Below are 57,379 nucleotides of genomic sequence, written 5' to 3' on the forward strand. Positions count from 1 at the left end.
GATCAGGGCGTTCCCAGCGCTGGGAACGCCCTGATCTGCGACCTAGTTGGGTGGGGCGGGGACGGCGGGGCCGGCGCCTTGGTTAGTCCCGGCGCCGGACGGCATACGCGAACAGCGAGGTCGTGGCCACGGTGGCCAGGTACCCGGCGATCACGATCAGCGAAATGCCCGCCCAGAAGTAGTTGGTGGTGCTGGCCTCCTGGCCGATGCCCGGCACGATCATCACCAGCGAATACACGGACACCGCGGCCGAGGCCAGACCCAGCACCACAGGCAGCCCGATCCACAGCCGGGCCGAACCCCAGTGCCCGCCGAAGCCGTCCCAGACGTTCCACTCGTGGCCGTCGTTGCGGAGAATCAGCCAGCCCGCGGGAATCATGAAACAGCCAACCACCAGGAACGCCGCCACCACGTCCGCCGGCCGGTGCCACTGGTTCACCAGTGTGGACATGCCGGACGCGATGGCAAACGTGCCGCCCACAAAGCCGGCCAGCGGACGCCACCGCGGTGACGCCATCAGGAACACGGCCGCCGCCGCGGACGCCGCCAGCGTGGTGTGCCCGGACGGCAGCGAATTCAGCTCCAGCGTCTCGACGCCCCGGAAAGGCCGCAGCGGCAGGAGGTCCTTGAGCACCTGCGTGGCGATGTTCGCCGCGACGCACGCCGCCACGGCAATGCCCGCGGCCCGCCACCGGCGGTGAATTACCGTCACCAAAAGAACAACGACGGCGGCCATCACCAGGGAGATGGTGGGCAGCCAGTCCAGGAACCGGGTGGTCACCTTGCCGGCGGGCCCGTGGATTTCCACGGCCTCCACCAGCGCGGACTCGTCGATGAACTGGCCCGTGGTGGTGCGGACGAAGTAGTAGTAGGTGGCGGCGAGGCCCGTGGCGCAGGCCAGGGTGGCCACGGCGAAGAGGAAGCCGGTGCCCGCTGCGAGGCGCATCCGTCCGGCTGCCGGCTGGCGGCGCGGCTTCTGACCGCCCTGCTGCTGGCGGCCTTGCTTCTTACGGCGGGGGTCCCTGAGCTGGAAAGTCATCGTAACAAGGGTGTCACAGTTTGCTGGGAGTCGCCTGCTTGCCTGGTGAGTGCGTTCTGATTTCATCCCGCAGCAGTGCGACACCCCGGACGTGAAATGGGCACGCGAGCAGCCGGAGGAAACCGGCAGCTGACGCTCCGTGCTGGCGCTGGATGGCCGCTAAAGTTGGTGCATGGGCGGTATTGCGGACGTACTTGGCCCCATCCTGGAAATAATGACGTGGGTGGGCTTCCTCCCCGGCGTGCCGTTGCTCGTCTGGGGACTGGTTATCGAACGGCGCCGCTGCGCCTGGACCAAAACCACGGGAGAGGTCTACACGGCCGGCGGCTTCACCGGCTTCCGGTGGACCGACCAGGCGAACGTCCCGCGCCAGACCCTGGTGGACTCCGACGTCGGGCGGGGCCTGGAGGCCGGTACCACCGTGGAGCTCCATTACGACCTCTGCCACCCCTCGCGGTGGGGCCTGAAACCGCCGAAGCACGACAACCTCATCCTGATCCTCGGCTGGATCCTTACCGGTGTGGGCATCGTGAGCACCGTCGGCGGCTTCGTGCTGCTGCTCTTCTGACGGGGCCGTCAAGGGCGGTCCTCCTGCGGTGCCCAAACAATCGGCCCGGAAAACCATTCCGGGCCGGACATGCGTCGGGTACCCGTGCCGCGGCGGGTACCCGGTCTGTGGGGCAGCGGGAGCTGCGTTTTTCGTCGGCTAGACGTGCGGATCGACCGTTGAAGCCCGGCTATCGCGCGGGGAGCGGCCGCCGCGCCGGTTCCTGTCGCGCAGGTGGTCCAGCAGCGCCTGTTCGGGATGCCCGGGGTTCTCAGCAAGGTGGCGCAGGAGCCGGCGCCGGACGTCGGACCGCGGATCGGCTGTGGCGAGCACGTTGTGGATGATGTCCAGGACCTGCTGATGGAGTTCCGAGTCGTCCACCATCACCGTGGTCGGCTGGCCATACGCGGAGTCAACCGTGGAGCCCCATCGCTCCGGCGGAATGGGTTCATACAGATCGCGGAATTCCGTGTGCATCACTGGCTCCTTTTTGCGGGGGGAAACTGCTTCATCGGGTTGCCGCCGCGTGCGATTATTCATTGCTGCTGCCACTCCTGCCGCTGGTGCCGGAGAGACCGTTGGTGCCGGAGAGACCGCCTTTGCCATCGAGCTGGCTCGAGGACGTTGAATCGTCAGTGGGTTCCGCTGCTGGGGAAGTTACCTGGGCCGGTTCCACGACCTCGACGCCGGAATCATCGGACGTTACGTCGGGGTCTTCGCTGGAATTGGCTGGGTCGTCGGGTGCCGGTTCTGCTGCCTTCGTGGAATGAGGCGAGGAGGTGGCAGGATTCAGCGGCGCCGATTTGAGCGCCGGTGACGAGGTCTTGGGCGTGGCCGTGGGGTTGGTGAGCGGCGACAGCCGCGGGGTTTCAGTGGAGCCGTCGAATTTGAGGACCGAGTCGCGGGGGCCCGGATCGCGAACAATTACGCCGGGTTCCTGACCTGTCGGCGCCCCGGTGACAGCCTGCGCCCAGACGGTGAAGCTGGCGAGTCCCACCAGCGGAATGCTCAGCAACGACCAACTCTTCATCGCCCTGCCACACCTCCTTCGTGAAACAACTTTGAGGCGTGAAGGTGAGGCAGGGATGAGACGCGGATGAGAGTCTTCTCATGCGGCCCGGCGGGCCGGATAACGGGAAGCGTCAGATGCGGCCCGCAAGGCCTAGACCGCGTGGCCTTCCGCATCATCAGCGGCCCCGGCTGCATCGCCGGCTGCATCTTCGGCCGCATCGCCGGGAGCCGCAGGGGACGGGCCGGTCAGGCTGACGAGGCGGTAGCCCACGCCGCGGATGGTCTGGATGCGGTCCTGGCCCAGCTTGTGCCGCAGGTACCGCACGTATACGTCCACCACGTTGGAGGACCCCTCGAAGTGGTAGCCCCACACCCGGCTCAGGAGCTGCTCGCGGCTGAGCACCTTGCCGGCGTTCTCCATGAACGTCCGGGCCATGACGAACTCCCGCGCGGACAGGTCGATCACGCGGCCGCCGATCTCGGCGGTGCGCAGGTTCACGTCCAGCGACAGGTCGCCACAGACGAACGTCGGGGCCGCGGAAACGGCCTGTGCGCCCCGGAGGCGGAGCTTGATGCGGGAGAGCAGCTCCTCGAACCGGAATGGTTTGGTCATGTAGTCGTCCGCACCGCCGTCGAGCGCCGTCACCGTGCTCTCCAGGCTGTCCGCCGCCGTCAGGATGATCACCGGAATCGTGGAGTGCATGTCGCGGAGGTTCTTGAGCACGGTGAGCCCGTCCATCCTCGGCATGCCGATGTCCAGGATGAGGAGGTCGAACTCCCCGGACGTGGCGTAATCCAGTGCCTTCACCCCGTCGGAGACCTGGGTGGTGGTGTAGCCGGCCGCCGTGAGGCCCTTGGCGAGGAAGGCTGCGATGCGCGGCTCGTCGTCGGCGATCAGGATCCGTGTCAAGGCGAGCCTCCCGCCCGGGTGGCCAATTCAATGTCCGACGCCGGTCCCGCCGGCTTTGGTTTGGCGCCGGCAGCGTGCGTTCCCTTATGTCGCGGACCTTTTGCCGGCCCCCTCACAGCGGGGCCCTTATCAGCGTGGCCCCTGGCCGCGGGGCCCGTAGCTGCAGCGCCTTCGCTGCCGCTTAGGCCGGCGGCGTCCTCGGCTGCGGAATCATCCGTTTCACCGCCAGCGTCCGTGCCGCCGGAAGGGATTCGGATCACGAAGCGGCTGCCCTTGCCCTCCTCGGACTCCAGCAGCACCATGCCGCCATGTGCCTCCGCGATGGCCTTCACGATGGACAGCCCCAGGCCCGAACCCTCCGAGGCTGCCGAGTTGCTGCCCTTGCCAAAGCGCTCGAAGATGCGCTCATGGTCGTCGGCCGGGATGCCGGTGCCGGTGTCCGACACCCAGATCTCCAGCTGCCGGGATGCCGAGCCTGCCAGCTCCCGCCCGACCACCGCCCGACCGCCCTGGGGGGCGCCGTCGTCGTTCTCCACCCAAGCCCCGCCAACGGAGATCCGGTCCGACTCGGAGGTGTGTTTGACTGCGTTCGCGGCGAGCTGCTCCAGCGCCTGGGTGAGCCGGCGGCGGTCGGCGCGGATCAGGCCGCCGGGCTTGGCGTCCAGATGCCACTGGCGCTCGCCGAGGACCCGGACCCGGTTCAGGACGTCCTGCAGGAGGTCGTCAGCCTCCACCCAGGTGGGCGTCACGAAGTCCGGGCGGCCGCTGCGGGCAAGGATCAGCAGGTCATCCACCAATACCTGCATCCGGTCCAGCTCGTCCAGGAGCAGCATGCGGGTCTGGTCGACGTCGTCGGGATCCTCGGCTCGAAGCAGCTCCAGGTAGCCGCGGATGATGGTCATGGGGGTGCGCAGTTCGTGGCTGGCGTCGTGGACGAAGCGGCGCTGGTTGTCGAAGCCGGACTCCAGCCGTTCGAGCATGCGGTTGAAGTTCATGGCCAGCTGGGCGACGTCGTCCGTACTGTCCGGCACCTCAACGCGTTTCGTCAGGTCCTCAAAGGTGGTGGCCTCCGTGGCCTCGCGGAGCCGCCGGACGGGACGCAGCAACCGCCCGGTGACCAGGTAGCCCACCAAGCCGGTCAGCGCGAGCGTCGCCAGGGACGCCAGGGCGAAGGTCCACATCGAACCGAAAACCTCGGCGCGCTGGGCGCCGATCTCGCTCGAGGCGATCAGCAGGCCCTGGTCCTGGCGGCCGCCGGCCAGGGAAACGGACGTAATGGCCAGGCGGACCTGCCGGCCGTCCAGGTCGATGTCGCGCATCACGGTCTGTCCGGCCACGCTCCAGCTCCAGACGTGGTCGGTGACGCCGGCCGTGTTCAGGTTGGTCGGCTGGTCCCCTTTGGGCAGGATGACGTTGCCCCCGCGGAGCATGGTCATCACGGACTCGTAGCCGCCGGGAGCCCCGTTGCGCAGATAGGTTGTAAAAAGGTCGTGCAGGGTGGTGTACGCGGCGCCGCCAAAATTCGGCCGGCCCTGTTTGGCAAGCTCGTCCAGGTTCTTGCGCGGCAGCTGCAGCTCCGCGTTGACGCGGTCGTTGAGGCTCTTCAGCTGGGCGGCATGGGTGGCCGCGCCGGCCACAAAGAGGCCCACAGCCATGAAGACGAGCAGCGTGGCCAGCAACCGGAAGCGGACGGAATGGACCTCCGTGCGGAATGCGCCGGCCGCATTCATGGGACTGCCCGGCGTCTTTTAATCTGTGGCGTCCGCAATGTGATGCACGGCAACGCCCGCCGGGCAGAATTTTTTTGAAATCCGGAGCGGCCGGCAAAGACGCTCATTGCCGGGTACTCGGAGTACTTGGTTGTACCCGGCCCGCCCATGGTCCGCCTCATTGGATCACCCGTTTCATGCTGATTCGGCGGTCCTCCTGGGACGAGGATCGCAGTAGTACCGCTCTAACTGCGGTAATACGAATGTAGCCCCGGGTTCTTGGGAAAAACTTGGTGTTTCCGGACCCCGCTGCCGTCCTCCCGGCCGGTTTCGGGGGAGCCGCGGGCCGCCTCAGCCGAGTGGTGGGTGGCTCGATGCAAAAGCAACCAAGTAGTGCCGCCGCCGAAATTCGAGTACTCGCTACTCGTGCCCCTACTTGCCTGAGTGACAAGTATGAATCCAAGCCATTCATGGGGAATGCAGGTCATGGGGATAGTAGGTGCAGACAAATGGTTCAGACGGTTGCAGAAGATACTCGTTGGTCCCGGAGAGTCAACGACGACGAGTACCTTCCTAACTCACTGGAAGAAGCCGGTGGCACAACAACGAAGTTGTCCATCAACATCCTGGGTCCACTCCGTGTCCGCCGCGGCGGCGTGGTCATCGGATCCCACGAACTTGGCGGTCCCAAGCCCCGCCAGGTCCTTGAAATCCTTTTGCTCAAGCTGGGGACCCCGGTCTCCAAGAACCACCTGATCGATGTTCTGTGGAACGGCCAGCCGCCGGCTGAGGCCCTGTCCACGCTGGAAAGCTACGTCAGCGTGCTGCGCCGGCACCTCCAGCCCGGAAGCGGCAAGGGCGGCGCCCTCCGCACGGTCACCGGCGGCTACATGATCGACCGCAGCATGGTGGACCTTGACCTCGACCGCTTCGATGACCTGCTCAAGCAGGCCGGGCATGCCTCTCCGGAGGAGTCCTTCCGGCTGCTCGAGAAGGCCCTCGACATCGCGTCGGTGCCGCTGCTCGGTGACGAGCTGCTGGCCGGCTGGGCCGAGGAGGAGCGTGCTCTTCACTCCGCACGCGTCGCCAGCATCAAGGCTCGGGCAGCGGAAGCCGCCGTCGCCGTCGGACACCCGGAGCGGGCGGTGGCCCTGGCCAGCGAACTGCTGGTGGACGATCCCATCAACGAGCGCGCCTGGACCGCACTGGTCCTGGGCCTCGAGGAATCCGGGCAGTACATGGAAGCGTTGCGCGCCTACGGACGGTGCCGCCGGGTCATGGACCAGGAGATCGGCTGCCTCCCCGGACGTCCGCTGCGTGAAGCACACGCCCGGCTGCTGCAGGCAACGGCCGCCAGCGAGGATGAAATGGACCTCTCAGATTCTGATGCTCCCATCCCGGCAACATCGCAGATCACGCGGGAAATCAGCATCCTGACCATCGACGACCACAGCACGTTCACCGAACTGCTGACCGCAGCCCTGGACCGCGAGCCCGACCTGCGGAGCGTCGCCTCGGCCACCACCGCCAAGAGCGGCGTGGAGCAGAGCATCGCACTCAAGCCCGACGTCGTTATCATGGACTTCCACCTGCCCGACGGCGACGGCCTCACCGCCGCTGCCCGGATCCTGGCCGACGCCCCGAACACCCGGATCGTCATGCTCACCGGCGACCCGACACCGGAAGCGCTGCGGACCGCCGCCTCGATGGGCATCTGCGCCTTCCTGCCGAAGGGCGGATCGCTGTCCACCCTCCTGGACACCCTCCGCTACGCACGGGCCGGCAACATGGTGGTCCATCCCTCGCTGGTGGCCCAGCTGGGTATGTCCACCCCCGCTCCGGCCCCCGCCGCCCGCGAAGTGGAGCCGGGCGGACCCGTCCTGACGCCCCGCGAACTGGATGTGCTCCGGCTGATGGCCGGTGGCCACGGCTCGAAGGAAGTGGCCAGCAAGCTGGACATCTCCCTCAACACCTGCCGCGGCTACGTGAAGGCAATCTTCGCCAAGCTCGGAACCCACTCGCAGCTCGAATCGGTCATGGAAGCGTCACGGCGCGGCATGCTCGAGCAGCCGAGCCATGGCTAGGCCACCGCTCCGCAAACCTGTTCTGTCCCGCCCGTTCGAATCGCCGGCCAACCACAATTCCGAGGTTTTCAAGGCCGTCCGGCGGTTCCTGCTGATGGGGCTGGTTGCCCTGGTGGTGGTCACCACCCCGGTGGCTTTCTGGATCTGGTCCGAGGCTGAACGCCACGCACTGGAGAACTCCAAGGAGGCCACCGACCACCTGGCCAACAACGTGGTGGGGCCGCTCCTGGACGAGGAAGTCCTGTCCGGCAACCCCACCGCCATTGAACGGCTCGACGAGCGCCTCCGTCCCTGGATGGACGACACGTCGGTCTTCGAGATTAGGCTCTGGAACAAGGACGGGCGCATCGTCTACTCCGAAGACTCGAAGCTGATCGGCAAGAAGTTCGACCTGCCGCACGAGGCGCAGGAGGTCCTGGACGGCGGTGACGTCCCCGCCAACCTGGAAACGCAGAAGGACGAGGTCAACACGCCCAACGTCGAAAACGGCGAGCTCGTAGAGGTCTACGTGCCGGTCACGGCCCCCGACGGGCAGAAGCTGGTTTTCGAGACTTATTACGACGACGACGGCGTCCGCCAGGAGCAGGCTTCCGTTCTGTTCGGCATGGCACCGCCGTTCCTGCTGTCACTGGCCGTCCTGCAGTTGGCGCAGCTGTTCCCCGCAGTCCAGCTGGCCCGCAGGATCCAGGCCTACGAAGCCGGCCGGAGCCGGCTGCTCCGCCGGGCCATCGAAGCCTCCGAGCTGGAGCGGCAGCGCATTGCCCGGGACCTGCACGACGAAGTGATCCAGGAGCTCTCGGGGCTGTCCTACGTAATGGAGTCCGAGGAACTGCACAGTCCGGTGGGCCAGCGGGCGCTGTTTTCCGACGCCCGGCGGATCCTGCAGGACAACGTCCGCAGCCTGCGGGCCATGACCAGCGAGCTGTACCCGCCGGACCTGAACCGGCTGGGCCTCTCCGGGGCGCTTGCCCGGCTCGGCGACCCGCTCGAGGAACGCGGGATCAGCCTTGAGCTCGATCTGCCGGAGCAGTGCGAGCTGGACCGGGACCGCGCGGCGCTGTTCTACCGGGTGGCCCGTGAGGCCCTGGCCAACACCGCCAAGCATTCCAGGGCGAGCAGGGCCGAGCTCCACCTCCGGCAGGACCGTGACCGTGCGGAGATCCGCATCCAGGATGACGGCTGCGGCTTCGACCAGAGCGAGGGGTCACCGGAGGGGCACTTCGGCCTGCGGATCATGAAGGACACCATCGGCGAGGCCGGCGGCACGCTCCAGGTGATGTCTGCCCCCGGCCAGGGGACCACGGTAATTGCCCGCTTCGGGGTCGGCAGCGCCAGGGTTCCGGCCTCCTTCGACCACGAGCCGGAACCGGTGCCCTCGGGGTAACTTCCGTCCGAGCAGCATTCCCCATCCGGGTCCCAAGGCCGCCGGCCCCTCCAATGGAGTGGGGGCCGGCGCAGTTTGCCGCCGGTACAGTGAATTCATGCCTCTCCAGTACCCGCCCCTCGAGGAGTTGCTGCCAAGCGCCCGCGTGGTGGTTCTGCCCATGCGCGTGAAGTTCCGCGGGATCCTGGAACGCGAAACGCTGCTCCTGCAAGGCCCGCTGGGTTGGGGCGAGTTCGGCGCCTTCCCTGAATACGGCGACGCCGAAGCCTCGCGCTGGCTCGCCGCGGCCATCGAAGCCGGCTGGCACGGTTTCCCTGAGCCGCTGCGGACCAGCATCCCCGTCAATGCGACAGTGCCCGCCGTCGAGGCGGGCCGGGTGCCGGAGATACTGGACCGGTTCGGCCGCGTAGACGCCGTCAAAGTCAAGGTGGCAGAACGCGGGCAGACGCTCGACGACGACGCCGCCCGCGTTGCCGCTGTCCGCGCGGAGCTTCCGGACGCCGCCATCCGCGTGGACGCCAACGGCGGCTGGGACGTTCCCGCTGCGGTAGCGGCACTGACCCGGCTGGCCGACGCCGGGCTCGAATACGCGGAGCAGCCGGTGCCGGCGATCGAGGGCCTGGCTGAGGTGCGCCGGCGGCTCCGTGCCGCGGGGGTGCCGGTGCTGATCGCGGCCGACGAAAGTGTCCGCAAGGAGGAGGATCCCCTCAAGGTGGCGCGGGCCGGCGCCGCAGATCTCCTCGTGGTGAAGGTGGCGCCGCTGGGGGGAGTCCGGCGCGCGCTGGAGCTGGTCGCCCAGGCGGGGATGCCCGCCGTAGTGAGTTCCGCCCTCGACACGTCAGTGGGGATCCGGGCCGGGCTCGCGCTCGCCGCCGCGCTGCCGGAACTGCCGTACGCCTGCGGGCTGGGAACGGTCTCGCTGCTCGCCGCGGACGTCACCGCCCAGCCATTGGTGGCCGACGACGGCGCCATCACCTTGCGTGATGCCGTCGCCAACGAGGAGCTGCTTGAGCAGTACGCCGCCCCGCCCGAACGCCGCGACTGGTGGCTCGCCCGGCTCCGCCGGGCGTACGCGCTGCTTCCCGCCACGGCCTAGCTTTCCCCGACGCTTCCTCACCTCTTGCGGGTTTTCCCCCGACCCTTCCTCACCTCTTGCGGGTTTTCCCCCGACGCTTCCTCACCTCCTGTGGGTTTTTCCCCGGCGCTTCCTCACCAGGGCCCGAGTTCACCGGATCTTCATCTGAGTGTCGGCTTCCGGTTCGCTTTCGATGGAAGGGTGGCGGTGCCGCATCTAAACCCTTGGAAGGTCTCTCTCCCATGTCTGAAATCTCCGGACGCAAGTTCGCCCTGCTGCCCATGCTGGGCCACACCAAAGGCAAGCGCAGCCCCATTACCTGCGCGCTCAAGTGCGACAACGCCTGCGCGGGCGATGTCTGCAACACGAGCTCCAACAGCTACTTCCGCGACATTGCCTCCACCACGCTGTCCCGCCGCGCCGCCCTGGGCTTCGGCGCCGCCGGTGCCCTCGCCGTCGTACTTGGCAGCGGCGTTATGTCCAGCGAGAAGGCCGTCGCCGACGGCGGAGCTGGACTGTCTGCCGCCGCGAAGAACGGTTTTGGCCCGGGGGCGTCCAAGCTGCAGTTCACTGCCATCCCCGCCGTTGCGTCCGACGTCGACGCCTTGACGGTGCCGGCGGGCTTCACCTGGCAGCCGGTGATTCGCTGGGGCGATCCGATTTTCAGGGACGCCCCCGCGTTCGAGCTGGAGAACCAGACCGCCGCAGCCCAGGAGCGGCAGTTCGGCTACAACAACGACTACTCGGACATCCTCGAGATCCCCGGCAGCAAGGGCAGGCGCGCGCTGCTTTTCGCGAACCACGAATACACCAACGAGAACATCATGTTCCCGGCCGGTATGCCGGCCGAGCAGAAGCGTGCGGTGGGTGCGGCCGCCCACGGCCTGACCGTCGTCGAGCTGGAGCGCAAGAACAAGAACAAGCCGTGGAGCTACGTCCAGGGCGCCCCGCTGAACCGCCGCTACCTGAACAGCACTCACTACGAGCTGACCGGCCCCGTCGCCGGCTCGGACCTGGTCAAGACCGTGGCCGACCCCGAGGGCCGCTGGATCAGCGGCACGCTGGGCAACTGCTCCGGCGGAACCACCCCGTGGGGCACCATCCTCTCGGGCGAGGAAAACTTCAACGGCTACTTCGTTGCGCCGGGCACGTCCGCCTCGGACAAGCGCTACGGGCTCACCAACAAGGCCACGGCGCGGCAGTGGGAGCTGGACGACCCCCGCTTCAACGCCAATAACGCCGGCTACGAAAACGAAACCAACCGCTTCGGCTGGATTGTCGAGGTGGACCCGTTCGACCCGACCTCCACGCCGAAGAAGCACTCTGCCCTGGGCCGCTTCAAGCACGAGGGCGCCAACGTGATTGTGGCCAAGTCCGGCCACGTGGTGGCCTACTCCGGCGACGACGAGCGCTTCGACTACCTCTACAAGTTCGTTTCCAAGGCCAAGTACCGCGAGGGCGACCGCAAGCACAACATGACGCTCCTCTCCGAGGGCGACCTGTACGTTGCCAAGTTCACCGGCAGCGCCCCAGCCGCGGAGATCGACGGCATGGGCTCCGTTCCGTCCGACGGCTCCTTTGACGGCACCGGCGAATGGCTGCCCCTGGTGGTCGGCGGCAAGTCCATGGTTGCGGGGATGTCCCTCGAGGATGTGCTCGTGTACACGCGGCTGGCTGCGGACAAGGTGGGCCCCACCAAGATGGACCGCTGCGAGGATGTCCAGCCCAGCCTCCGGACGGGCAAGGTCTACGTCGCCTGCACCAATAACTCGGACCGCGGCAAGGCGGGCAAGGAAGGCGCCACCGAGGTCAACCCGCGCAACGAAAACCGCGACGGCCACATCGTGGAAATCACGGAAACCGGCGACCAGACCTCCACACGGTTCACCTGGAACCTGCTGATGGTCTGCGGCGATCCCTCCACCGGCGACGTCACCTATTTCTCCGGCTTCCCGGCTGACAAGGTCTCGCCGATTTCCTGCCCGGACAACCTGGCCTTCGACTCCGTGGGCAACCTCTGGATCTCCACCGACGGCGCCCCCTCCGGCATCGGCAACGCCGACGGCCTGTTCAAGGTCACCCTGGATGGCCCCGAGCGCGGCCGCGTGGAGCAGTTCCTCGCCGTGCCGCGCGATGCAGAAACCTGCGGACCGATCGTCCACGACACCGAGCGCAGCGTTTTCGTCTCCGTACAGCACCCTGGCGAGGAGGGCACCTTCGAGGCGCCCCACTCCTACTTCCCGGACTACGTTGCCGCCGGCGCGACTCCCCGTCCGGGCCAGGTCCGCGCTCCCCGCCCGGCCGTGGTCCAGGTGTTCCGCGCCTAGGCTCCGCCTCGTTCTGACGCCGACGCCCCAATCGCTTCCTCACATCCGGTCGGGTTTTCCCCGACGATCCATCAGATCCTGCCGCTTTTAGCCAAACGCGTCCTCATTTTCCTTGGGAAAGTGAGGACGCGTTTGGCCCTGGGCGGCAGGAGGTGAGGAAGGGTTGGGGATGAGGCGGCAGGAGGTGAGGAAGGGTTGGGGGTGAGGCGGCAGGAGGTGAGGAAGGGTTGGGGGTGAGGCGGCAGAACGTGAGGAAGGGTTGGGGATGAGGCGGCAGGAGGTGAGGAAGGGTTGGGGGTGAGGCGGCAGGAGGTGAGGAAGGGTTGGGGGTGAGGCGGCAGGAGGTGAGGAAGGGTTGGGGGTGGCAGACTGGTTCGGTGACTTCCCACGACCCCGCCGAGCCTGCCGTCCCCGCTGCCGCTGAGCCTGAGTCCTCTTCTGTTGAGCCGTCCGGCGCCCCTGCAGACCCCGCTGGCACTGCCCAACCCGCAGCGTCCACGGCCAAGCCCGGGCCTACGCTGACGTCCGTGGCGTCCGCGCGGATTGCCGTCGCGTCGCTGCTCGACGGCGGCGTCCGGTACGTCGTGGTGGCGCCGGGCTCGCGGTCCGCCCCCATGGCGTATGCGTTGGCGGAGGCTTCGGCGGCCGGGAACGTCGAGCTGCTGGTCCGGATTGACGAGCGCTCGGCCGGCTTCACCGCCCTCGGCCTGGCCCTGGCCACGGGTGCGCCGGCAGCGGTGCTGACGACGTCGGGGACCGCCGTCGGGAATCTCCTCCCCGCGGTTATGGAGGCCAACCACGCAGCTGTCCCGCTGGTGGTGGTCTCGGCGGACCGGCCGGAGGAACTGCGCGGAACCGGCGCGAACCAGACCACCATCCAGCTGGACCTCTTCGGTGAGCACGTCCGCTTCGCCGTCGACGTTCCCGCCGGCGAGAGTCCGCAGCGCGCGGTGGAAACGTCGCTCGCCGCCGCCACCGGGGCTTTCGAGGATACGCCGCCGGGACCTGTGCAGCTGAACCTTGCCTTCCGCGATCCCCTGGTGCCCGACGCGGGGGAGCGGCTGCCCGAAGAACGCGGCCACGGGACCTTCCGGATTGGCACCGAACCGCTCACCATGACCCTCGATCCCGCCCCGGCCGAGCTCCCCGAGAGGCGCACCGTGGTCCTGGCCGGGCACGACGCCGGTCCGGTCGCCGAGGCTTTCGCCCGCGCCCACGGGCTGCCCCTGCTGGCAGAGCCGTCGTCCAACTCCCGCTTCGGCCCCAACGCGGTGGGGCCGTACCGCCTGCTGCTGGAGCACTTCGGACCGGACTCGGCGCTGCCGATCGAACGTGCGGTGGTGTTCGGCCGCCCCACGCTTTCCCGGCCGGTGTCGGCGCTGCTGGCCCGGACGGACATCCCGGCGGCCCTCTATGAGCCGGTGCCGGTGGCCTGGTACGAGCCAGGCAGACGCCGGGAAACGCCCATCACCAGCCTGCCCGAACTCGCGGAGTTCGCCGGCCGGGGCTCGTCCGCCTGGCTCGACGCGTGGCTGCTCGCTGGCGCCGCGGCCCAGCATGCCGTCGACGGCATACTCGCCACGGCAGAGGCAGCAACCGGCCCCGCCGTCGGCGCCCTCGTGTGGCAGCACGCCCGCGGCCAGCTGGTCCTTGGCTCGTCCAACGGCATCCGCGACGTCGACCTCGCGGGCCAGCCCGCCGCCGAGCCGTCCGCCACGGTGTTCGCCAGCCGGGGCCTCGCCGGCATCGACGGCACCATTTCCACCGCCACCGGCATCGCCCTCGGCGGCCACCAGGAAACCACCCTCCTCCTTGGTGACGTCACCTTCCTGCATGACGCCGGCGGCCTCTTCCTTGGCGCCGGCGAGGAGCAGCCGCAGCTGCGCATCGTGGTCCTCAATGACGCCGGCGGCGCCATCTTCAGCCTCCTGGAACACGGTGCGGTCGCCGAGGCAGGCGGCTACGGGGACGCCGTCGAGCGCCTCTTCGGCACCCCGCACTCAGTGGATATTGCGGCACTCGCCGCTGCGTACGGCGTCGGGCATTGCTCGGTGAGTACGACGGCGGGACTCGCCGAGGCGCTTGCCGCGCCGTTCACCGGACGCACCATCATTGAGGTGCGCACGGACCGGCATGAACTCCGCGCGCTGCACGGCACGATCAAGGCGGCGGTGGGTTCGGCAGTGGCAGGCGTGCTCGCGGGCTAGGACCCTCACGACACGCACCCGGTCCCGCGACGCGCAAAATTCCTTACGCAGGCGGAATTCCCTGCGCGCCGGCAAATGTGCGCGTCGCCGGGTATTTCCCGCGTCGTTCGGTCAGGGGCGCGTTGCGGCGGCGGCGATATCCACATGGCGCCACGGACGTCTGCCGGGCGGCGCCACGACCTGCGAGAGTACGAGCCATGGCAGAACTACCAAGGCTCGTCCTCGCCCGCGAGCACATTCAGCAGGGACTGACACCCAAGATGCTTGCCCGCCGCTGCAGTTCCGGTGCGCTGGTCCGGCTGCGGCACGGAGTGTGTGTGGACGGGGAAGCGTGGGGGTCCCTGCAGCCATGGGACCAGTACCGGCTGAAGGTGCAGGCGGCGGCCGAAACCTTCGCCGCGCCGACGGTGTTCGCGTGGCATTCAGCGGCCAGCGTTTGGGGCGTTCCGACAATCGGCCATCACCATCCGGTGCATGCACTGACGTTTCAGAACGACGGCGGCCGGTCCCGGGCGGGCGTACGCCGGCACTACGCGGCCCCGGCCGGCGTGAAGGTCTCCCGGCATGGCGGCCTCCTGGTGACAGGCCGCGTGCGCACTGTCCTGGACCTTGCGGCGTTCACATCCTTCGCCGAAGCCATCGTTCCGCTGGACCACGTGCTTAGACCTGACAAGGCCAGGAACTTGCCGGCACTGTCCAAGGAACAGCTCCTGGCCGAAATCGAGGGCAACTACACCACCGCAGCAGCGCGGCGGATCACCGCAGCCATCGAGTTCGCCGATCCGCTGTCCGCATCCGCGGGGGAGTCGTACGGCCGCGCGCTTATGCATGTGGCCGGCTTTGAACCGCCTGCACTCCAGCACGAGATCCGCGACGGGGGCGGGCTGATTGGCTACTCGGACTACTACTGGGACGGTGCCCGGGCGGCCGGAGAGTTCGACGGCGAAGAAAAGTACGTGAAGCCGGAATACCTAAAGGGCCGGACCCCGTCGCAGGCAGTGGTGGACGAGAAATACCGGGAGGACAGGATCCGGGCGACTGGCCGCACCGTGGTGAGATGGGTGTGGGCGGACCTGATGACGCCGGGACGGCTGGAACGGAAGCTGGCGACGGCGGGCGTGCCCCGCCGTCGTGCTCGGTCCGCACGGTGACGTCGCTGCATCTGGCGACGCGCAAAGTTCCCCACGACGCGCAAATGCCCCTGCGCTACCGGAATTCCAGTAGCGCCGGGGCATTTGCGTAGCGCCGGGGCACTTGCGCGTCGCAGGACGATTAGAGAACCCGGCTCAGGAACTCCTTGGTACGGGCATGCTGCGGGTTGGCGATGATCTCGCGGGGATCGCCCGTCTCCACCACGACGCCGCCGTCCATGAATGTCAGGCTGTCGCCCACTTCCCGGGCAAAACCGATTTCGTGGGTCACCACGATCATGGTCATGCCCGACTTGGCGAGGTCCTTCATCACGTTCAGGACATCGCCCACGAGTTCGGGGTCCAGGGCCGAGGTGGGTTCGTCGAAGAGCATCAGCTCGGGCTCCATGGCGAGGGCCCGGGCGATGGCGACGCGCTGCTGCTGACCGCCTGAAAGCTGCGACGGATAGTGGTCGGCGCGGTCGGCCAGCCCCACCCGGTCCAGCAGTTCCAGCGCTTTCTTGCGCGCTGCCTCACGAGGCTGGCGCTTCACCTGGACCGGCGCCTCCATGACGTTCATGAGGGCGGTCTTGTGCGGGAACAGGTTGAACCGCTGGAAAACCATACCGATCTCGCGGCGCTGCGCAGCGATCTCCTTGGTTTTGAGGTCGTGCAGCCGGCCGTTCACCTCGCGGTAGCCAATCAGCTGGCCGCCCACGGAAACCCGTCCGGCGCTGATGGTTTCCAGCAGGTTCACACAGCGCAGCATGGTGGACTTGCCCGAACCGGAGGGCCCGATGACAACGGCTACCTCGCCCTGGTTGACGGTCAGGTCGATGCCGCGCAGCACATGGTGATGTCCGTAGTACTTGTGCAGGTCCTCGATCCGGACCAGCGGCTTTTGGGCGGTGATCGTCATTTGGCGCTCTCCTCGGGGAAGTCCATCTTCAGGGCCGGTTCCGCTTCGGCGCTCGGGGCGCCGGCCGCGGCTGCCCTCGCTGCCGCGGGGTTCACGACGGCGGGTACCCGGTTGTCCACTCCCTTGCCGTAGTAGGCCTCGATGTAGTGCTGGCCAACCATCAGCACGCTGGTGATGACGAGGTACCAGATGGCCGCGACGATCAGCAGAGGCACCGGAAGATAGGTCCGGTTGGCCAGGTTGTTCGTCGCGAAGGTCAGGTCCAGTGTGAACGGCACTGCCAGAACCAGCGAGGTGGTCTTGAGCATGCCGATGGTTTCATTGCCGGTGGGCGGAACAATGACGCGCATGGCCTGGGGGAGGATGATCCGCCACATGATCTTGGTCTTGGCCATGCCCAGCGCCTCAGCGGCTTCCATCTGGCCGCTGTCCACTGACTTCAGTCCGGCCCGGAAGATCTCGGCAAGGTACGCCGACTCGTTCAGGCCAAGCCCCAGGATTGCGGCAACCAGGGCGGTGATGACAGTGCTGGTGTCCAGGCTGAACAGCTGCGGCCCGAACGGAACTCCGGCAGCGATCTTGGGGTAGAGGACCGATACCAGGCCCCAGAAGATCAACTGCGTGTACACGGGGGTGCCGCGGAAGAACCAGACCCAGGCCCAGCTGGACCAGCGGAACACCGGGTTATCCGATTGGCGCATGAAGGCCAGAATGATCGCCAGGACAATGGCGAGGATCATCGAGGCCACTGTCAGCAACAGCGTCCAGCCCACGCCCTGGACCACCTTGACGTCCAGGATATAGGTGGCCACGATGTCCCACCGGAAGTTCGGGTTGGTCACCAGGCTCTGCGCGAATACCGCCAGTGCGCCGAGGATGACGACGGCGCTGATCCAGCGGCCCGGGTGCCGAACGGGTACTGCATTGTTCAGGACCGGTGCGGTTTGATGATGGTGGTCCATCTGTGCACCTGACTTGTGGTCGGTGACGGGAGTGCTCAAGAGCCGGCCGCCGGGTTGACTTCGGATTTGGTGATGGCGCCTTCGCCATTGCCCCAGCCGTCAAGGATCTTCTTGTACGAGCCGTCAGCCATGAGCTTGGTGAGGGTCTTCTGGATCACGTCGGCCAGGGCCGTGTCCGACTTCGCCACCGCGATTCCCTGCGGGGCTGAATCGTATACGTCGCCGATCTTCTCCAGCTGGCCGTTGGTCTGCGACAGGGCGTAGCCGATGATGGGAGAGTCCGCTGCCATGGCGTCGATGCTGCCGTTGACCAGACGGGTGGTGACGTCAGTCTGGTTCTTCAGCGTGATGATGTTGATGGGCTGCTTGCCGGCTGCCGTGCACTTCTTGTTGCGGCCGGAAAGATCGGGATCTTCCTGAACGGTGCCGGTCTGGACGCCGATGGACTTGCCGCAGACGTCGTCCAGGGAGAAGCCCTTCGGGTTGCCCTTCTTCACAGCCCACGCGGTGCCGGCGTTGAAGTAGCTCACCATGTTGACCGCGCCGAGGCGTTCCTTGTTGATGGTGAAGGAGGAGATGCCGAGGTCATACTTCGGGCCCAGCGCGGGCAGGATGCCGGTGAATTCGGACGTCTGCACCTGCACCTTCAGGCCGAGGGTGGCGCCGATCGCCTTGGCAATGTCCACGTCGTAGCCAACGGGGGTCTGCCCGTCCGTGCCGATGAATTCCGCGGGGGCGTAGCTGGTGTCCGATCCGACAGTAAGAGTGCCCTTGGACTTGATCGCCTCGGGGACCGAGGCGGCCAGCGCGTCATCCTTCTGGACGGTCGAAGGGTCGAAGCTGGCCGCGGTGCTGCCCGACGGCGACGCCGCACCACCGGGGGCGGCGGACTCCGAGGCGTTGGTGCAGGCTGAGAGCGCCAGTGCGCCAATGGCGAGAACCGTGGCTGCCTTGAGCTTTGAATTGCCCACGAGCGAACGGGAGATCTGCATATTCTTACCTTTTGTTGCGGGAGGGATGCGGAACTAGCGGATATAGTGTAACGCCGATCAAGAGATGTGCGTCACAGGTAACTTAGTTTCACTATTGGATAACTGTTTGGAGGTTAAGCGCAAGGGCTTTTGGTGAGGGGGTGTCCGGGATATGAGACAAGCCTACCCGGCTGGGCTCAGGAGCTGATCCGCAGTGACTCCAGCATCGGACGGAACTTGGCCCACGTCTCCGCCAGCTCCGCCTCGGGCTGCGAGCCCTCAACAATTCCGCAGCCGGCATATAGCCGGACCGTGGTGGGCGACTCGATGACGGCCCCGCGCAGGGCGATGCCCCACTCGCCGTTGCCGGCAGCGTCCAGCCAGCCGACCGGGCCGGCGTACGGGCCCCGGTCCAGGTGTTCGAGCTTCCGGATCAGTGCCCCCGCAACCTGCGTGGGCGTGCCGCACACGGCGGCGGTGGGATGCAGCGCGTTGATCAGCGCCAGGCACGTGGGGACGTGGCCTTCCACCTCGGTGAGCTCGGCCTTGACGTCGGACGCAAGGTGCCACACGTTGGGCAGTTCCAGGATGAACGGCTCGTCGTGGGCATTCATGGCCTCGGAGAAGGGCGCGAGCTGGGTGGTCAGCGACTGGATGGCGATCTCATGCTCGTGCCGCTGCTTCTCTGATCCGGCCAGTACCCGCTCGGCGTAATCCAGCGGCAGCCCGGCCTCGCCCACGGCGTCCCGGCGGTCCAGCGTCCCGGCCAGAACCCGGGCCTGGGCGGTGCGGCCCTCCACCTGGATGAGCATTTCCGGCGTGGCCCCCACGAGGCCGTCCACGCCGTAGGTCCAGCATTCCCGGTACCGGCCGGCCAGTTGCCGCAGCACCTCCGCCGCGTTCACGCCTTCCGGAACCGTTGCCACAATGTCGCGGGCCAGGACCAGCTTCTCCAGTTTCCCGGTGCGGATCTCGGCAACGCCGGCAGTGACGGCGTCCATCCAGTCCTCTTCGCTGAGGGAGCCGGTCTGCAGCGTGGCCTCTTGTGAAAAGGTCGGGGCCGGATGTACGACGGCGGCGGCTGGGTCCGCCGTCAGCGCACCGTCTGTGGGGGAGCCGAGTATTGGGGAGCCGACGGCGGGCGGCGGGTCCGACTCCAGCCATCCCTTCAGGGCGGCGACGGCGCCGGCCCCGGTGAGTTCGCCGTCGTCGGCCGTTATCTGGGTGAGCCAGGCGCGGCCGTCCCGGACGCCCACCACGATCTCCGGCACGATGAGGCGGGATTCATGGTCCGAAGCCTTGGAGAACGCGAAGGACCCGAACGCCACCGGGCCGGTGCCCGGGCACTCCACGTGGTCTGTGATGTCCGCCTCGATGACCAGGTGGCGCCACCAGATGTCTGCCTCGAGGAACCGGTCGGGGCCCATTGCCGTGAAGCGGGCAGCCTCGCCGAAGCCCACCAGGCCGGCCTCACGCCGGGTCCAGCACAGCACATCATCGCGGACCAGATACGACGGCAGCCCCTCGGGAGCCGATTCTCCATCCAAAGGGACTGTCAGGGTGCGGAGCGTGCTGGTCATGATGGGTCAACAGTACTCCGCGCAGCAAGTTGGGAGCGTTTCCCGGCGGATCAGCCGGGCCACCACGCCCGGCGGCGGCCGTGTCACGGAGCCTGCTGAACTTTTGAGACAATGACATGGTGAACCGAGCATCCTTGGATAAGCGTCCGGACGAAGTAGCCACGATGTTTGACGACGTCGCACCCAAATACGACGTCGTCAATGATGTCCTCTCGATGGGGCAGACGCGCCGGTGGCGCAAGGTTGTGGTCGAAGCCATGGACGTCCGGGCCGGCCAGCGGGTGCTGGACCTGGCCGCCGGAACGGGCACGTCCAGCGAGCCATATGCCGATGCCGGCATAAACGTGGTGGCCTGCGACTTCTCCCTCGGCATGCTCAAGGTGGGCAAGCGCCGCCGCCCTGACATCGACTTCATCGCCGGTGACGCCACCAACCTGCCCTTCGCCGACAACACCTTCGACGCCAGCACCATCTCCTTCGGCCTGCGCAACGTCAACGAGCCCAAGAAGGCGCTGGCCGAGATGCTCCGGGTGACCAAGCCGGGCGGCAAGCTGGTCATCGCAGAGTTCTCCCAGCCCGTCGTTCCGCTGTGGCGCACCATGTACACCGAGTACCTCATGCGGGCCCTGCCGGCCATCGCCACCAAGGTCTCCTCCAACCCGGACGCCTACGTCTACCTCGCCGAGTCCATCCGCGCCTGGCCGGACCAGGACCACCTCGCCGCGTGGCTGCAGGACTCCGGCTGGCAGGACGTCACCTACCGCAACCTGAGCGGCGGCATCGTGGCCGTCCACCGCGCCCACAAGCCCCTCACCGGCAACGGATCGGCGGAAGCCATCGCCGCCCACACCGGCCCGGTGGCCAAGCTGCGCCGCAACCTCCCGCGGACCGCCCGCTGACACTGTGAAAGTACTGATTGTTGGCGCGGGTCCCGCCGGATCCACCGCCGCGTATTACCTTGCCAAAGCCGGCATCGATGTCACGGTCCTGGAAAAGACCAGTTTCCCGCGCGAAAAAGTGTGCGGCGACGGGCTCACCCCGCGGGCCGTCCGGGAGATCCAGAAGCTCGGCCTGCCCCACCCCGAGCACGACGGCTGGCGCCGGAACAAAGGGCTGCGCCTGCTCGCCGACGGCCGCAGCCTCGAACTGCCCTGGCCGGAGGTGTCCGATTTTCCGCAGTACGGCCTGATCCGGACCCGCCTCGGCTTCGACGAGGAACTCGCCCGGCACGCCCAGGCTGCCGGCGCCACCGTCCTGGAACGCCACAGCGTGACCGAGGCGCTCCGCGGCGATGGCGGCCGGGTGACAGGCGTGCGCGCAGCGCTCCTGGACGAGTCCGGACGGAAGACGGGGGAGACGCTCGACTTCAGTGCCGACGTCGTCCTCGCCGCCGACGGCAACTCCACCCGCACCGCCGTCTCCCTCGGCATCCGGAAGCGCGACGACCGGCCCCTGGGCGTGGCCGTCCGCACCTACTTCACCTCGCCGCGGCACGACGACGAGTGGATGGAAGGCTGGCTGGAGCTTCCCGGCCGCGACGGCAAGCTCCTGCCCGGCTACGGCTGGGTGTTCGGCGTCGGCGACGGCACGTCCAACGTGGGCCTCGGCATCCTCAACTCGTCCAGGGAATTCGGCAAGCTCGACTACAAGCAGGTGCTCCGCGAATGGACCGCCGGCATGCCCGCCGAGTGGGGCTTCACGCCGGAGAACCAGATGGGGGAGATCCGCGGCGCCGCCCTGCCCATGGGCTTCAACCGCACCCCGCACTACTCGCCCGGCCTGCTGCTCCTCGGCGACGCCGGCGGCATGGTGTCCCCGTTCAACGGTGAGGGCATCTCCTACGCCATGGAGTCCGCCCGCTTCGCGGCCGAGTTCATCATTGACGCTTCGGGGCGGGTCGCTTCCGGCGGCTGGAACGCGTCCGACGCCGACACCCGGCTCGCCGGGTACGCGGACTATGTGCGCGGACAGTGGGGATCCCACTTCACGCTGGGGCGTGCCTTCGCGGCGCTGATCGGCAAGCCCGCAGTCATGAAGCTCGCGCTGCGGACCGGGATGCCCATTCCGGTGCTGATGCGCTTTGTGGTCCGGCTGCTGGCAAACCTGACCGACCCGTCGGCCAGGGGCTTCGAGGACCGCGTTATCCGCGTGCTCGAACTGCTGGTTCCGGCCACCTCCAACACCTCCGCCCTTGCCCCCTCCGGCTCCAAATCAGCGGTTTCCGCAACAAAAAGTTAGGGTTAACCCGTGACCAACTCCGCGAACCACAGCTGGACGCACGCCGGGCACGGCCTGCCGGACTCCGAACCCAGCCTCAACACCACCGCCATCGCCACCGGACTGCAGCTGCCGGCAGGTTTCGCGGCCATCGCGGGGGACCCCGACCTGGGTCCTGCCATCACCACCAACCTGGCCCGGGTGGAGAAGAAACTCCGCGAAGCGATCGCCAACTCCGACCCCCTGGCTGACGCAACGTCGCGTCACCTCGTGGAAGCCGGGGGCAAGCGCATCCGCCCCCTGCTGACCCTGCTCTGCGCGCACCTGGGTGACGCATCGCTGCCCGCCGTGGTGCAGGCCGCCGTCGTGGTTGAGCTGACCCACCTGGCCACCCTGTACCACGACGACGTCATGGACTCGGCGCCCTTCCGCCGCGGCGCCCCCACGGCGCACGAGGTCTGGGGCAACTCCGTGGCGGTCCTCACCGGAGACCTCATCTTCGCCCGCGCGTCCATCCTCGTGTCCGAGCTCGGCTCCCGCGCGCTCGGCATCCAGGCCCGGACCTTCGAGCGGCTGTGCCTCGGCCAGCTGCACGAGACCGTCGGGCCGCGCCCGGACGAGGACCCGGTGGATCATTACCTGTCCGTGATTGCGGACAAGACCGGTTCGCTGGTGGCGGCCTCCGGCCAGTTCGGCGCCATCTTCTCCGGCGCCGACGAGGCCTACGAGAACGTCCTGGTGGAGTACGGCGAGAAGGTGGGCGTCGCGTTCCAGCTCGCCGACGACGTCATCGACGTTACGGGCGTCAAAGTCAAGTCCGGCAAGTCCCCGGGCACCGACCTGCGCGAAGGCGTGCCCACTCTTCCCGTGCTGCTGCTCCGCAACGCCGCAGCGGCGGGTGACCAGTCCGCCGTCGAACTTCTCAAGCTGATCGACGGCGACCTGTCCTCGGACGAGGCCCTCGCCGAAGCCGTCGCCGGGCTGCGCGAGCACCCGGTCACTGCCGAGTCCTGGGTGGTGGCCCGCGCGTGGGCGGCCGACGCCATCGCCGCGCTGGACCCGCTGCCCGAGGGCGTTGTGAAGGCCTCGCTGTCCAGCTTCGCGCACGCCGTGGTGGACCGCGCCAGCTAGTTTTTCGCAGCTATTTTGGGCCCGGCGCCGATGAGGTGCCGGGCCCTTCTGGCTTGACTGGCTTGGGCTTGACGGGCTTGGGCTTGACGGGCTTAAACGGAACGGCCCCGGTTCTGCGCAGCGTCACGAGTCATACGCTGCGCGGAACCGGGGCCGTCTCTCCGTTCGCATCAAATCCACCGGAGGCATTCAGTGGATCCGAGAAACACTCTATGACAGCTTTGTCACATCTCCAAAATCCCTGTTAACCAGCGTGTCATACGCCGCGGGCTGCCGGTTTTCCCCATCTTTGGCCGCCGATGCCGCGCCGCGCCCGGCGTGTTGCCGGGACTCGCCGCCGCCCTGCCCCAAAGCCGGGGAATTTCAGCAGCCGGTTGTCCACATGGGCGCGTCCGCGGGTGTACGGGCAATCCGGGAATGGCTGTGCTGGACACATGGAACTCACTTCGTACCTCAGGCACGTCGGCTCCGTGGCGCGGATATCAACCCTGCTCGGAGCGGGATTCTCGGAGCGGGGGATCAGGAACGCCGTCGCCACGGGGGAGATCGGCCGGCTTCGCCACGGGGTTGTGGCCCTTCCGGGTGCGGCCCCGGACGCGCTGGCTGCGGTGCTGGGCAACGGGCTCCTCACCTGCGCCTCGGCCACCGCGCACCACAGAATCTGGCGCCTGCACGAACCTGTCCGAGTGCATCTGCTCTGCCGGCACGGGACAGCCAAGGGCGTCGTGACGCACCGCGGCTCAGTGGTGCCACAGGATTTCCCGTGGCCCGTGGCCGGGCTGACGGATACGTTGCTTCACGCTCTAAGGTGCCTGCCGGCGCTGGAGGCCGCCGTCGTCGTCGAAAGCGCCCTGCGACAGGGGCGGACCACCTTGCCCTATCTGCGGGAAAGGCTGCCGGGAAACCGGAACGGGGTTGCCCGCCAAGTGCTGGAACTCGTGAACGGAACGGCGGATTCCCCCATCGAGGTGGTGGCGCGGCTGATGTTTCGCGCGCACGGCATCCATACCGAGACCCAGGTGGAGTTGCCGGGGATCGGCATCGTGGACTTCCTCTTGGAGGGATTCCTGATAGTCGAGCTGGATGGCATCACGCATTTGGAACCAGCCCAGGTGAAGAAGGACCGGCGCAGGAACAATGCCAGCACCCTGGAGGGCTATGCGGTGCTCCGTTACGGCTACCGTGACGTGGTCTACAACCCCCAGAAGGTCATCGACGAGGTGTGGCAGGTGCTCCGCGGCCGCGTGGTGCGCTGAAATTCCCCACGTTTGAAACCGAAACCCCGGCCCGGCACGGCGTTTCCGCGCAACACGCCGCACCCGGGCCCCAAACGTGGTGGAATTCCGCGGGGGAAACCAGGGAAGGGTTAGTCCTCGTCGTTGAAGGCCCAGTCGAACATGTCGAAGACGAACTCCGAGAAGGTGCCTTCCTCGCTCTTCCACTGGCCGCGGGCGTTGTTCCGGCGGTACACGATGGGGTCCGGAACGCTCAGGTCGCCGGTGCGGAAGCCCCAGGTGAAGTTTTCTTCCTCGTCCTCGAGGAACATGAGGAAGCCTTCGTCGTCCACTTCGAGTTCCTCAGGGTCCCAGAAGTAGTGGTAGGCCTCCATAAGGTCCTCGCACCCGCCGAGCGCCAGGTAGAACTCGCGCAGCACCAGGGGGATGGTGAACTGGTGATCGGAGAGCTCCGCGTCCAGTTCCTCGGCGGACAGCCCGTCCTCTTCCTGCCATTCGTCTTCGAGATACTTCGGAACAAGCGCACGGAACTTCTCGAGGAACATGTCAGTCATGGCTCTTATCCTAGCTAATCCCGGCCCCTCGAATTCCCCGGTTCCAGACCCAGCCGGTGCCACCCCCGGACGGCCAGCGGAATGCGCCACGAGCGGCGCCAGGCCACCACCCGGAACACGAAGACCAGGGCCGCCACGGCGCACGCCGAGAAAGGATTGAAGGCCCCCAGAACCCACAGGATCGTGGTGAGCGCAGCGCCCGTGAAAGCCGGCAGCGCATAGAGGTCCCGGGCGTCGAACAGCTGGGGCACCTCGTTGGCGGTGATGTCGCGCAGGAGCCCGCCGCCCACCGCCGTCGTGACCCCGAGCAGCGCGGCAGCGACGGGGTTCATTCCCAGGGACAGGGCCTTGAGCGTGCCTGTGATGCAGAACAGGGCCAGGCCGGCGGCGTCGAACAGGGTGAGGAGCGAGGTGTAGCGCTGCACGCTGGAGAACAGGTAGTACACCAGTCCGGTGGCCAGCAGCGGCGGCACCAGATATGCCGGATTGGTGAACGCGGCGGGCGGGCCGGAATTGAGGATGATATCGCGGATCACGCCGCCGCCCAGCGAGACCAGGGAGGCGAGCAGGAGGGACCCGATGACGTCGAACTGCTTCCGCGCGGCGAGCAGCGATCCGGAGACCGCGAAAAAGAAGATGCCGGCCAGGTCCAGCCATGCCAGGGCGATGTCAAAAGAGAATGTCATGGAGCGTCCCGGCATATTTCAAGGGGCGGACAGTGCAGCTCCAACGTTACGCTAGCCCCTATGAATAGCCCGATCCTGATCGCCTGCGCCCATGGGACCTCCAACGCGCAGGGAGCCGCCGAGGTCAACGCCCTCCGTGACGCCATCGCCGCGCTGCGCCCGGGGCTCGACGTCCGCGAGGCATATGTGGACGTCCAGCAGCCCGATCTGGTGGACGTGGTGGCCGGGCTCCCCCGGGACCCCGCCGCTTCCGCAGCGGCGGCCGACGGCGGTGCTGCCGCCGGCAGCTCGACGCACGCCTCCGCCGTCGTCGTGCCTTTGCTGCTCAGTGTTGGCTATCACGTGAAGGTGGACATTGCAAAGGCTGTTAAGAGCCGGCCGGGCACGGCGGCCGCGGCGCCGCTGGGACCCGACCCCCGCCTCGCCGCCCTGCTCAACCAGCGGCTGCGGGAGGCCGGTGTTACGGACAACGACGCGGTCGTCCTCGCCGCCGCGGGCTCCTCCAACCCGAACGCCGCGGTCAGCGTCGAGAAGCTGGCCGAACAACTGCGGACTCTCCGCTCCAACCGGATTGTGCCCGCGTATGGCGCCTCGGCCAAGCCGTCGGTGCCGGAAGCCGTGGCCATGCTGCGCGAGGAGGCAGCCGGCGGTGCCGGTGCAGGGGAGTCTGCCGGCGGCGTGAGCGTCGGTGGCCGCGTGGTGGTGGCCTCGTACCTCCTGGCGCCCGGCTTCTTCCACGACCAGCTCGCCAAGGCCGGGGCGGACCTGGTGACCGAACCGCTGCTGCCCTCGCCGGTGCTCGCGGAGATCGCCCTGGAACGCTACGACGCCGCGCTGGCGGCCCACGCCGTCACGTCCTGAAAAGCGCCGAAAAACGCAGCCGCGGAAAGCACAGCCTGCGGCGCCGTTCAAGGCCTCCCGGCGAGTCATGACGAAATGTTTCCTTAGGTGACTTAGCATTTCCGGGCCTTTGTGACGTTTTTCGGGGCGGCTCTACAGTCGATGCATGACTGATACAGCTCTAGCCGGAGCGTCCACGGACAAGCCCGCGCGCCCCGCCCGTGCCTCCCGACCCGCCGCCAAGCCTCACGGCCAGTGGAAGGTGGACGGAACCACCCCGCTTAACGCCAACGAAACCTGGAAGCAGGAAGACGACGGCCTCAACGTCCGCGAGCGTATCGAGTCCATCTACGCCAAGGAAGGCTTCGACGCCATTCCCGGCCAGGACCTGCACGGCCGCTTCCGCTGGTGGGGCCTGTACACCCAGCGCAAGCCCGGGATCGACGGCGGCAAGACCGCCACGCTGGAGCCGCACGAGCTCGAGGACAAGTACTTCATGCTCCGCGTCCGCATCGACGGCGGCGCGCTGACCACCGAGCAGCTGCGCGTCATCGGCCAGATCTCCGTGGACTTCGCGCGGGACTCCGCCGACCTCACGGACCGCCAGAACATCCAGCTGCACTGGATCCGCGTGGAGGACATCCCCGAGATCTGGCGCCGCCTCGAGAGCAACGGCCTGTCCACCACCGAGGCCTGCGGCGACGTTCCGCGTGTCATCCTCGGCTCCCCGGTGGCCGGCATCGCCAAGGACGAGATCATCGACCCCACCCCGCTCATCGCCGAGCTGGGTGAGCGGTTCATCGGCAACCCGCTGCTGTCCAACCTGCCGCGCAAGTACAAGACCGCCATCACCGGCCACCCCAGCCAGGACGTGGTGCACGAGATCAACGACTTCGCCCTCGTCGGCGTCAAGCACCCGGAACTCGGCATCGGCTACGACCTCTGGGCCGGCGGCGCACTGTCCACCAACCCGATGCTCGGCAAGCGCCTCGGCGCCTTCGTCACGCCCGAGCAGGCCGCCGACGTATGGCTCGGCGTCACCAGCATCTTCCGCGACTACGGCTACCGCCGCATGCGCACCAAGGCGCGCCTGAAGTTCCTCATGGCCGACTGGGGTCCCGAGAAGTTCCGCCAGGTCCTCGAGGACGAATACCTCGGCTACAAGCTGGCCGACGGTCCCGCCGCGCCCAAGCCGTCCACCCCGGGCGACCACGTGGGCGTGCACGAGCAGAAGGACGGAAAGTTCTTCATCGGCGCCACCCCGATTGCCGGCCGCCTCTCCGGCGCGCAGCTCGTGAAGCTCGCGGACACCCTCGAGGCCCGCGGCTCCTACCGCCTGCGCACCACCCCGCACCAGAAGATCGTGGTGCTGGACGTGCCCAAGGACGAGGTGGAGCCGCTGGTGGCCGAACTCGACGCCCTGGGCCTGTCCGCCCGCCCGTCCGTGTTCCGCCGCGGCACCATCGCCTGCACCGGCATCGAATACTGCAAGCTGGCCATCGTGGAAACGAAGGTCACCGCTGCCACGGCCGTCGCCGAACTGGAACGCCGCCTGGCCGACCTCACAGACAGCGGCCAGCTCCCGCAGGCCCTGTCGCTGCACATCAACGGCTGCCCCAACTCCTGCGCCCGCATCCAGACCGCGGACATCGGACTCAAGGGCATGATGCTGCCCACGCCCGACGGCGACCCCACCCCGGGTTTCCAGGTCCACCTGGGCGGCGGGCTGGCTTCCACCGACCGTGAAGAGGCCGGCCTGGGACGCACCGTCCGCGGCCTGAAGGTCTACGTCGCGGACCTGCCTGACTACGTCGAACGGGTAGTCCGCAAGTTCGTCGCCGACCGCGCCGAGGGCCAGACCTTCGCCGAGTGGGCCCACGCAGCTGACGAGGAGGCACTCCAGTGATCCCGGTTCAGTCCCAGCGCTCCCACGACGAGCTGAAGGCCCTGGCCGAGGCTGGCGCCGCCGAGCTCGGCTGGGATGCCCCGGCCCGCGACGTCATCGCCTGGGTCGAGCGCAACTTCGACATGCCCGCCGTCGCCGTCGCCTGCTCCATGGCAGACGCCGTCCTGCCGGCACTGGTCGCTGACCAGCTTCCCGGCGTCGACGTCCTGTTCCTGGAGACCGGCTACCACTTCCCGGAAACCTACGCCACGCGTGACGAGGTGGCCGCGAACCTCCGCGTCAACGTGGTGGACGTGCTCCCCGAGAACACCGTGGAGCAGCAGGACCGGCTCCTGGGCAAGGACCTGTTCGCCCGCGATGCCGCCCAGTGCTGCGCCCTCCGCAAGGTGGCCCCGCTGCGCCGCACGCTCTCCGGCTACGAACTCTGGTTCACTGGCGTCCGCCGCGACGAGGCCCCCACCCGCACCAACACTCCGCTGGTGACGTGGGACGAGGCCAACGGCCTGGTCAAGGTCAACCCGATGGCCGCCTGGACGTTCGACCAGCTGGTGCAGTACTCCGACGACAACCTCCTGCCCGTCAACCCGCTCCTGTCCCAGGGCTACCCGTCCATCGGATGCCAGCCCTGCACCCGCAAGGTAGCCGCCGGCGAGGACCCCCGCGCCGGCCGCTGGGCAGGAACCAACAAGACAGAATGCGGACTACACGTATGAGCACTTTCCTAACTGAGGAGACCACCCTGGTGACCGACGCAGCTGCCTCAACGCGCCTCTCCAGCCTGGACACCCTCGAATCCGAAGCGATCCACATTATCCGCGAGGTTGTGGCCGAGTTCGAGAAGCCGGCCCTGCTGTTCTCCGGCGGCAAGGACTCCGTGGTCATGCTGCACCTGGCCACCAAGGCGTTCTGGCCGGGCAAGGTCCCCTTCCCCGTGCTGCACGTGGACACCGGCCACAACTTCCCCGAGGTCATCGATTTCCGCGACCGGACCGTCGAACGGCTGGGACTGAAGCTCGTCGTCGGCTCCGTCCAGGAGTTCATCGACCGCGGCGAACTCGCCGAGCGCGCCGACGGCACTCGCAACCCGCTGCAGACCGTCCCGCTGCTGGACGCCATCCAGTCCAACAAGTTTGACGCCGTCTTCGGCGGCGGCCGCCGGGACGAGGACAAGGCCCGCGCCAAGGAGCGCATCCTGAGCCTGCGCGACGAGTTCGGCCAGTGGGACCCGCGCAACCAGCGGCCCGAGCTGTGGAACCTGTACAACGGCCGCCACACCGTGGGGCAGCACGTGCGTGCGTTCCCCATCAGCAACTGGACCGAGCTGGACGTGTGGCGCTACATCGAGCGCGAAAACATCGAGCTGCCGGGCCTGTACTACGCCCACGACCGCGACGTCTTCGCCCGCGACGGCATGTGGCGCGCGGTGGGCGAGGTGTCCCAGCCGCTGCCGCACGAGGAAGTGATCACCAAGACCGTCCGCTACCGGACCGTCGGCGACATGTCCTGCACCGGCGCCGTCGAATCGGCTGCCGCCACGGTGCGCGACGTCGTCATCGAAGTTGCCGCCTCCACCATCACCGAGCGTGGCGCCACCCGTGCGGATGACCGCATCTCCGAGGCCGCCATGGAAGACCGCAAGAAGGATGGCTATTTCTAAATGAGCACTGAAATCGATACGGCCCGCGCGGCCGCCCTTCTTGAGGAGGCCCCCCTCGCGTCCGCCTCGCTGTTCCGCTTCGCCACCGCCGGATCGGTCGACGACGGGAAGTCCACCCTGGTGGGCCGCCTCCTGCACGACTCCAAGGCGATCCTGGCCGACCAGCTCGACGCCGTGGCCCGCACCTCGGCTGACCGCGGTTTTGGCGGCGCGGCCGGCGGTATCGACCTGGCACTGCTGACCGACGGCCTGCGCGCCGAGCGCGAGCAGGGCATCACCATCGACGTCGCCTACCGCTACTTCGCCACGGACCGCCGCAGCTTCATCCTGGCGGACTGCCCCGGGCACGTGCAGTACACCAAGAACACGGTGACCGGCGCGTCCACCGCGGATGCCGTCGTCGTACTCATTGACGCCCGCAAGGGTGTCCTGGAGCAGACCCGCCGGCACCTGTCCGTGCTGCAGCTGCTGCGCGTGGCGCACGTGATCGTGGCCGTGAACAAGATCGACCTGGTGGACTTCAGCGAGAGCGTGTTCCGCGAGATCGAGGCCGACGTGCAGCAGGTGGGCCGCGAGCTCGGCCTGGGCTCCGACGGCATTGCCGACCTGCTGGTGGTTCCGGTTTCCGCGCTCGACGGCGACAACGTGGTGGAGCGCTCGGAGCGCACCCCCTGGTACACCGGCCCGGCGCTGCTCGAGGTGCTCGAGACGCTGCCCGCCGCCGACGAACTCGAAAGCCACCTGGAGAGCTTCCGCTTCCCCGTGCAGCTGGTGATCCGGCCGCAGGGCGCGCTTGCACCTGACGCCGTTGCCGGCGGGCTGGATGTCGAGGAATACCGCGACTACCGAGCCTACGCCGGGCAGATCACCGAGGGCTCAGTGAAGGTGGGGGACCAGGTGAGCGTGCTGACCCCCGGCCAGGACCCGCGCACCACCACTGTCACCGGCATCGACTTCGCCGGCGCCTCGCTGGAGGAAGCCACAGCCCCGCAGTCCGTGGCAATCCGGCTGGCCCACGAGTTCGACGTCGCCCGCGGTGACACCATCGCGGCCGCCGGCACCGTCCGCGAAAGCTCGGCAGACCTGTACGCCCAGCTGTGCTGGCTGTCCCCGAAGCCGCTCCGCGAGGGCGCCAAGGTGCTGGTCAAGCACGGCACCCGCACCGTGCAGGCCCTGGTCCGCAGCGTCAACGGCAAGCTGGACCTGGCCACCTTCAACCTCGAAGGCGCCACCAGCCTGGAGCTCAACGACATCGGGCACGCGCAGCTCCGGCTCGCCGCCCCGCTGCCGCTGGAGAACTACCTGCACCACCGCCGCACGGGCGCGTTCCTGGTGATCGACCCGCTCGACGGCAACACCCTCGCCGCCGGCCTGGTCAAGGACCACCCGGGCGACCACGAGGACGAGCGCTACTCGATCTGATTGCCCTGAGGTCGCCGGAAACGTGCGAGATCGCCGCAAATTGCGGCGACTTCACACGCTTCCGGCGATTTCGCTGTTTCCGGGCCTTGTCGCACTCCGCCCGGCCCACCATTATCAAGAGTGGGAGGCGAGCATGGAAACCATCACCAGCCGGCTCATCAACTGGGCGTCGATCCTGGACGACAAGACCCGTCAGCAGGCCCTGACCACCTCCCGCCTGCCCTTCATCTACCCCCATCTGGCACTGATGCCGGACGCGCACCTGGGCAAGGGCGCAACGGTGGGGTCCGTCATCCCGACGCTCGGCGCGATCATTCCGGCCGCCGTCGGGGTGGACATCGGCTGCGGCATGATCGCGGTGCGGACCCAGTACACCCTCCAAGAGCTGCCGAGGGACCGGAAGCCGCTGCGGGAGAGCATCGAGCGGGCCATCCCGCTGTCCGCAGGCCACAACAACCACAGGGTGACGGCTACGGCGGAGCCACGCATCGCCGAACTGCACAGACGGGCCGAGAAAGCCGGATTCAACCCCGCGCAGTACGTGGCGAAATGGGACCTCCAGCTTGGCTCGCTGGGCTCCGGCAACCACTTCATCGAGGTCTGCACCGACGAGACCGACGCCGTGTGGCTGTTCCTGCATTCCGGCTCACGCGGCGTGGGCAACAAAATAGCCCAGCGCCACATTGAAGTGGCGCAGGCAGTGGCCCGCGACAAGCACATCAGCCTGGAGGACCGGGACCTCGCGTACCTGGAGGAGGGCACCCCGGCGTTCACGCGATACATCAAGGAGCTGCGCTGGGCCCAGCACTTCGCCCTCCTGAACCGCGAGGAGATGATGGACCGTGTCATCCGGCAGTTCAGTGACTGGGTCGGCGGACCGGTCAAGGAGACGGAGCGGATCAACTGCCACCACAATTTCACGCAGCAGGAAACGCATTACGGAAAGTCGGTCTGGGTGTCACGCAAGGGTGCCATCAAGGCGGAAGTTGGCGACCCCGGCCTGATTCCCGGGTCCATGGGGACGGCGTCCTACGTCGTCGAAGGACTCGGCAACACCACCTCCCTGAACTCCTCGCCGCACGGTGCCGGCCGGGAGTATTCGCGTACTGCTGCGCGCAAGGCCTTCTCGCTGGCCCAGCTGAAGGAGGCCATGCACGGGATCGAGTTCCGGGCCACCGAGGCGTTCATCGACGAGATCCCGGCGGCCTACAAGCCCATCGACCAGGTCATGCGTGACGCCGCCGATCTGGTGAAGGTGCGGCACCGCCTGCGCCAGCTGGTTAATGTCAAGGGGGATTAGCCCCGAAATTTCACGGGCCCGCGGGCAGGCGGATTTTTGTGGCTGAATGTGACGTTGCATGAACCTGCGTGACCCCGGGTTTCCGCTCCGTTGAACCCCGTTTATGCCAGTCCCTATGGTGAATCCATGAGTACTTCCAGGCTGGGCATGACCCGCATTGTGGCCGGCGAAAGCCAGACGCCCAAGCGCCGCCGCGCCCTGGAAGTCGCGCTGGCCGTCGGCCTCGTCCTGCTGATCAGCGTGGGAGCGATTGTGGCGTCGGCGGTGGCCCGGGATTCCAATGCCTCGGCGGCCCCTGACGCAGCGGGTACCCCCGCGGCCGAGCTGAAGCTGGGCTACTTCGGGAACATCACCCACGCCCCGGCGCTCGTCGGGGTGAAGCAGGGCTTCATCGCGAAGGAGCTCGGCGGCACGAAGCTGAGCACGCAGGTGTTCAACGCCGGTCCGGCCGCGATCGAGGCACTGAACGCCGGCGCAATCGATGCCACCTACATCGGCCCGAACCCGGCCATCAACTCGTTCGTCAAGAGCAAGGGCGAATCCATCAGCATCATCGCCGGAGCAGCGTCCGGCGGCGCGCAGCTGGTGGTCAAGCCGGAGATCAAGACCGCGGCTGACCTCAAGGGCAAGACCCTCGCCTCGCCGCAGCTCGGCGGCACCCAGGACGTGGCGCTTCGCGCCTGGCTCGGCAAGCAGGGCTACGAGACCAACACCGACGGCGGCGGGGACGTTGCGATCAACCCCACCGAGAACGCCCAGACGCTGAAGCTGTTCCAGGACGGCAAGCTCGACGGCGCGTGGCTGCCTGAGCCGTGGGCTTCCCGCCTGGTGCTTCAGGCCGGCGCGAAGGTCCTGGTGGACGAGAAGGACCTGTGGGACGGTTCGCTGACCGGCAAGCCCGGCGAGTTCCCCACCACCATCCTGATCGTCAACAAGAAGTTCGCCGCGGAGCACCCGCAGACCGTGGAGGCCCTGCTCAAGGGCCACGTGGAGGCCGTGAAATGGCTGAACGATACTCCGGCCGCCGAGAAGGCCGCCGTCGTCAACGCTGCCCTCAAACAGGATGCCGGCAAGGCACTGGCGCAGAACGTCATCGACCGTTCGCTGAAGAACATCGTGTTCACGGTGGACCCGCTGGCCGGAACGTATAAGAAGTTGCTGCAGGACGGCGTCAACGCCGGCACCACGAAGCAGGCCGACCTCAACGGCCTCTTTGACCTCCGGGCGCTGAACGCAGTGGCCACGGAAAAAACCACAGCTGCAGGGCTGGGCCAGGACTAGTCCGGCCCGCATCTGTACCGCCGCATTTAACGCACCACGAACAAAGGACGGGACCATGCCAGTCGTACTGGAAAACCTGGGCAAACGCTTCGGCGAAGGCGCCCCGGTGCTGGACGACGTCAACGCCACCATCGGCAAGGGCGAGTTCGTCGCCCTCCTCGGTGCGTCCGGCTGCGGCAAATCCACCCTGCTGAACATCATGGCGGGACTGGAACTCCCGACGTCGGGCGCCCTTGAGGTGCCAAGCGACGGCGCCGCCTTCATGTTCCAGGACTCCGCCCTGTTCCCGTGGCTCACCGCCCGTGAAAACGTGGAGCTGGCGCTGAAGCTGCGCGGGCTCGGCAAGGCCGAGCGGCGGGTGAAGGCCGAGGAGCTGCTGGACCTGGTCCACCTGGCCGAGGCTGCGGACCGGCGCCCGCACGAGCTGTCCGGCGGCATGCGGCAGCGCGTGGCCCTGGCCCGCTCGCTGGCGCAGGACCGCCAGCTGCTCCTCATGGATGAGCCGTTCGCGGCCCTGGACGCCATCACCCGCGACCTGCTGCACGACGAACTTGAGCGCATCTGGAAGGAAACCGGACGCACCATCGTCTTTGTGACCCACAATGTCCGCGAGGCCGTCCGGCTGGGTCAGCGCGTCCTGCTGCTGTCCTCCCGGCCCGGCCGCGTGGTGCAGGAATGGGAAGTCACCGAAGAACACCGTACCGACGCCGGTCTTGCCGGACAGCTGACCGGGGTCATCACCGCCCGGCTGCGAGAGGAGATCCGCCGCCATGCCAAGTAACCCATCTCCCGTGGCCGAGTCGCCCGGAACGACCGAGTCCCCGCTGGTCGAGGCCGTCGAGACCAAGGTTTCGACAGGCTCAACCAACGAATCCACAAAGGTCCACGCCGCGCTGACCCGGTCCTCCACGGGCTCGGCGGACCTGCGCGAACTGGAATCCGGGCTGGACTCGCTGCAGTCGGACGCGGTCCGCAAGGCCCGGGTTGACTGGAGCCGCGTCCTGCTGCCGGTCGCCGCCGTCGTGGTGCTCATCATCATCTGGCAGTTCTACGTCTCGCTGGGCATCAAGCGCCGCGACCAGGTGCCCGGCCCCATGGATGTGCTGGAGCAGTTCGGCACGCTGTGGGCCGAGGGATCGCTGCAGGAGGCCGTCTGGACGTCGCTGCAGCGCGGCCTCCTGGGGTTCCTGATCAGTGTCGCGATCGCCACCCCGGTCGGGCTGCTCCTGGCCCAGGTGGCTCCGCTGCGCAGGGCGTTCGGTCCGCTGATTTCGGGCCTTCAGGTTCTGCCGTCTGTTGCGTGGGTGCCGGCCGCCATCATCTGGTTCGGTCTCACCGACGCCACGGTGTACTTCGTGGTGTTCATGGGCGCCATCCCGTCGATCATCAACGGCCTGATCTCCGGCGTGGACCAGATCCCGCCGCAGTACCGCAGCGTGGGCACCGTCCTGGGCGCCTCGCGGCTGCAGATGGCCGTGCAGATCATCCTTCCCGCAGCACTTCCGGGCTACCTCAGCGGACTCAAGCAAGGCTGGGCCTTCTCCTGGCGTTCGCTCATGGCCGCGGAAATCATTGCGGTGGGCGGTACCATCGGCTTCGGCCTCGGCTCCATGCTGAACCAGGGCCGCGACCTCGCCGACATGACCATCGTGATGTCCGCGATCCTCCTGATCCTGGCCGTCGGCATCCTGATCGAGCTGCTGGTGTTCGCGCCCATCGAGAAGCGCCTGCTCCAGCGCCGCGGCCTGCTCGCAGGCAGCACCCGCTAGCACCTCAGACTGAACCCGAAAGCCCGACGGCGACTCCCGCCGTCGGGCTTTCTGCTAACCGAAGGTCAGCCGCGGATCTTTGCCACTACTGAGCCAGTGTCCCGCAGCCGTGGACTTCGAAGCCCTTCGCCCAAGAGGGGATGGTTACGTCAATCCATGCGGACCCGAAGTAGTTGTCATAGATGTCATTAAGGGTTCCGCCGAAGCCGGTCAACAGCGCCATGTAGCAGGAATCACCGGTGCCATAGCCGTAATAGTCCCCCGGCAGGATGTCGATACCTACCCGGTAGATTCCATCTTTGGTGATGCTTGTGGCCCTTGCCCCGGTGGACGGAACGGTGGTCCAGGCGCCACAGCCACTGGACCTGAACCCGACGTCGCCGGGCAAGATCTGGACGTAAGTCCGGGCGGACCCGTAGTAGTTCGCGTTGATATCGTTCAGAGTGTTGCCAAAGCCCTTAAGACGTTCCCAGTAGCAGCCGCTGCCCGTTCCCGTCGCTTTGTACAACCCCGGCTTGATCTGTGTTCCCACCCGGTACGTGCCGTCGCCGCGAAGCACCGTCACAGCCCAGACCGGCAGCTTCAGTGCCGGGCTCGTCGTGACCCGGGTGTCCGAGTAGATCAAGCTGGCGGATATGCGGACCGTGATGGACCGGCCGTTGTCCGCGGCGGTGAGGCGGTAGGTGCGGTAGCGCGCGCCGGAGATGGCGGCACCGTTGCGGTACCACTGGTACGCGTAGGCCGACGGCGCGGGGGAGTAGGTCCCGACGTTGGCCGTGAGGACAGACCCCAGGGAAGTCCCGCCGGTAATCCTCGGCGCGGTCTTCAGGTTGATCAGTGCCCTGCCGACAGTAACTGCGCCGGTGGAGACAGACCGTGTTGCATAGCCGGGCTTGGAAACCGTGACCTTCACGTTCACCCGTGAGCCGATGTAGCTCGGGTTGAAGTACAGCGCGTACCCGGTGCCGCCCTTGACTGCTACGCCGTTCCTGTACCACTGGTAACGGATTGTGGTGCCGGCCGGCCAGCCCTGCGAGACCTTAACGGTGTTGCCGTAGCGGTGGGTTCCCACCACGGTCAGGGGCTTTGTGGCAACAATGGTCCCGGCCGCAATGGTGCGTGCGGCGGAGAAGCGGTCAACCGTGACGAAGCCGGCTTTGGTTGCCCGCACCCGCACCTTGAGGGCCTTCCCGTAGTCGGCCGCGGAAGTGGTGTACCTGCGGCCGACCGCGCCCGCGATGGCCGCCGTTCCGCGGTACCACTGGTAGGACAGCACGGCACCGCCGGGAGCCCACGTTCCTGCGTTCGCCGTCTGCACCTGGCCCACGCGGGCGGTTCCGCTGACGGTGGGCACGGGTGCGGTTACGAAGGTCGCGGAGACTCCGGTGACCTGGGCCGAGGACAGTTCCACCGTGGTGAAGCCAGGAGCGGACACGGTCACTTTGGCCCACAGCTTCTGTCCGACATCGGCGGCCGTGACTGTGTAACGCGAGGTTGTGGCCGATCCGATGGCCAAAGCACCGCGGAACCACTGGTAGGCCAGGGCTCCCTGGCTGGCAGAGTTATCCCACAGCGGAGTGCTCAGAGACAGCAGCTGGCCGACGGCGGGCTTGCCGGCAACGGCGTTGCTCCAAACAACCCCGGTGAAGGCGGCCGGGCGTACTGTGACAGCCGCGGCTGCCGCTTCGGTTCCGGGAGACTGGGCATCCGACGACGCCGCGACGGTGAGCTGGACGCTCTTGCCGGCCATGGACGGGACGATGCTCAGGACATCGGCCTCGCCGACGGCATGACCCTGGGTCTGGACGGCAACGCCGTCGACGATCCAGCTGTACTGGATCCAGCCTGCGTTGTCGCTCCACTGACCGCCCGTGGACGTGAGGGTGCCGCCGACGACGGGGTCCCCCTCAATAACCGGAAGGCTGGTGTTTTCAGGGGCGGCCGGTGCCACTTCCGTGGGCACCGTTTCCGCTGGTGTTACCTCGGCAGGCGGTACTTCCGCGGGCGCAGTTTGGGTGGGTGCCGCCTCTGTGGGCGTCACTTCCGCAGGGACTGTTTCCGTCGGAGTGGTTTCGGCTGCTGGCTGTGTTTCCGTTGGCAGGTCAGACGGAGCCGGTGCGGGCTCCGTGACAGTGCCTGTTTCCATCGGCAGCGCCTGTGCTGCCGGAGCCATCAGGAGTCCGGCAAGCAAGGCCATGCTGCCGGCTGTGGCAATGCTCCTGGTCAGAAGACCAGGGCGCGTCCGCGTACGGATATTTTCGTGCAGAGACAAGTGTCCCCTTCCCCCATGTTGAGACCGATCGGAGATCCCGATCCCAGTTATTGTAGAGCCGGTCACAGACATTTTTTTGGCCACGCATTTCGCTTCGGACGGCCCCGAAGGTTTTGTCGCAATGTGACGCAGCGTTACCTTGCGTGAACTGGTGTTTCCGCGCCATTGGTTGGTCCCGTAACACAGCCCTACCGTTGATTCATGGCAATTCAGGACATTTACCCCACGGCGCTGCGTCTCCTTGGCCGCCCCGTGCTGGTGGTGGGCGGCGGACGCGTTGCTGCGCGCCGCGCGAAGGGCCTGCTCGACGCCGGTGCCCGCGTCACCGTCGTTGCCCCGGAAGCCACCGCCGCGCTCCGCGAACTCGCCGACGCCGGCCTTCTCACCTGGGAGCCCCGCACTTACCGGTCCGACGACGTCGACGGCGTCTGGTTCGTTCAGACGGCCACCGGCGATCCCGCCGTGGACACCCGAGTAGCTTCGGACGCCGAGGCGCAGCGTGTCTGGTGCGTCAACGCCTCCGATCACGAGTCCTCCGCCGCCTGGACGCCCGCCGTCGCCGTCGTGGACGACGTCAAGATAGCCGTCAACGCCGGGGGAGACCCGCGCCGTGCCATGGCCCTGCGCGACGCCGTCGCCACCGCCCTGGAGTCCGGCGACCTGCCGCTGCGCCGCCGCCGGGCCCACCGGGGATCGGTAGCCCTTGTCGGCGGCGGCCCGGGCGACACCGGCCTCATCACCGTCCGCGGCCGCCGGCTGCTCGGCCAGGCCGACGTCGTGGTTGCCGACCGCCTCGGTCCCCGCGAACTGCTCAACGAACTTGCGCCGGACGTCCGAGTCATCGAGGTCGGCAAGACCCCCGGCCACCACCCCGTGCCGCAGGCAGAAATCAACCGGATCCTCGTCGAAGAGGCGCTGCAGGGCCACCGCGTGGTCCGCCTCAAGGGCGGCGACCCCTACGTCCTGGGCCGCGGCGGCGAGGAAGCCGAATTCTGCCGCCAGCACGGCGTTGAGGTGGAAGTGGTTTCCGGAGTGACCTCCGCGATCTCCGTCCCGGCGGCCGCCGGCATCCCGGTCACGCACCGCGGCCTGGCGAAGGGTTTCAGTGTGGTCACCGGCCATGAGGAGCTGTCCGAGGTCCCGGCCCGCGCCGACCACACCGTTGTGCTCCTCATGGGCGTCGGCCAGCTGCGCGAATCCGCGGCCGCCCTCGGCAACGCCGGCCTGCCCGGTGACACGCCAGTTGGTATTGTGGAAAACGGCTACCTGCCGGACCAGCGCGTCACCATCGGCACCCTCGGCACCATCGCCGACCAGGCCGAGGCCGCCGGCGTCGCCAATCCTGCAGTGATCGTCATCGGTGACGTTGTCCGCGTCAGCCCGTTCGCGCCGTCGCACTTCAAAACCGCCGACTACAGCACCACCAGCCCCAACAGACCCCGCACCAGCACCACCCGCGTTCTCACCCCCTAGCCCCCGAGTCCCAACTAGCTGGCAGTTGTTGTCGTTATGAGCCCTCAAAACGACAACAAATGCGAGTCAGTTGGGCGGGACCGAAGAAAAGGAACACAGCCGTGTCAACCACCACCACCGTAGGAACCGCCGCCCGCCCGTTGCGCGTGGCCGTTATCGGATCCGGCCCGGCCGGCGTCTACGCAGCGGACATCCTCACCAAGAGCGAGGCCGTCAAGAGCGGCGAGCTGACCGTGAGCATCGACCTCTTCGACCGCTACCCGGCACCCTACGGCCTGATCCGCTACGGTGTGGCCCCGGACCACCCGCGCATCAAGGGCATCGTCAACGCCCTGCATAAGGTCCTGGACCGCGGCGACATCCGCTTCTTCGGCAACGTCGACTACGGCACGGACATCTCCATCGAGGACCTGCGCGCGCACTACGACGCCGTCATCTTCGCCACCGGCGCCATCAAGGACGCCGACCTGAACATCCCGGGCATCGAGCTGGACGGTTCCTACGGCGGCGCGGACTTCGTGTCCTGGTACGACGGCCACCCGGACGTGTCCCGCGAATGGCCGCTGGACGCCACGGAAATCGCTGTGATCGGCAACGGCAACGTGGCCCTCGACGTGGCCCGCGTCCTCTCCAAGCACGCGGACGATCTCCTGGTTTCCGAGATCCCGGACAACGTCTACGCCGGCCTGAAGAACTCGCCCGTCACCGACGTCCACGTCTTCGGCCGCCGTGGCCCCGCCCAGGTCAAGTTCACCCCGCTGGAACTGCGCGAGCTGTCCCACTCCAAGGACGTGGACATCATCCTGTACCCGGAGGACTTCGAGTTCGACGAGGAATCCGACCGCCAGATCCAGAGCAACAACCAGACCAAGACCATGGTCGGGACGCTCACCAACTGGATCGCCGAGCAGCCCGAGGACGTCTCCGAGCTCAAGGCCTCCCGCCGCCTGCACCTGCACTTCCTGCACAGCCCGGTGGAAATTTACGACGACGCCGAGAACCCCGGGCGCGTCAGCGGCATGAAGTTTGAACGCACCGAACTGGACGGCACGGGCAACGCCCGCGGCACCGGCGAGTACGTCGACTACCCGGTCCAGGCCGTCTACCGTGCCATCGGCTACTTTGGCTCCGCCCTGCCGGAGATCGAGTTTGACCACAAGAAGGGCGTCGTCCCGAACGCCGGCGGCCGCGTCCTGGACGCCTCCGGCGAGCACGTCCCGGGCATCTACGCCACCGGCTGGATCAAGCGCGGACCTGTCGGCCTGATCGGCCACACGAAGGGCGATGCCCTCGAGACTGTGACGTTCCTGCTGGAAGACCGGGAGAACCTGCCGGTTGCCGAGGCACCCGCTGCCAGCGCAGTCGTCGACCTGCTCGAAAGCCGCGGCGTGGAGTACACCACCTGGGAAGGCTGGCTGGCACTGGATGCCCACGAGCTCGCCCTGGGCGCCGAGGCCACCGCTGCCGGCGGCTCGCACGGCGTTGAGGTTGTGCGTGAGCGCATCAAGGTGGTGCCGCGTGAGGACATGGTTTCCATCTCCCGCGACGGGATCGCCGCCAGCGTCTAACTGCTGATGCAACGTGGGCCCACACGCGCAGGTTTCCCTGCGGGTGTGGGCCCACGGTGTTTTAATCTCCGGTCGCTAAGCTCCAGCACCCCCGGCGGCCATGAGCTCGAGTCGCTGCAGGGTTTCGCGGTTGCGCACCGTGATGAGCGGATCCCGCAGGACCTTGGGAACGGCCAGGCCCGGGCCGCGGACAGCGTCCTCGATCATCGTGACCCTGCACTGCCCACCGAGGTCTTCGATGGTCAGGATCACCTTGGCCTCGCCGATCGGCCAGCCGCGCGCGATCAGTTCCAGCCGGCGCTCCGGTTCCGCCGCCGTCACCTTGGTTGAATCGTTGATGAGCAGCGGCCAGGCGCCCACGGAGTGGTGAAGCAGGGCACCGACTTCCGGCCAGCGCGCATCCACGTCGCGGATTCGCGAGGCACCCACCACCCAGCCGGAATAGAGCCAGCCGTCCGCTATCACTCGCCAGACTGCCGATGCCGGTGCATTGAAAACCTGCGTGACGGTTGACATGGTGTTCCTTTCGTCGGCGGGCCCCCGGCGCCGGGAGGCTGCGTTCATGGCTACATCCTGCCGAACTTTGACCGGACCAGGGCGAAAATTCCGTAGCAAATAAAGCCGGCACCGATGGCAAACAGCAGGTAGGGCCCGTACTCGTGGTCGCGGAGGGCCTTCAGGCTGCCGTCGAGGCCGGTGGATTCGTCGGGGGTGTGCTTGGCGGCAGCGATGGTGAAGAGCAGGCCAGCGAGGAACAACGCGATGCCTTTGGCCACGTGCCCGGTCACACCCAGGGAATCGATAAGTTTGCCCCGGCGGGTACCGTCAAAGTGGAAGAGCTCCTCCTTGAAGCCGCGCCGGAGGCCCTTCACCACAAAGTAGATGCCTACGCCGATGACGGTGAGGCCCAGGGCGCCGAGGATGACTCCGCCCAGGGGATTGGTGAGCAGGGCCGCGCTGACGTCCCTCGTGGACTCGCCGGAGTCACCGCGAAGCCCCACCGCAAAGCCGCCGAAACTGAGCCCGACGCTGCCGTACGCAATCGTGAGGAAGCCGGAGGAGATCAGCTTCCCGATCCGTTCCCCCCGGGGCAGATGGCGGGCCCGGAGGGTCGCCTCACTCAGCTGCCAGAGCGAGAGGCCCGCACAGCCGACCATGCCGGCCCACATGAGTGCCGGGCCCCAGGGATTGGCTGCCAGCTGTTCGATGGCGCCGGTGGGCTCGGCCTCGCCGGGATGCCCGAAGGCCAGGGCAATCGCGATGGCGCCCACGATGATGTGCAGCAGGGCCATGACAGCGAAACCGGAACGCGCGACGACGTCGAGCGCCTTGGTGTTCGATGCAGCCTCCGCGGCGTCGGCCGCCTCGCTGATCGTTGAGTCGTTGTCCGTCATGCCCTCCGGTTCGCCGTTCCCGCCTTGCCGTCCTGCGTTTTACCCGGCTTTGCGCCGCGCTGCGTGCAGCCGACCTGCGGTTAGCCGTTCATCGGCCCTTCCGCGTGGATGCGCTCAGAGCCCTCACCCACGAGTCTTACCGTGCAACGCACCACGAGATCGTCGGGTGCAGTCTCGATGTCGACGAGCGCGTCGCCCGCGCTGAGGACGGTGAATACTTCCGAGCCGGCGTCGACGTCGAAGCCCTTGCTCTTGGCGGCCTGCGTTGCGTTCGCCAGCGCCTCGCCCTTCAGCCCGTCTACATAAGCCTGGTCGTCCTCGCGCTCGGAGTCGCCGAATGCCCAGCCGAAGAGTGTTCCTGATGATCCCATGGCCTTGATTTTACGCACAGAACCGTTGATATTACGGGGTACCGTAACGTTAGTAAGTGTGCTTACCATGTTTCACCCGCCATTCGAGCCGTGGCCCGGCTCATCGGCCAACAACGGACGACGGCGGCCGGGCGTAAGCCCGTTACTCCTGCAGCCACTCCGAGCACGAGTTGAGGTTCCGGTGCACGCTGGCCACGGCGGCGTCGCCGTCACGTGCTTCGACGGCATCCACGAGCTCGCCATGGCCCGCGTCCGGCAGGCCGTTGAAGCCGGGGCGCAGGTGCTGCTTGAGCAGGTCGGCGTGGAACACGTCGCCGAAGCTGACATACAGCTCGTGCAGGAGGGGGTTGCCGGACGCCTGCGCCAGCCGCTCGTGGAAGCCCCAGTCCGCGCGCGCCCAGCCTGCGTAGTCTTCGGCGTTCCAGGCAGTGTCACGTTCGGTGAGCAGTGCGCGCATGGCGGCGACGTCGTCGGCCGTTGCATGCCGGGCGGCGAGGCGGGCAGCCTGCGTGTCCAGCCCCACGCGGACCTCCAGGATGTGCTCGTTTGTGTGTTCCTTGTAGAGTCGGCGGGCGGCTCCGGAGATTTCGCTGGTGGCGCGGACGTAGGTCCCGTCGCCGCGGCGGACCTCGAGCATGCCGCTGTGGGCCAATGCCTTGACCGCTTCGCGGAGCGTCCCGCGGGACACGCCCAGGCCGGACATGAGCTCGGTCTCCGAGGGTATGCGCTGCTGCAGCGGCCACTCGCCGGTCTGGATCATCCCGCGCAGTTTGGCGGTGACTTCGTCCGCCAGCGGCTGGCGGTGCGACGTGCTGAGGGTCATGGCGTCCTATTCTTCCATTCCGGTGGCGCTGGTTCCGGCCGTGCCCGTGCCGGTCATGCTCACTCCCGCAGCCCGGCCGCTGCTGAGCAGGTGCGCCACGACGATCTGCACCAGGGCAATGACCAGGAGCAGGGCCAGCGGCAGCGTCCAGCTGCCTGTCGCACTGTGCAGCAGGCCCATGCCGAACGGCCCCACGGTGGCCAGGAGGTACCCGGTGGACTGCGCCAGCGTGGACAGGGCCGTGGTCTCTGCGGTGTTCCGGCCGCTGCGGCTGATGATCACCATCACCAGGGGGAAGATGCCTAGGCCGAAGCCCAGCAGTACCGCCGGGATGACGGCCAGTGAGACGGGAAGGAAAAGAAGCGTGGCAACGCCGGCCGTCATGGTCAGGGTGGCCAGGTAGACGGCGGGACGCAGCATCCGCGGGCGGGAACCGATGGCGATCAGCATCATGCCGGCAGGGACCGAGACCAGCTGCATCACCCCGAACATGAGGGCGCTGTCCGCCGGGCTGAGGCCCATGGTGGTGAGCATGTACGGGAACCAGCTGAGCAGCGCATAGGCGAGCAGTGCCTGCAGGGTAAAGATTCCGGTGAGCAGCAGCCCGGTCTTGGTGCGCAGCAGCGGCCACGGTGAGACGTGTCCGGCCGCCCTCCGGACGGTGTTGCGGTGGGCGTGCAGCGTCACGGGCAGGAAGCCCAGGAATGCGGACAGGGCGAGGATCCCGATGGTGCCCAGCCCGGCCGACGGCGACCCCAGCAGCTGCGACAGCGGAACCACGAGTACAGCCATGACGGTGGCGCCGCTGGTCATGGTCACCGTGTAGACGGCCGTCATGAGCGAGGTGCGCGCGGCGAAGTGCTCCCGGATGAAGGACGGCATGGACACGTTGCAGACGGCCAAGCCGGACATCCCCACCACCGTGCCAATCACCAGCATGCCGGTGGTGGGAATGCCCCGGACCAGCAGCCCGGCTGCCAGCATGCCGAGCGAGAGCAGGATGGCCTTCTCGACGCCGAGCTTCCCGGTCAGCCACGATGTCGCCGCTCCGGCCACGGCGAAGCACAGCGTCGGGATGGAAGGGATGAGCGAGGCGACCAGCGGCCCGTAGCCCAGAACCTGCTGCAAATCGTGCAGCAGGGCCGATGCGCCGGTGATCCCGGCCCTCAGGTTCAGGCCGATGAGCACCAGGGCAACAACACCGGCGACGACGGCGGTGCGCGGCTTGGCAGGGTGTGTGGCAGTGGTCGGGGGTGCTGAGGAAGTGGTCGCCATCCCTTAACGTTAGACGTTTGACGTTTGATGTCTAGAACTTTGTGGGGAAACTCTCGCGGGCACCCCGGCCCGGGCATAGACTCAGGCCAGCAGGCGCATCGAGCGCAGCAACCCGGCAAAGGGAAAGGACGCCGCCCAGCCATGACCGCCGAAGGCCTCGAAACGGAGAAGAAGTACGACGTCGACGACGGCTCGGTGTTGCCCGACCTTGCCGCCATCCCCGGTGTGGGCAGCGTGGCTGAACCACACGAAGCTGAACTTGAAGCCGTCTACTTCGACACGGAGGACCTGGTTCTCGCCTCCCGCCGCATCACCCTGCGGCGGCGCAGTGGCGGGGCCGATGCCGGCTGGCACGTAAAGCTGCCACCGGATCCAGCATCAGGGCCAGAGGAGGGGCCGGGACCGCGCCGGGAGATTCACGCCCCGCTCGGGCAGGCCGACGTCGTTCCGGAGAAACTGCTGGCCCACCTGCACGCCTACCTCCGCGGATCGGATCCCGTGCCCGTGGCCCGCCTGAACACCCGGCGCACTACCCGTGCGCTGTACGGGGACGACGGCGTGCACCTCGCCGACTTTGCCGATGACACGGTGGAAGCGGAGCTCCTTCATGGATCGGGCGGGAACCCGGAAGGCCAAAAGCAGCAGTGGCGGGAATGGGAACTCGAGCTGGTTCACGGCCAGCCCGGGGTGTTCAAGGCAGCCGCGGCGGTGCTGGCCGCGGCCGGTGCCCGGCCGTCAGCGCACGAGTCCAAGCTGCGGCGGGCACTGGGGGCGGCGGCGCCGACGGCCCCTGGCACTTCAGAACCTGAGGGCGCTGCCTACACTGACGGCACGGCAGTCACTGCCGGCGACGCGAAGCAGCCCGGCGGTAGGAAACCGGGCAAGAAGTGGCCGGCGTCCGCCGTCGTACGCGTATACCTGGCCGGGCAGATCAGCGAAATCCTGGCCAACGACGCCCGGGTGCGGCTGGAGGAGCCGGATGCGGTCCATGCCATGCGTTCGGCCATACGGCGCGTGCGGTCGGCGCTCGCGGTATACCGGAAGCTTTACGGCCAGGGCGCGGTGGGCAGGCTGCGCGACGAGCTCAAGTGGCTGGGCCAGATCCTCGGCACGCCCCGCGACGCCGAAGTCATGCTGGACCGGCTGCGGACGCACGCCGGGAAGCTGCCGCCGGGCGAGGCGGCCGACGACGTGAAACGGCGGATCGAGCGGGAACTGGGCACCAGGTTGGACGCCGGCTACCGCAAAACGCAGGAGGTGCTCCTGGCCGACCGCTACTTCCGCCTCCTCGACGACCTCGAAGATTTCCGTGACCACCCGCCGCTCCGACCGGCCGCTGCGGCACCCGCGCGCAAGGCCGCCCGCAAGCTGGTGGGCAAGTCGGCCAGACGGCTGCGCCGCGCCCACAAAGCGGCTGTGCGGGTCAAGGATGGTGCCGGTGAAAAGCCTGGCATGGAACTCAAAGATGCCACGGCGCACGAAACCGCGCTGCACCAGGTGCGGAAGGACGCCAAACGGCTGCGGCACGCCGCCGAAACCGTGGATCCCGTCTTTGGCCGGCGTGCCGCCAGGCTGGCCAAGGCGGCGCACAAACAGCAGACGATCCTCGGCGACCACCACGACGGCGTGATGGCGCGGATTTTCCTGGGGAAGCTCGCCGGTGGCCCCGACCTTCCGGAAACCCTGGACGCGGCCTACGCCTCGCTCCTGAAGCGGGAACAAAAGAGCGCCGCCAAGGCCGAAGCCAAGTACCGCAAGGCGCACCGGAAGTCCCGGAAGGCCATTCGGCGCGGAGTGGGATAGCAGGCGGCCGGTGGATAAGCACGCAGACCGGCATCCATCGCGCCCGGGGGACACAGTCATCAGCCTGGCCCGGGTGGACGCCGGCATGGTGCCCGAGGTGGGCGGCAAGGCTGCCAACCTCGGTGTGCTCCTGGCTGCCGGGCTGCCGGTCCCGCGCGGCTTCTGCATCACCACCACGGCGTACCGGGAGGTAGCGGCCGCCGCCGGAGTGGATCCTTCCGGGCCGCCGGAGCAGGCTCGCAGCAGGCTGGCGGCGGTTTCCCTGCCCGAGGGCGACGTCGAAGCGATCCTTGCCGCCTACGCTGACCTGGGCGAGGACACTCCGGTGGCCGTGCGTTCCTCCGCCACCGCCGAGGACCTCCCCGAGGCCAGCTTCGCCGGCCAACTGGACACGTACCTCAATGTCGTGGGTCCCGATGCGCTGCTGGATGCGGTCCGCCGCTGCTGGGCTTCCCTGTGGACGGACCGGGCCGTGGCCTACCGCGCAGATCACGGGATTGACCAGCGCTCGGTCGGGATCGCCGTCGTTGTTCAGGAAATGGTGGACGCGGGCGTGGCCGGGGTGATGTTCACGGCGAATCCGCTGACGGGCCGGCGCAAGGAAACCGTGATCGACGCCGCGCCCGGACTCGGCGAAACGCTGGTCAGCGGGGCTGTGAACCCGGATCATTTCAGGGTCGATGCAGCCACCGGGGAGATCCTCCAGCGCAGCCTGGGTGACAAACTCACCGAAAGCCGGCCCGCCCCGGGCGGCGGGACCAGGTTGCTGCACCGGCAGGACGGCGCGGGGCAGGCGTGCATGACGGATGAGCAGATCCGCTCTCTGGCCAGGGTCGGGACCCGTGTGGAGGAGCTGTACGGGGATCCGCAGGACCTGGAATGGGCCATCGAACCGGGCGGCGGGATCACGGTGGTGCAGTCCCGTCCGATCACCACACTGTTTCCGCTGCCCGAGCCCCAAAACCACGACGGCGGGACCCGGGCCTACCTGTGCGCCAGCCTCTTGCAGGGGCTGACCCGGCCGCTGACACCCATGGGCCTGGCTTCGTTCACGCTCATGAGCGACAGCTACCGGCCGACTGCCACCGGCGGCGGACCGGCCCCTTACAGTTCCGCCAAGGCCGGGATGCGCATGTTTGTCGATGTCACGTCCCTGCTGCGGACCAGGGGCGGCAGGCGCGGCCTGCTGAGAGCCATGAAAGTAGCCGATGCCAGGTCCGTCGATGTGCTGGCGTATCTGGGGGCCGACCCCCGCTTCGCCCTCACGAGGGCTCCCAGGCTGGCGTCGCTGAAGTCCGGGCTCCGGGCCTCGCCGCCCTTTAGCCTGGTTGGGGACGTCCTGCGCGCGATGGCTAATCCCGCCGCCGCGCTGGAACGGGTCAGGGAAGCGGACCGTGAGATGGACCGGATGCTGGTGCTCCCGGAGCCTGCCACCGGCGCCCGGCGGCTCGATTTCGTGGAACGCGTCCTCACCAAGGAGATCACGCCCGCCGTGATGCGGGTACTGCCACCGGCGGCCGCCGGGTATGCCTGGCTGGGCCTCGCCCGGCTGTTGCTGGGACGGCTTGTGCAGGCCGGCGAGCTGCAGGCCGTGTTGCGCGGCTTGCCGCACAATGTGACCACCGAGATGGATCTGGAGCTCTGGCGGACGGCCGCCTCAATCCGGGAGGACCCGGACTCGGTCCGCGCACTCACGGAGGAAGAGCCACAGTTACTCGCCAGCCGGTACGTAGAAGGGACATTGCCCGCCGTCTGCCAGGGCGCGCTGCGCGGCTTCCTCGCCAAGTACGGACACCGCGCCGTGGCCGAAATTGACCTCGGTGTTCCCCGGTGGGGCGAGGACTCCGCCCACATCATCAATGTCCTGGCCAACTACCTGAAGCTGGCCGACCCGGAGCTCGCACCGGACCGGCTCTTCCAACGGGCCGCGGAAAAGGCCGACGCCAAGGTTGCCGAGCTGGCCGCGCGCACAGCCCGGGCCAGGGGCGGGCTGTACGGCCGAATCGTGGCGCACGGCCTGCGGCGCGCACGGGAAACCGCCGGCATGCGCGAGTACCCAAAGTTCCGGCTGATCACAGCCTTCGCCGTCCTCCGCGGCCAGCTCCAGCAGGTGGGTGAGGAGCTCGCTGACGCCGGCCGGATCACGGCACCCGGCGACGTCTTCTTCCTGGACCTCGCCGAAGCCCGCGTGGCATTGCGCGGCGCGGACCTTCGCGGACCGGTCGCCGAACGCCGCCAGGGTTACCACCGTGAAATGCGGCGCCGGCGCATCCCCCGCCTGCTGCTTTCCGATGGCACCGACGTCGAGGCAGCCATGGCCGCGCAGGCCCAGGCGGGGCCGTCTGCTGACGGCCAGCCGGGAACCCTCACAGGGGCGCCGGCCTCGGCCGGCACCGTCACGGGCAAAGCCAGGGTCATCCTGGACCCGGCCGGCGCCCACCTGGAGCCGGGGGAAATCCTCGTTGCCCCATCGACTGACCCGGGATGGACACCGCTGTTCATGACCGCGGGGGCACTGGTCATGGAAATGGGCGGACCCATTTCCCACGGTGCCGTGGTGGCGCGCGAATACGGAATTCCCGCCGTCGTCGGCGTCCCCGACGCAACCGTACGGATTCGGACCGGGGACACCGTCACCGTGGACGGGGCCGCGGGGACGGTCGTGGTGGACCGTTCGCAGGCTTCCGACGGCGGCTCCCGTGGGCCCGGTGGCGGCCGGTAGGATCGCGTCCATGGAATTCGTCGTGATGCGCTTCATCGCCGGCGATCCGTTCACCACCGAGGGACTGGCGGAGCCGCGGATCCTTGAGTGGAACGCCGTGCGTTTCGAATAGGCGCGTCAGCGCCAAGCGGGAGCAGCAGGAGGGCACGTGAGCACTTTCGTTCTTGTCCCGGGTGCCGGGGGAGTGGGCTGGTACTGGCACCGGGTGGTTCCGGAGCTGGAACGGCTGGGGCACCAGGCCGTTGCGGTCGACATCCGCGAGGACGACCCCCACCTGGGACTGCAGGACTACGCCGACACCGTCGTCACGGCCACCGGTGATCACCGCGATGTGGTCCTCGTGGGCCAATCCCTGGGCGCCTTTACGGTTCCGGTTGTGGCGGGGCGCGTACCGGTGCGGCTTATCGTCCTGATTAATCCGATGGTGCCTCTTCCGGGTGAGACGCCAGGCGAGTGGTGGGAGGCCACCGGACAGCCCCAGGCACGCGAGCTCAACGACAGGCTGAACGGGCGCAGCGGTGATTTTGATGAGCGTGTGCACTTCCTGCACGACGTTCCCCCGGATGTTGTCGCCGCGGGCGCCGTCGAGCAGCGTGCTCCTTCCGGCACGCCCTTCAAGCAGCGCTGCGAGATCGACCGCTGGCCTGACGTGCCCACCAGGGTCCTGGTTGGCCGCGATGACCGCTTCTTCCCCGTGGACTTTCAACGGCGGATGGTCCGGACCCGGCTGGGCCTGGGGATTGACGAAATCCAGGGCGGACACCTGGTGGCACTGAGCAACCCGGTTGAACTCGCGAGCCGGCTGGACGGCTATGCCCGCGGATTCCTGTGACCGGGTGGATTCCTGTGACCGGGCGGTGCGCTGTGGCCGCGCGGCGATTCGCGACCTCCCCGGTGAACCGGCTCAGCCGGCGTGCCGCGCCCCCAGCCGGGCGACCGCCAGGGCCAGCCACAGCTGCACCCGGTCGGCGGTTACGGAGGGGTCATACCCGGTGAGTTCGGTGATCTGCGCCAGCCGGTAGCGGACAGTGTTCCGGTGCAGGGTGAGCGCCTCGGCGACCGCGGCAACAGAGCCGTTGTTGTTCAGGTAGCTCTCCAGCGTGGCCATCAGCTCGGCGCCGTGGGCGGCGTCAAAGCTGCGCAGCGGGTCCAGCGATTCGTTGGCCATGTCCGCCAGCGGCACGTCCTCACTCGCCAGGAGCAGGGAAGTCAGGCTGAGCCGTTCGGGCTCGTTCACCGGCAGCCCGTGGCTGGCGGCGTCACGCGCCTCGAAGTAGCTCCAGCGCAGGCCGTTCGGCTTGGTGTACGCGCCGCCGATGCCGATGGTGGCGTGGATGCCGGCCTCGGCGAGGTGGTCGCTGAGGCTCCGGGCCATCGCCGTGGCGCCGCGTCCGTCGTCGGGCACCACCGTCACCAGGTCCTTTCCGACGACGGCGGTCACAGCGTTCTCCAGTACCTGCGGCAGTGAGGAGCTGACCAATTGCTTGTGGTGCGCCTCAGAGCCGGCCAGAATCACGACGTTCTTGCGCGTGCTGTTGATGCCCGTTCCGGCGAGGCGGCGCTGGGCCTCGCTGGTGTCCAGGGTTCCGTGGATCACGTCCTCGAGCACCTGCCCGCAGAGCGCCCGCTCGGCCTGGCGCTGCTTGACCATGTTGTTGAGCTCCACGCTGATGAGGTTCTGCGCGTAGCCGATGATGCCGGAATCCTCGAACGGCTGTTTCACCCAGAGCGTGCAGGCATCGCGGCGCCCGGTGGGAATGGGATAGGTGGTCCAGGAGTCCGCGGACGGTGGCTCGCTGCCGCTCTTGTACAGCTGTGCGGTGAACTGGGTGAGCGCGATCTCGGTGCGGAGCATGCCGCCCAGGTGCCGCAGGAGTTCGGCCAGCCCGCCGCCGGTCAGCAGCGCGCGGGCCAGGATCTGGTGGCCGGCGATGAGCCGCTCAAGCTTGGAATAGTGATCCGCGGACTGCGCGTCGGCCACGAGTTTGCTGATGGCGATGAACGGGGTGCCGTACGGCACTTCGACCACCGGCAGCCCCCAGCGGTTCGCTTCCGCGATCAAAGCCGGCGGGACGGCGTCGTGCGAGAGACCCACGCCGAAGCCGATGCCCACCGCGCCGGCGCGCTGGACCTGGCGCACAAAGCGGCGCTGTTCGGGCGCACTTTTCATCCGGAGCCCGGTGGTCAGCACCAGTTCTCCGCCGTTGAGGAAGCGCTGCGGGTCCTCGAGTTCCGTGACCGCCACCCAGCGGATGTCCTGGTGCGAAGTGGTCTCCGCGAGGCTGGATTTCTTGAGTCCCAGAGACTGCACGGCCAGCAGCGCCGCGAGGGAAATTGCCATGGATCAAGGGTAGCGGGAGGCTGGCCGATCGCACTAAAGCACCGGTTCAAGGGTGTGCAGGTGGCTATTCCCCGCGGTGTCGGGCTGGAATAGGCTCGAGTCAGCCGCATCACACTATTCAGGACGAAAGAGGTTGTACACCGTGGTTCAAACCTTGCAGAACTTTATCAACGGGGAGTTCGTCACGCCGGCGGGCACGGGCCTGATCGATATCGTGAACCCCGTGACCGGCGACGTGGTGGCCAAGTCGCCCGTGTCCGTGGAGGCCGACGTCGATGCCGCCATGGCCGCGGCCAGGGACGCCTTCAAGTCCTGGAAGCATGTGACCCCCGGGCAGCGGCAGCTCATGCTGCTCAAGCTCGCCGACGCCATCGAGGCCAACAGCGACGAACTGGTCGATGCCCAGCACCGCAACACCGGCCAGGTCCGTTCCCTCATCGCGTCCGAGGAAGTTGCCGCGGGCGCGGACCAGCTGCGCTTCTTCGCCGGCGCGGCCCGCATCCTCGAAGGCAAGTCCGCCGGCGAGTACTTCGAGGGCCACACCTCCTACGTCCGGCGCGAACCGATCGGCGTCGTAGCCCAGGTGGCGCCGTGGAACTACCCGTTCCTGATGGCCATCTGGAAGATCGGCCCCGCCCTGGCAGCCGGCAACACCGTGGTCCTGAAGCCCTCGGACACGACGCCCGAATCCACCCTGGTCCTGGCCCGCCTGGCAGCAGACATCCTGCCGGCCGGCGTCCTGAACGTCATCCTCGGCACCGGCGAAACCGGTGCGCTGATGGTGGAGCACAAAGTCCCGGGCCTGGTGTCCATCACCGGGTCCGTGCGTGCCGGCATCGCCGTCGCCTCGGGCGCCGCGAAGAGCCTCAAACGGGCGCACCTGGAACTGGGCGGAAAGGCCCCGGCCATCGTCTTCAAGGACGCCGACATCAAGAAGAGCGCCGCGGCCATCGCCGAGTTCGCGTTCTTCAACGCGGGCCAGGACTGCACGGCCATCACCCGTGTCCTGGTGGAGGACTCGGTGCACGACGACGTCGTGGCGGCCATGGTGGAACACACCAAGACCCTGCACACCGGCTCCCAGAACGACGAGGACAACTACTACGGCCCGCTGAACAACGTCAACCACTTCAAGGCGGTCAGCGCCGTCGTCGACTCGCTGCCCGCGCACTGCCGGATCGAAACCGGCGGCCACCGCGCCGGCGAGAAGGGGTTCTTCTTCGAACCCACCATCATCACCGGCGCGAAGCAGACGGACGACATCGTGCAGAAGGAAACCTTTGGCCCGGTCATCACCGTTCAGAAGTTCAGCACGGAAGCCGAAGCAATCGACCTGGCCAACGACGTCGAATACGCCCTGGCGTCCAGCGTCTGGACGTCCGACCACGGCACGGCCATGCGGCTCAGCCGCGACCTGGACTTCGGTGCGGTCTGGATCAACACCCACATCCTCCTCACCGCCGAGATGCCCCACGGCGGATTCAAGCAGTCCGGCTACGGCAAGGACCTCTCCATGTACGGCGTCGAGGACTACACGCGCATCAAGCACGTCATGTCCGCACTCGACGCATAGTCCCACCGGCGCCCTAACCTCCGCTGTAAAGAAAGAAACATCATGACCACCACTGCCAACGAAATCACTTACCGCCTCGAGCAGAAGCGCCGCGTCCAGGCCGACTTCCCGGGCCCCAAGTCCGTGGCCCTGACCGAACGCCGCAAGGCCGTGGTCGCCGCCGGCGTCGCCTCCAGCGTGCCGGTCTACGTCGCGGACGCCGACGGCGGCATCATCCACGACGTCGACGGCAACTCCTTCATTGACCTCGGCTCGGGCATCGCGGTGACCAGCGTCGGCGCGTCCGATCCCGCCGTCGTCGGTGCCGTGAAGGAAGCCGTGGAGCACTTCACCCACACCTGCTTCATGGTCACCCCCTACGAGGGCTACGTCGCGGTCGCGGAGCAGCTGAACAAGCTCACCCCGGGCACCCACGAGAAGCGCACCGTGCTCTTCAACTCCGGCGCCGAAGCCGTGGAAAACGCCGTCAAGGTGGCCCGCCTGGCCACCGGCCGGGACGCCGTCGTCGCCTTTGACCACGCCTACCACGGCCGCACCAACCTGACCATGGCGCTGACGGCCAAGGCCATGCCGTACAAGACCAACTTCGGCCCGTTCGCGCCCGAGGTCTACCGGATGCCGATGAGCTACCCGTTCCGCGAGGAGAACCCGGAAATCACGGGTGCCGAGGCCGCCAAGCGCGCCATCACCGCGATCGAAAAGCAGATCGGCGGCGACCAGGTGGCCGCGATTATCATCGAACCGATCCAGGGCGAGGGCGGGTTCATCGTCCCGGCCGAGGGCTTCCTGCCGGCGCTGTCCGCGTGGGCCAAGGAAAAGGGCATCGTGTTCATCGCCGATGAGGTCCAGTCCGGTTTCTGCCGCACCGGCGAATGGTTCGCCGTGGACCACGAGGGCATCGTTCCGGACATCATCACCATGGCCAAGGGCATCGCCGGCGGCATGCCGCTCTCCGCCATCACCGGCCGCGCCGACCTGCTCGACGCCGTCCATCCCGGCGGCCTCGGCGGCACCTACGGCGGCAACCCGGTGGCCTGTGCGGCTGCGCTGGCCTCCATCGGCTCCATGCAGGAATACGACCTCAACACCCGCGCCAAGCACATCGAGGAACTCTCCGTCGGCAAGCTGCGCGAGCTCGCAGCAGCGCTTCCCGGCGGCGCCAAGGGTTCCGTGATCGGCGACATCCGTGGCCGCGGCGCCATGCTGGCCATCGAGCTGGTCCAGGCCGGTTCGAAGGAGCCGAACCCGGAGCTCACCAAGGCCGTGGCGGCCGCCTGCCTCAAGGAAGGCGTCATCATCCTGACCTGCGGAACCTACGGCAACGTCATCCGCCTGCTGCCCCCGCTGGTCATCAGCGACGAGCTGCTGCTGGACGGCCTGGAAGTCCTCGCCGCGGCCATCAAGGCCAACGCCTAGTTCCAGCCTCACTTGGCGCGAACTGGCAGATGATGACCCCAAAAAACGAAAAACAGGGCGTTAGCTGCCAGTTCGCGCTGTGGCGGGCGCACTGAATGTCCGACGACGGCGGGCCGGGTACCAAAAGGTGCCCGGCCCGCCGTCGTTGTTGCCGCCGTCGGACTCCCGTTAAGTTGCCGCCCGCCGGCGCGGGGGCCGCGGTAGAGTCATCCTCACCACTGCACTTCACGCCGCAGGCCGGTTAGCGCCGCCGGGATACGGGCGCCGGTCTGCACTACCCAAAGAGGGGTTTCGCATGCGATACGTAGTCGGTTACACACCCACCGAGCGGGGCGCGGACGCCGTCGCCCTGGCCACCTCGCTGGCCCTGGCACAGGGCGCTGAACTGGATCTGGTCTATGTGGTGAAGCCGGGCACGCCGTACGTGGCCCTGAACCCGGAGGGCAGCCGGGTCAGCGCCGCGGAGCAGGAGGTGCTGACGGCCGAACGGGAGGGCCTGGCCCTGGTTCCGCAGGGGTTGCCCGCGAAATTCCATGTGCGGGAGGCCGATTCCTTCGCCGGCGGGCTCATCGATGCGGCGGTGGAGTTCGAAGCCGGGCTCATCGCCGTCGGGGCCGCCAGCGCAGGCCTGTTCAAGCGCTACACGGTGGGGTCTGTAGCCAACGCCCTGCTTCACGCCTCGCAGGTCCCGGTGGCACTCGCGCCGCGCGGCTACCAGCGGACGGCGCCCGTCACCCGCCTGACGCTGGCCGTGGGGCAGCGGGCCGGTGCCGAGGCTGCCATCGAGACCGCCATCAGGGCGGCGAAGCGGCGCGGTGTGCCACTGCGGCTGGTGTCGCTGGTGGAACTCGATGCCGCCGGTGACTCCGGGGAAGCGATCAACGCCGCGCACATCCACGCGAATACCGTCCTGACAGCAGCGTCGGGGAAGGTGCCGGCGGGTCACGAGGTCGGCGTCGCCGTCGCCCACGGCCGCACCGTTGAGGAAGCGATCGACGGACTCGAATGGGACGACGGCGAGATCCTCATCGTGGGCTCCTCGCGCCTGGCCGAAAAGAACCGCATGTTCCTGGGCAGCACCGCCAACAAGGTGCTGCGTGCGCTGCCGGTGCCCATGGTGGTTGTGCCGCGCGACTACGACCGCGCGGACTCGGCCCCCTGACCGGACTCGGCCCCCTGACCGTATAGCTCGCCGGGCTGCGCGCCAAACCCTGCCCGGGCGCGAACGGACAGCTGGGGCCCCTTGAGCGGGGCTTAAGTGTTCGTTCGCGCTTCCCCGCGGGCGAGCCGTCTGGCCGCTGAACTCTTGCGCGTCGCGGCCAGCATGTCCACGGTGAGCACCAGCAGGGCAAGCCACACGACGCCGAAACCGATCCACCGGTCCAGCGTCATGGCCTCGCCGAACACCACCAGGGCCACGATGAACTGCAGGACGGGTGCGAAGTACTGCAGCAGCCCGATGGTGGTCATCGGCAGCCGGCGGGCGGAGGCGCCGAAGAACACCAGCGGCACGGCCGTGATGACGCCCGATGCCAGGAGCAGCCAGAAGTGCCCGGGGCCGTGGGTGGTCAGCGACGCAGTGCCGCTGGCCGCGAGGAAGATCATGGTTGCTCCGGCCAGGGGAGCAAGGACTATGGTCTCCACGGTGAGGCTGGTGATGGCGTCGGCACGCGGGCCCACGCGCTTCTTCACGAAGCCGTACAGGCCGAAACTGACGGCGAGGGTCAGTGCGATCCACGGCAGTTTTCCGTAGGACACGGTCAGCACGCCGACGGCGATGAAACCGATTCCGACGGCGGCCCACTGCAGCGGCCGCAGCGTCTCCTTGAGGACGAAGACGCCGAGAAGGACCGACACGAGCGGGTTAATGAAGTAGCCAAGTGAGGCCTCGACTGCCTGCCCGGTGGTGACGCCGTAGGTGTACGTCAGCCAGTTCACAGCGATGAGGCCGGCCGCGGCCGCCAGGGTCCACAGTACGGAGCGGTTCCGCAGGGCGGCGCCCAAAACGCGCCACGCCCTCGTCACCGTGATCAGGAGGGCGCAAAAGATCAGGGACCACACCACCCGGTTGGCCACGATCTCAACGGCACCCGCCGGCTGCAGAACGAAGAAGTACAGCGGAAGCAGCCCCCACAGGCCGTAAGCGCCGACGCCGAACAGCATCCCCGCCGTCGTCTCCTTATCCACCGCCTTGGGTGCGCCCGACGAACCGGATGCCGCAGACGTGCCAGGGCCGGTCACGCCCGAGGGCGGAGCTCCGGGTGAAAGGGCGGTCGGAACAGCGGAGGAGACGGATCCGTCGGGGTTAGGCACAAGACCCATAACACCATCCTAAGATGCGGTATTCCGCCTGGCCGCACCAAAAGCTTGCCTGCGGAGGCAAATTAGTCAGTAGGCTTGCCATTATGAGTACGACTCTCCGCAGGGTGGTGGCCCGATGAGGCTCCGCCACAGCAACGCTTCCGGCCGCGGATACCGGCGGGTGGGGGCCGGTG

Annotated in this window: 48 protein-coding genes (1 of these 48 cut by a window edge); 29 read left to right on the forward strand and 19 right to left on the reverse strand. The window is 67.7% G+C overall.

Features of this window, described 5'->3' with window-relative positions; genetic code table 11:
- Nucleotides 1-82: 82 nt before the first annotated feature.
- Nucleotides 83-1,039, reverse strand: coding sequence for a phosphatase PAP2 family protein (locus tag ACFQ50_RS09790; RefSeq protein ID WP_377995333.1), 957 nt, complete (start codon nt 1,037-1,039; stop codon nt 83-85).
- Nucleotides 1,040-1,211: 172 nt separating this feature from the next.
- On the opposite strand from ACFQ50_RS09790, the gene ACFQ50_RS09795 reads away from it, so the two are divergent.
- Nucleotides 1,212-1,607, forward strand: a complete 396-nt coding sequence (locus ACFQ50_RS09795; RefSeq protein WP_377995334.1) for a hypothetical protein — start codon at nt 1,212-1,214, stop codon at nt 1,605-1,607.
- 138 nt (nt 1,608-1,745) lie between these two features.
- Here ACFQ50_RS09795 and ACFQ50_RS09800 read toward each other — a convergent pair whose 3' ends face one another.
- From ACFQ50_RS09800 to ACFQ50_RS09815, 4 genes are all read right to left on the reverse strand, one after another.
- Nucleotides 1,746-2,063 (reverse strand): hypothetical protein, encoded by a 318-nt coding sequence (locus ACFQ50_RS09800; RefSeq protein ID WP_377995335.1) that lies wholly within the window; start codon nt 2,061-2,063, stop codon nt 1,746-1,748.
- 55 nt (nt 2,064-2,118) lie between these two features.
- The gene (locus ACFQ50_RS09805) at nt 2,119-2,616 is read right to left on the reverse strand and encodes a hypothetical protein (protein WP_377995336.1); all 498 of its coding nucleotides are present in this window, start codon (nt 2,614-2,616) and stop codon (nt 2,119-2,121) included.
- 132 nt (nt 2,617-2,748) lie between these two features.
- Nucleotides 2,749-3,507, reverse strand: a complete 759-nt coding sequence (locus tag ACFQ50_RS09810; RefSeq protein ID WP_377995337.1) for a response regulator transcription factor — start codon at nt 3,505-3,507, stop codon at nt 2,749-2,751.
- The gene (locus ACFQ50_RS09815) at nt 3,504-5,237 is read right to left on the reverse strand and encodes a sensor histidine kinase (protein WP_377995338.1); all 1,734 of its coding nucleotides are present in this window, start codon (nt 5,235-5,237) and stop codon (nt 3,504-3,506) included. Before ACFQ50_RS09815 ends, ACFQ50_RS09810 begins: the two co-directional genes overlap by 4 nt.
- A 590-nt stretch (nt 5,238-5,827) precedes the next feature.
- Between ACFQ50_RS09815 and ACFQ50_RS09820 the strand changes: the two genes are divergently transcribed.
- From ACFQ50_RS09820 to ACFQ50_RS09845, 6 genes are all read left to right on the forward strand, one after another.
- On the forward strand, nt 5,828-7,300 hold the full coding sequence (locus ACFQ50_RS09820; RefSeq protein ID WP_377995339.1) for a BTAD domain-containing putative transcriptional regulator: 1,473 nt from the start codon (nt 5,828-5,830) through the stop codon (nt 7,298-7,300).
- A complete protein-coding gene (locus tag ACFQ50_RS09825) occupies nt 7,293-8,684 on the forward strand; it encodes a sensor histidine kinase (protein ID WP_377995340.1) in 1,392 nt (463 codons plus the stop codon). The genes ACFQ50_RS09820 and ACFQ50_RS09825 overlap by 8 nt, the downstream gene beginning before the upstream one ends.
- A gap of 97 nt (nt 8,685-8,781) precedes the next feature.
- Nucleotides 8,782-9,780, forward strand: a complete 999-nt coding sequence (locus ACFQ50_RS09830) for an o-succinylbenzoate synthase (protein ID WP_377995341.1) — start codon at nt 8,782-8,784, stop codon at nt 9,778-9,780.
- A 221-nt stretch (nt 9,781-10,001) separates the two neighbouring features.
- Nucleotides 10,002-12,086: a PhoX family protein gene (locus ACFQ50_RS09835; RefSeq protein ID WP_377995342.1), complete on the forward strand. Its 2,085-nt coding sequence runs from the start codon at nt 10,002-10,004 to the stop codon at nt 12,084-12,086.
- A gap of 377 nt (nt 12,087-12,463) precedes the next feature.
- Nucleotides 12,464-14,293, forward strand: coding sequence for a 2-succinyl-5-enolpyruvyl-6-hydroxy-3-cyclohexene-1-carboxylic-acid synthase (menD, locus tag ACFQ50_RS09840; RefSeq protein WP_377995343.1), 1,830 nt, complete (start codon nt 12,464-12,466; stop codon nt 14,291-14,293).
- A 197-nt stretch (nt 14,294-14,490) separates the two neighbouring features.
- Entirely contained in the window at nt 14,491-15,444 is a 954-nt protein-coding gene (locus ACFQ50_RS09845; RefSeq protein ID WP_377995344.1) for a hypothetical protein, read from the forward strand.
- A gap of 121 nt (nt 15,445-15,565) precedes the next feature.
- On the opposite strand, the gene ACFQ50_RS09850 is transcribed toward ACFQ50_RS09845, so the two are convergent.
- The 4 genes from ACFQ50_RS09850 to ACFQ50_RS09865 all read right to left on the reverse strand — a co-directional run bounded on the left by ACFQ50_RS09850 (nt 15,566) and on the right by ACFQ50_RS09865 (nt 19,855).
- Complete coding sequence (locus ACFQ50_RS09850) at nt 15,566-16,342, reverse strand: amino acid ABC transporter ATP-binding protein (protein WP_377995345.1); 777 nt, start codon at nt 16,340-16,342, stop codon at nt 15,566-15,568.
- The gene (locus tag ACFQ50_RS09855) at nt 16,339-17,304 is read right to left on the reverse strand and encodes an amino acid ABC transporter permease (RefSeq protein WP_377995346.1); all 966 of its coding nucleotides are present in this window, start codon (nt 17,302-17,304) and stop codon (nt 16,339-16,341) included. Before ACFQ50_RS09855 ends, ACFQ50_RS09850 begins: the two co-directional genes overlap by 4 nt.
- 35 nt (nt 17,305-17,339) lie before the next feature.
- Nucleotides 17,340-18,296, reverse strand: coding sequence for an ABC transporter substrate-binding protein (locus ACFQ50_RS09860; protein WP_377995347.1), 957 nt, complete (start codon nt 18,294-18,296; stop codon nt 17,340-17,342).
- Between the two features lie 176 nt (nt 18,297-18,472).
- Complete coding sequence (locus tag ACFQ50_RS09865; RefSeq protein ID WP_377995348.1) at nt 18,473-19,855, reverse strand: isochorismate synthase MenF; 1,383 nt, start codon at nt 19,853-19,855, stop codon at nt 18,473-18,475.
- Nucleotides 19,856-19,974: 119 nt separating this feature from the next.
- Here ACFQ50_RS09865 and ACFQ50_RS09870 point away from each other — a divergent pair, with 119 nt between their 5' ends.
- From ACFQ50_RS09870 to ACFQ50_RS09885, 4 genes are all read left to right on the forward strand, one after another.
- Nucleotides 19,975-20,754 (forward strand): demethylmenaquinone methyltransferase, encoded by a 780-nt coding sequence (locus ACFQ50_RS09870; RefSeq protein WP_175305009.1) that lies wholly within the window; start codon nt 19,975-19,977, stop codon nt 20,752-20,754.
- 4 nt (nt 20,755-20,758) lie between these two features.
- On the forward strand, nt 20,759-22,093 hold the full coding sequence (locus ACFQ50_RS09875) for a geranylgeranyl reductase family protein (protein ID WP_377995349.1): 1,335 nt from the start codon (nt 20,759-20,761) through the stop codon (nt 22,091-22,093).
- Nucleotides 22,094-22,102: 9 nt separating this feature from the next.
- On the forward strand, nt 22,103-23,203 hold the full coding sequence (locus ACFQ50_RS09880) for a polyprenyl synthetase family protein (protein WP_377995350.1): 1,101 nt from the start codon (nt 22,103-22,105) through the stop codon (nt 23,201-23,203).
- 434 nt (nt 23,204-23,637) lie between these two features.
- Nucleotides 23,638-24,459 carry an endonuclease domain-containing protein gene (locus ACFQ50_RS09885; protein WP_377995351.1) on the forward strand — a complete coding sequence of 274 codons (822 nt, stop codon included), beginning with the start codon at nt 23,638-23,640 and terminating at the stop codon, nt 24,457-24,459.
- 110 nt (nt 24,460-24,569) lie between these two features.
- Here the strand turns inward: ACFQ50_RS09885 and ACFQ50_RS09890 are convergent, their stop codons facing one another.
- Nucleotides 24,570-24,992 carry a hypothetical protein gene (locus ACFQ50_RS09890; RefSeq protein WP_377995352.1) on the reverse strand — a complete coding sequence of 141 codons (423 nt, stop codon included), beginning with the start codon at nt 24,990-24,992 and terminating at the stop codon, nt 24,570-24,572.
- A 14-nt stretch (nt 24,993-25,006) separates the two neighbouring features.
- Entirely contained in the window at nt 25,007-25,678 is a 672-nt protein-coding gene (locus ACFQ50_RS09895; protein ID WP_377995353.1) for a trimeric intracellular cation channel family protein, read from the reverse strand.
- A 60-nt stretch (nt 25,679-25,738) separates the two neighbouring features.
- On the opposite strand from ACFQ50_RS09895, the gene ACFQ50_RS09900 reads away from it, so the two are divergent.
- The 9 genes from ACFQ50_RS09900 to ACFQ50_RS09940 all read left to right on the forward strand — a co-directional run bounded on the left by ACFQ50_RS09900 (nt 25,739) and on the right by ACFQ50_RS09940 (nt 35,853).
- Entirely contained in the window at nt 25,739-26,539 is an 801-nt protein-coding gene (locus ACFQ50_RS09900; protein ID WP_377995354.1) for a sirohydrochlorin chelatase, read from the forward strand.
- 145 nt (nt 26,540-26,684) lie between these two features.
- Nucleotides 26,685-28,424 carry a nitrite/sulfite reductase gene (locus tag ACFQ50_RS09905; protein WP_377995355.1) on the forward strand — a complete coding sequence of 580 codons (1,740 nt, stop codon included), beginning with the start codon at nt 26,685-26,687 and terminating at the stop codon, nt 28,422-28,424.
- Nucleotides 28,421-29,137, forward strand: coding sequence for a phosphoadenylyl-sulfate reductase (locus ACFQ50_RS09910; RefSeq protein WP_377995356.1), 717 nt, complete (start codon nt 28,421-28,423; stop codon nt 29,135-29,137). The genes ACFQ50_RS09905 and ACFQ50_RS09910 overlap by 4 nt, the downstream gene beginning before the upstream one ends.
- Nucleotides 29,134-30,081 (forward strand): sulfate adenylyltransferase subunit CysD, encoded by a 948-nt coding sequence (gene cysD / locus ACFQ50_RS09915; RefSeq protein ID WP_377995357.1) that lies wholly within the window; start codon nt 29,134-29,136, stop codon nt 30,079-30,081. Before ACFQ50_RS09910 ends, cysD begins: the two co-directional genes overlap by 4 nt.
- On the forward strand, nt 30,082-31,503 hold the full coding sequence (locus ACFQ50_RS09920) for a sulfate adenylyltransferase subunit 1 (RefSeq protein WP_377995358.1): 1,422 nt from the start codon (nt 30,082-30,084) through the stop codon (nt 31,501-31,503).
- Nucleotides 31,504-31,636: 133 nt separating this feature from the next.
- Nucleotides 31,637-32,803, forward strand: coding sequence for an RtcB family protein (locus ACFQ50_RS09925; protein ID WP_377995359.1), 1,167 nt, complete (start codon nt 31,637-31,639; stop codon nt 32,801-32,803).
- A 126-nt stretch (nt 32,804-32,929) separates the two neighbouring features.
- Nucleotides 32,930-34,084 carry an ABC transporter substrate-binding protein gene (locus tag ACFQ50_RS09930; protein WP_377995360.1) on the forward strand — a complete coding sequence of 385 codons (1,155 nt, stop codon included), beginning with the start codon at nt 32,930-32,932 and terminating at the stop codon, nt 34,082-34,084.
- Between the two features lie 55 nt (nt 34,085-34,139).
- Nucleotides 34,140-34,865 (forward strand): ABC transporter ATP-binding protein, encoded by a 726-nt coding sequence (locus tag ACFQ50_RS09935; protein ID WP_377995361.1) that lies wholly within the window; start codon nt 34,140-34,142, stop codon nt 34,863-34,865.
- Entirely contained in the window at nt 34,855-35,853 is a 999-nt protein-coding gene (locus tag ACFQ50_RS09940) for an ABC transporter permease (RefSeq protein WP_377995362.1), read from the forward strand. The genes ACFQ50_RS09935 and ACFQ50_RS09940 overlap by 11 nt, the downstream gene beginning before the upstream one ends.
- An 85-nt stretch (nt 35,854-35,938) precedes the next feature.
- Here the strand turns inward: ACFQ50_RS09940 and ACFQ50_RS09945 are convergent, their stop codons facing one another.
- The gene (locus tag ACFQ50_RS09945; RefSeq protein ID WP_377995363.1) at nt 35,939-38,050 is read right to left on the reverse strand and encodes a hypothetical protein; all 2,112 of its coding nucleotides are present in this window, start codon (nt 38,048-38,050) and stop codon (nt 35,939-35,941) included.
- A gap of 276 nt (nt 38,051-38,326) precedes the next feature.
- On the opposite strand from ACFQ50_RS09945, the gene cobA reads away from it, so the two are divergent.
- Together cobA and ACFQ50_RS09955 are read left to right on the forward strand one after the other, a co-directional pair.
- A complete protein-coding gene (cobA, locus tag ACFQ50_RS09950) occupies nt 38,327-39,598 on the forward strand; it encodes a uroporphyrinogen-III C-methyltransferase (protein ID WP_377995364.1) in 1,272 nt (423 codons plus the stop codon).
- 101 nt (nt 39,599-39,699) lie between these two features.
- Nucleotides 39,700-41,166, forward strand: a complete 1,467-nt coding sequence (locus ACFQ50_RS09955) for an FAD-dependent oxidoreductase (RefSeq protein WP_377995365.1) — start codon at nt 39,700-39,702, stop codon at nt 41,164-41,166.
- A 75-nt stretch (nt 41,167-41,241) separates the two neighbouring features.
- Here ACFQ50_RS09955 and ACFQ50_RS09960 read toward each other — a convergent pair whose 3' ends face one another.
- The 5 genes from ACFQ50_RS09960 to ACFQ50_RS09980 form a co-directional block, all read right to left on the reverse strand.
- Complete coding sequence (locus tag ACFQ50_RS09960) at nt 41,242-41,682, reverse strand: SRPBCC family protein (RefSeq protein ID WP_377995366.1); 441 nt, start codon at nt 41,680-41,682, stop codon at nt 41,242-41,244.
- Nucleotides 41,683-41,732: 50 nt separating this feature from the next.
- Nucleotides 41,733-42,560: a DUF1206 domain-containing protein gene (locus ACFQ50_RS09965; RefSeq protein WP_377995367.1), complete on the reverse strand. Its 828-nt coding sequence runs from the start codon at nt 42,558-42,560 to the stop codon at nt 41,733-41,735.
- Nucleotides 42,561-42,640: 80 nt separating this feature from the next.
- Nucleotides 42,641-42,931 (reverse strand): hypothetical protein, encoded by a 291-nt coding sequence (locus ACFQ50_RS09970; protein ID WP_377995368.1) that lies wholly within the window; start codon nt 42,929-42,931, stop codon nt 42,641-42,643.
- 142 nt (nt 42,932-43,073) lie between these two features.
- Nucleotides 43,074-43,754 carry a FadR/GntR family transcriptional regulator gene (locus tag ACFQ50_RS09975; protein WP_377995369.1) on the reverse strand — a complete coding sequence of 227 codons (681 nt, stop codon included), beginning with the start codon at nt 43,752-43,754 and terminating at the stop codon, nt 43,074-43,076.
- A gap of 6 nt (nt 43,755-43,760) precedes the next feature.
- On the reverse strand, nt 43,761-45,029 hold the full coding sequence (locus ACFQ50_RS09980; protein WP_377995370.1) for a CynX/NimT family MFS transporter: 1,269 nt from the start codon (nt 45,027-45,029) through the stop codon (nt 43,761-43,763).
- A gap of 141 nt (nt 45,030-45,170) precedes the next feature.
- On the opposite strand from ACFQ50_RS09980, the gene ACFQ50_RS09985 reads away from it, so the two are divergent.
- From ACFQ50_RS09985 to ACFQ50_RS09995, 3 genes are all read left to right on the forward strand, one after another.
- Nucleotides 45,171-46,832 (forward strand): CHAD domain-containing protein, encoded by a 1,662-nt coding sequence (locus ACFQ50_RS09985; protein ID WP_377995371.1) that lies wholly within the window; start codon nt 45,171-45,173, stop codon nt 46,830-46,832.
- A gap of 10 nt (nt 46,833-46,842) precedes the next feature.
- Entirely contained in the window at nt 46,843-49,554 is a 2,712-nt protein-coding gene (locus ACFQ50_RS09990) for a PEP/pyruvate-binding domain-containing protein (protein ID WP_377995372.1), read from the forward strand.
- 148 nt (nt 49,555-49,702) lie between these two features.
- On the forward strand, nt 49,703-50,386 hold the full coding sequence (locus tag ACFQ50_RS09995) for an alpha/beta fold hydrolase (protein ID WP_377995373.1): 684 nt from the start codon (nt 49,703-49,705) through the stop codon (nt 50,384-50,386).
- 72 nt (nt 50,387-50,458) lie between these two features.
- Here ACFQ50_RS09995 and ACFQ50_RS10000 read toward each other — a convergent pair whose 3' ends face one another.
- Complete coding sequence (locus tag ACFQ50_RS10000; RefSeq protein ID WP_377995374.1) at nt 50,459-51,895, reverse strand: PucR family transcriptional regulator; 1,437 nt, start codon at nt 51,893-51,895, stop codon at nt 50,459-50,461.
- Nucleotides 51,896-52,037: 142 nt separating this feature from the next.
- Between ACFQ50_RS10000 and ACFQ50_RS10005 the strand changes: the two genes are divergently transcribed.
- From ACFQ50_RS10005 to ACFQ50_RS10015, 3 genes are all read left to right on the forward strand, one after another.
- Entirely contained in the window at nt 52,038-53,468 is a 1,431-nt protein-coding gene (locus ACFQ50_RS10005; protein WP_377995375.1) for an aminobutyraldehyde dehydrogenase, read from the forward strand.
- A 42-nt stretch (nt 53,469-53,510) separates the two neighbouring features.
- Nucleotides 53,511-54,884 (forward strand): 4-aminobutyrate--2-oxoglutarate transaminase, encoded by a 1,374-nt coding sequence (gene gabT / locus ACFQ50_RS10010; RefSeq protein ID WP_377995376.1) that lies wholly within the window; start codon nt 53,511-53,513, stop codon nt 54,882-54,884.
- A gap of 295 nt (nt 54,885-55,179) precedes the next feature.
- A complete protein-coding gene (locus ACFQ50_RS10015) occupies nt 55,180-56,046 on the forward strand; it encodes a universal stress protein (RefSeq protein ID WP_377995377.1) in 867 nt (288 codons plus the stop codon).
- A gap of 92 nt (nt 56,047-56,138) precedes the next feature.
- Here the strand turns inward: ACFQ50_RS10015 and rarD are convergent, their stop codons facing one another.
- Complete coding sequence (gene rarD / locus ACFQ50_RS10020) at nt 56,139-57,206, reverse strand: EamA family transporter RarD (protein WP_377995378.1); 1,068 nt, start codon at nt 57,204-57,206, stop codon at nt 56,139-56,141.
- 115 nt (nt 57,207-57,321) lie between these two features.
- Here rarD and ACFQ50_RS10025 point away from each other — a divergent pair, with 115 nt between their 5' ends.
- Nucleotides 57,322-57,379 carry the start of a DNA topoisomerase IB gene (locus ACFQ50_RS10025; RefSeq protein ID WP_377995379.1) on the forward strand. It continues 941 nt past the right edge of the window, so 58 of the gene's 999 nt are visible here — the first part of the coding sequence; its start codon is at nt 57,322-57,324; the stop codon falls past the right edge of the window.

Source organism: Arthrobacter sp. NPDC056493 (genome assembly GCF_042795115.1).
GTDB lineage: Bacteria > Actinomycetota > Actinomycetes > Actinomycetales > Micrococcaceae > Arthrobacter.

What these genes read in the sequence shown, in the direction of transcription:
- ACFQ50_RS09895 (WP_377995353.1), bottom strand. Translation starts at nt 25,678, where the DNA reads ATGACATTCTCTTTTGACATCGCCCTGGCATGGCTGGACCTGGCCGGC.
- ACFQ50_RS09835 (WP_377995342.1), top strand. Translation starts at nt 10,002, where the DNA reads ATGTCTGAAATCTCCGGACGCAAGTTCGCCCTGCTGCCCATGCTGGGC.
- cobA (WP_377995364.1), top strand. Translation starts at nt 38,327, where the DNA reads ATGGCAATTCAGGACATTTACCCCACGGCGCTGCGTCTCCTTGGCCGC.
- ACFQ50_RS09860 (WP_377995347.1), bottom strand. Translation starts at nt 18,296, where the DNA reads ATGCAGATCTCCCGTTCGCTCGTGGGCAATTCAAAGCTCAAGGCAGCC.
- ACFQ50_RS09920 (WP_377995358.1), top strand. Translation starts at nt 30,082, where the DNA reads ATGAGCACTGAAATCGATACGGCCCGCGCGGCCGCCCTTCTTGAGGAG.
- ACFQ50_RS09830 (WP_377995341.1), top strand. Translation starts at nt 8,782, where the DNA reads ATGCCTCTCCAGTACCCGCCCCTCGAGGAGTTGCTGCCAAGCGCCCGC.
- ACFQ50_RS09985 (WP_377995371.1), top strand. Translation starts at nt 45,171, where the DNA reads ATGACCGCCGAAGGCCTCGAAACGGAGAAGAAGTACGACGTCGACGAC.
- gabT (WP_377995376.1), top strand. Translation starts at nt 53,511, where the DNA reads ATGACCACCACTGCCAACGAAATCACTTACCGCCTCGAGCAGAAGCGC.
- ACFQ50_RS09885 (WP_377995351.1), top strand. Translation starts at nt 23,638, where the DNA reads ATGGAACTCACTTCGTACCTCAGGCACGTCGGCTCCGTGGCGCGGATA.
- ACFQ50_RS09805 (WP_377995336.1), bottom strand. Translation starts at nt 2,616, where the DNA reads ATGAAGAGTTGGTCGTTGCTGAGCATTCCGCTGGTGGGACTCGCCAGC.
- ACFQ50_RS09865 (WP_377995348.1), bottom strand. Translation starts at nt 19,855, where the DNA reads ATGACCAGCACGCTCCGCACCCTGACAGTCCCTTTGGATGGAGAATCG.
- ACFQ50_RS09965 (WP_377995367.1), bottom strand. Translation starts at nt 42,560, where the DNA reads ATGACGGACAACGACTCAACGATCAGCGAGGCGGCCGACGCCGCGGAG.
- ACFQ50_RS10000 (WP_377995374.1), bottom strand. Translation starts at nt 51,895, where the DNA reads ATGGCAATTTCCCTCGCGGCGCTGCTGGCCGTGCAGTCTCTGGGACTC.
- ACFQ50_RS09845 (WP_377995344.1), top strand. Translation starts at nt 14,491, where the DNA reads ATGGCAGAACTACCAAGGCTCGTCCTCGCCCGCGAGCACATTCAGCAG.
- ACFQ50_RS09935 (WP_377995361.1), top strand. Translation starts at nt 34,140, where the DNA reads ATGCCAGTCGTACTGGAAAACCTGGGCAAACGCTTCGGCGAAGGCGCC.
- ACFQ50_RS09975 (WP_377995369.1), bottom strand. Translation starts at nt 43,754, where the DNA reads ATGACCCTCAGCACGTCGCACCGCCAGCCGCTGGCGGACGAAGTCACC.
- ACFQ50_RS09825 (WP_377995340.1), top strand. Translation starts at nt 7,293, where the DNA reads ATGGCTAGGCCACCGCTCCGCAAACCTGTTCTGTCCCGCCCGTTCGAA.
- ACFQ50_RS09900 (WP_377995354.1), top strand. Translation starts at nt 25,739, where the DNA reads ATGAATAGCCCGATCCTGATCGCCTGCGCCCATGGGACCTCCAACGCG.
- ACFQ50_RS09945 (WP_377995363.1), bottom strand. Translation starts at nt 38,050, where the DNA reads ATGGCCTTGCTTGCCGGACTCCTGATGGCTCCGGCAGCACAGGCGCTG.
- ACFQ50_RS10015 (WP_377995377.1), top strand. Translation starts at nt 55,180, where the DNA reads ATGCGATACGTAGTCGGTTACACACCCACCGAGCGGGGCGCGGACGCC.
- ACFQ50_RS09925 (WP_377995359.1), top strand. Translation starts at nt 31,637, where the DNA reads ATGGAAACCATCACCAGCCGGCTCATCAACTGGGCGTCGATCCTGGAC.
- ACFQ50_RS09980 (WP_377995370.1), bottom strand. Translation starts at nt 45,029, where the DNA reads ATGGCGACCACTTCCTCAGCACCCCCGACCACTGCCACACACCCTGCC.
- ACFQ50_RS09795 (WP_377995334.1), top strand. Translation starts at nt 1,212, where the DNA reads ATGGGCGGTATTGCGGACGTACTTGGCCCCATCCTGGAAATAATGACG.
- ACFQ50_RS09815 (WP_377995338.1), bottom strand. Translation starts at nt 5,237, where the DNA reads ATGAATGCGGCCGGCGCATTCCGCACGGAGGTCCATTCCGTCCGCTTC.
- ACFQ50_RS09790 (WP_377995333.1), bottom strand. Translation starts at nt 1,039, where the DNA reads ATGACTTTCCAGCTCAGGGACCCCCGCCGTAAGAAGCAAGGCCGCCAG.
- ACFQ50_RS09940 (WP_377995362.1), top strand. Translation starts at nt 34,855, where the DNA reads ATGCCAAGTAACCCATCTCCCGTGGCCGAGTCGCCCGGAACGACCGAG.
- ACFQ50_RS09855 (WP_377995346.1), bottom strand. Translation starts at nt 17,304, where the DNA reads ATGGACCACCATCATCAAACCGCACCGGTCCTGAACAATGCAGTACCC.
- ACFQ50_RS09930 (WP_377995360.1), top strand. Translation starts at nt 32,930, where the DNA reads ATGAGTACTTCCAGGCTGGGCATGACCCGCATTGTGGCCGGCGAAAGC.
- cysD (WP_377995357.1), top strand. Translation starts at nt 29,134, where the DNA reads ATGAGCACTTTCCTAACTGAGGAGACCACCCTGGTGACCGACGCAGCT.
- ACFQ50_RS09800 (WP_377995335.1), bottom strand. Translation starts at nt 2,063, where the DNA reads ATGCACACGGAATTCCGCGATCTGTATGAACCCATTCCGCCGGAGCGA.
- rarD (WP_377995378.1), bottom strand. Translation starts at nt 57,206, where the DNA reads ATGGGTCTTGTGCCTAACCCCGACGGATCCGTCTCCTCCGCTGTTCCG.
- ACFQ50_RS09850 (WP_377995345.1), bottom strand. Translation starts at nt 16,342, where the DNA reads ATGACGATCACCGCCCAAAAGCCGCTGGTCCGGATCGAGGACCTGCAC.
- ACFQ50_RS09905 (WP_377995355.1), top strand. Translation starts at nt 26,685, where the DNA reads ATGACTGATACAGCTCTAGCCGGAGCGTCCACGGACAAGCCCGCGCGC.
- ACFQ50_RS09890 (WP_377995352.1), bottom strand. Translation starts at nt 24,992, where the DNA reads ATGACTGACATGTTCCTCGAGAAGTTCCGTGCGCTTGTTCCGAAGTAT.
- ACFQ50_RS09970 (WP_377995368.1), bottom strand. Translation starts at nt 42,931, where the DNA reads ATGGGATCATCAGGAACACTCTTCGGCTGGGCATTCGGCGACTCCGAG.
- ACFQ50_RS09960 (WP_377995366.1), bottom strand. Translation starts at nt 41,682, where the DNA reads ATGTCAACCGTCACGCAGGTTTTCAATGCACCGGCATCGGCAGTCTGG.